The sequence below is a fragment of the uncultured Legionella sp. genome, assembly GCF_937871865.1.
Taxonomy (GTDB): domain Bacteria; phylum Pseudomonadota; class Gammaproteobacteria; order Legionellales; family Legionellaceae; genus Legionella.
The window spans coordinates 1-49,086 of the sequence record NZ_CALMPD010000255.1 but is presented as its reverse complement, the minus strand read 5'-3'; the positions used below and the strand labels follow the sequence as shown (position 1 = coordinate 49,086).

The window sequence follows — 49,086 nt, the reverse complement described above, 5'->3', positions numbered from 1 at the left end:
ATGAGCTTTTTCAGAGCCATTGCTAATAATCAATTTATCGTGTGTTGGCTATATTGTGCTTAACTCACGAGCAAAATAGAGTTCAATTGCTAAATTAATTGATTCAGGAGGCTGCTTTTTTAATTTGGCACGCTGAATAAATTCTTCGCGAACCTCCGGCTCGCTTGCCATCCTACTCATTCTTCCCAGCAGGAGCATTTCTCTGAAATGGAATAATTTGATAAGTTCAACGGAAATACGTCCACATTCTTGTTTTATCAGTCCGGATAATTCTTTTTGCTTATCTATTGTATTGGCGAATAATTTTTGTGCTTCTTCCTGATTCCCGGTGAATTGAGTATTGAAATAATCGTATAGAACTTCGGTTATAGAGTTTCCCAACGTTACAGAGAATAGTTCCGCGGTAACTGAATTGAATAAATCAAAACCAGAGGATTGAATACTAAGGTCTGCAACAAAATCTCGAAGGCTTTCTGGAATAATCTGTTTCATTTTTCCAACATAATACCAAAATCCAGAGGTCTCGCTGATTAATGATTCTGGCGTTGCTGCTTCTGATTGATGAACCAGGCTATCCAGATAAGGATTGGCTAAAAGTCGAGTGTCTTCAATTTTTTCAATCCACGAGTATATTTTTTCCGGATGTGCTGATCGCTCCAGGTAAATCCCGTAATGGGTCATCATTTGATTCTGTATTTGTTGCTGGAAATTACGATGTATGGCTTCGATGATACGACGTTCTCTGGAATCCAAATCTGGCATTTTTCGCTCCTGAACAGAGTTATTAAAGACAGCTTGTTGCCTGAATCTCTTATGAAACAGCCAGTGAAGAGTATGTTTATTATGACTCAGAATTTGAGTTCCATTCTTCTGAACTTTATTTATATCGCATCTTGCTGCGACAATAAAGCATGCCGCGGCGAGATGGAATGGGAATTTTTCTAAGTAGGATATTGCTGATAATCGGTATTATCTTCAATCTGATAATTTGGTTCCGTAGAGCCTGTCTCCTGCATCACCAAGCCCTGGAACTATATATCCTTTTTCATTAAGATGAGTATCGACTGCTGCAGTGTAAACAGGGACATCAGGATGTTCTTCATGGAATGCAGCAATACCTTCTGGTGATGCAAGTAAACAGAGAAATTTGATAGATTTTGGATTGATCGCTTTAATTTCTTTAACTGCAGCAATAGCCGAATTCCCTGTTGCTAACATGGGATCTACAATAATGACGTCTCTATTTTGAGTGTGTTCTGGCAGTTTGAAATAATACTCAATTGGCTCCAGAGTTTTAGGATCTCTATAAAGGCCTATATGACCAATTCGTGCTGTAGGAACAAGTTGTAACATTCCATCAACCAGACCATTACCAGCACGCAGTATAGAAACAAAAACTAATTTCTTACCTTTTAATACTGGTGACATCATACTGGTCATAGGTGTTTGAATTTCTTCGAATTCTATTTCTAAATCACGAGTTACTTCATAAGCGAGCAACATACTTACTTCGTGCATCAAAGTACGGAATTTGACTGTACTGGTTTCCACTTTTCGCATAATAGTAAGTTTGTGCTGGATTAGCGGATGATTTATTACAACAACTTGATTTGAGTTCATTCCAGTTCCTTGTTAAAAAACGGTGCCATCACTGATAATTTGAATAGGTGGAGTGCCTTGAGTACGCTTTTCTTTTGCGATTCGTCGACCAGCCTCCCAGGTGCCGCCCTGGAGTACTTTAACCAGCGGCAACGATTGTTCATCCATATGGAGTTTTATGCGGATGAGTTGGGCTAATTCATCAAGTAACGCAACAGTTAACGCTCGCCACTCGACAATGGCTTCTGAGCCTGGTTCTTGAGGATGAGTCAGAAGATCTTTATTTTTGATTCGAAGCAGTTCCAAATCAATCAGTAGTCCGCCATTTCGATATTCTGGTAAACCAGTAAGGGTATCTAAATTCGTTACTTTTATCCCAGCTTCCTCTAACGGCTCTATCAAGGAATAAGCTAACCATTGAGACAGTTTATGAAATGGTACATATTCAGAGCCTGGTTTACTGGATTTTAACGCGTTATGGGTCCAAACATCCCCTAAGGAAATGCCATGAAAGGATAATCTGGTAGGCCACACATCATTGAATGCATTCAATACGGCTTGAAAAATGGTGGCAGCAGAGAGTGTGCCATCGTGCTGGAGTGCACTGACATGTAAATAAAAATCACCTAGCCGCCCATCTTTACCGAAATATTTCGGTTTTTGTTTCAATAAAGTTCCCAGACGATTTAATAACGCCACTCTTCCAGAAACTCCTTCAAGCGGGTTGGCAGCCGACACTTGGAAAGCGTCTAATAAATCTTGCTCTTTAAAACCAATCAAACGTTCGGCATCAATACGTAATGGCATCTTAGGGTCATTGCTTAACACCCCATTTTGATAAAGCGCTAAACTGGCAAGTGCAAGTCCTTCCGATCGACTGAATTCCTCCCCCGTTGCATTATCTCTGAATCTCCATAGTGGTCCCGCACCGGCATCCATAAATACACTGATGATAACCAGTTCATAAAGAATTTTGCCATATTCATCAGCCTTTGTATCTGCCAACTCGTGTTTCACTATTTTAATTCTATCAATACCGCCCGCTTCAAAATGTCGCCATCTGCTGTGGTAGGGTACATTCAGATCCGGATAATTCTCAAGCATTACGTTGATAATGTAGTCCGCAGTAGCTCCCATACGTTCTGAATTAATTCCAAAATATTCCAGTTGGTCCTTTCTCGCCAGTTCTAATAGGCGATGCGCCTGTTCTCGTATGGTGCTTGGCTCTTTAAGATGATCCAGTATCTGATAGATTTGTTGTTCTTCGTTATTCATGAAGACCGCGTCCTTTCGGTTGAGCTAATTCATTAATATCTATTATTCCATCTGGTGAATAATAGCCCGCCGCACGTTTTGCATCCATTTCAACATTGGCATCAGGAGGAATGAGATCATTTGGAATTTTAACTCGTTCAGCCACTTCTATCCCAGCTTTTTGCAGTGCATCGTATTTCATGTTGGACATAGAAACAAAGCGATGAATTTTAGTAATACCAAGCCAATGAATAATATCTGACATTAACTCCTGAAAACGCATGTCTTGAGTTCCTGCCACGCATTCAGTACGCTCGAAATATTTGGCTGCAGTATCACCGCCTTTTTGTCTCTTGCGAGCATTATAAACCAGGAATTTGGTTACTTCACCCAGTGCTCGTCCTTCCTTGCGATTATAAACAATCAAGCCTGCGCCACCTCGTTGAGCGGATTCTATGCATAATTCAATTCCGTGCGCCAGGTACGGTCTGCAGGTGCAGATGTCTGAACCAAAAACGTCAGAACCATTACATTCATCATGAATTCGGCAGGTTAATTCTATTTTTGGATCGTGAATGGTAGTCACATCACCAAAGAAATAGGCAGTCAAACCACCTATAGGTGGTAAAAACACATCAAGATCACTACGCGTTATTAACTCAGGAAACATGCCAGCTGTTTGTTCAAATAGAGTTCGTCTTAATAGTGATTCGGATATGTTGAATCGTTCAGCAATGCCTGGTAGATACCAGACTGGTTCAATAGCTGCCTTGGTAACTACCACATCACCTGATTCACTTAATATCTTGCCATCAGGCTTCAGTCGACCTTTTTGAATTGCCACATGCAGCTCAGGTATATTTATATGTGCACGGGTTACTGCTATGGTTGGTCTTATATCATATCCTGCTTTAATTTCATCGGCATAAACCGTCGCAACCATGTGTCCCCAGGGGTCTAAAGAAATTATTTTCCCGGGCTCGCCCCACTGTTTGTGTGGGCCGATTGCAACGGGTGGGGTGGTGTCGGTCAGATCAGGGACGTGTTCAGAATCAAGTACTCCTGCAGCAACGGCAAGTGCTCTATAAACAGAATAAGAACCTGAGTGAGTGCCGATAACATTTCGGTTTTTTATATTGGTAAGTGAAGCAACTACCGGGCCTCTGTCCTTCGGATTTTCTGCACCCCATTTGATTTTTAACGGTGCAGCGGTATGTCCTGCCGGATGTGATGATAAAACAATGTGGCTCTTCGATTTTTTCTTTAAATCATCGGGTGTCATGGTACTAATTCCTTTAGTTACAAGGCTGATTCCTGTTTTCTTGATTTATGATAGCAGAAGAGGTTGCTGGGTTGAAGTCAGTAAAGTTAAACCATTCAAATTTTTGAATTAATTTCGGGTTTGACAGTAATTTTAATTAATTGAAAGGATTGAGCAGTGTATCCGGGCACCTATATAAAAATGTACCATGCTGAGCATGGGCTTCCCGGATTTTGCTGTGCTCTGAGGAATCCTGGCATATTTGTGTACAATCAACAGGAGGGGAGGGTATTGAACAAACTGACCTTAATTGTGTCGTTCCCGCGCAGGCGGGAATCCATTCTTCAGACAAAGTAAGGAAGTAACTTGAAAAATGGTTTCTCGCCTGTGCTGAATCCGGGCTTTTAATTTTTTCGACTCGGGAGCCTTCTCAGGAAATATTGAATATATAGTGTCAGCAGAATAAATTCTCCAGCCAGTCATACACAACCGCGTTGGCGAACACTGTATTTCCAATCTGGCAATGACCTCCAGCTCCTTCGAAATCACTGAATTCATAATGACTTGCTTTGGTTTGAGCACAGAATTTTTCGAATTGTTTCTTAGGTTCGTGCCCCTCACTGCTTCCCAGTAAAGCAAGAGATGGAATTTTTAAATTTTTAAATGAATCGCCAACGGTAAATTGTTTTAAATACTCAAAGGTTGCTTTAAAAGAGTTTTGGCCAAACCGTCTGATGAGTTGTTCTGATTGTATCTTTAATTGTGGGGACATTACATCATCGGGTATTGATGACAAATCATCGATTGTAAAATCATCTGAGTCAGACATTTTGCATGGATCCATCATGACAAAAGAACTCATATAATCATGTAAATCAAGAATCGGTGAATTTGCTATAAGCGCTTTTATTCGTGGTTCATGACAGGCAGCACGAGTCGCAAAATAACCTCCAAAGCTAATGCCCATTAAGGTCAAGGTATGCATGTCAACTTCATGTCTGAATTCAAAGTAATTAATGACACGATGTACTGCTGATTCAAAATCAGGTTCAAAAAAGGTATCGGGGTATTTTCTAAATACATCCATTTGTCCTGGACCTGCGAAATGAATGACGTTGAAGCCCCGTTCCACTGCAGCAAGACCACGCATTATAAATTCTTCTTCTATGGTTCCATCAAAGCCACTGACTATCATAATGGTGCTTCGTTTTTCGCCATCATTTTCTGGAGAAATAAAATAAGCAGGCAAATTGATGTCTTTATATGGAATCGAATGGTTTTCAAAGTGATATTCCATGTTCGAAACCGCCGTAGAAAAGCAGTCCGCTGAATTTAGTCCTAATTTTCTGTGGTGCTCGGAGGTGCATGGTGAATAATATTCTGCTGCACGATAGGAGTTTGATGCTTTCAAAAGCTGTTCCCTGCCGCTGATAATATGATTTTTTACTAAGCGCTCCATACCGTCTTTTTTTTGCCATTCAGCAAGACGTTCAAATTCCCTTACCCAATCTTCAGGAGTACCGTCAGACATATTGTGAGCAATAGTAAGGCATTCACCTATTGATGATCCTCGATAAGCACTTGCCCCTAATTGTCGAATTAACTGGAAATCCATTTCAGCATCATCTAAACCTCTGACTCCTATAGCACCGCGACTGATATCATTCACTTTTGTTCTCCCAATCCTTGTATGAGCAAAAATTTATTAATATTTTTATGTAGTTAATAATCTTAAGCCATAATTTATAAATTGAACAAGTTCTTTAATCTCGTTATGATGTATTTTGTTTTATTAGACGCTTGGCTTTTTGCTGATTTAATAAAAAAGCAAAAAATACGCCACCCTTAACATTCAGGATGAATTCTACAATGAATACTTTAATTGTTTGTTTGCTTATCACGGTTATCATGCCTTATCTGACCAAATTGCCAGTTGGTTATGCGATGCAAAAAGCAAAAGGGGGGTATGACAATCATCACCCAAGAGCACAACAATCACAACTTGAAGGCTTTGGTGCGCGGGCTGTTGGTGCTCATCAAAATTGCTTTGAATCTTTGGCTGTATTTTCTGCCGCCGCATTGACTGCAATAGCAACCAATCATATTACCGCAACTATCGTGAATCTTGCTATCCTTTATGTACTATCTCGTATCATTTATATCTTTTTGTATTTAATGAATTTCGCTACATTAAGATCAACGGTCTGGTTTATCGGTTTTGCCTCCTGTGTTTCTATATTATGGTTATGTATTCCCTAGCTCCTAATCATCATAAATAGTTTGGCGCGACAACATCTTGCACTTATCTGAAGAATTTGCCGCGCATTCTGAATGACATGAAGCGGGAGAGGCTATACAAGTGGATCGCAGACAGTCCTTCGTATTTTCTTTAATACAATCCTGCATGTTTATTTTTATCGGAATCATGTAGGGATTAGTCAGATTCTCTGCATAAGCCAATAGGGGAAGCAGCAAAAGCAAGAGAGTGATTTTCTGTTTAATAACCAACATCTTAGCCATCCATTGATTGCCTATAGATTAATGATAGTACATCCAGTCTAAAATATGCTGTTTTTTGGGGCTTTTATCAGCTTGTTCTCTTGAAAAGCTTCCCTTTTGGCTAAGCTTTGATATCTTAATTGTGAAGAAGTACCAGATTTTTATACAAGGATGTGCATATGTCTGACTTACAACGATTACCTCATAAAATACATCATTTTGTTTGGCACTTCATAAAACAAAGCCCCTGGACGTATTTTCTTTTTTTTATAGCACCAGTGGCAATGATATTGGAAAGTAACGTGATTCCTTATTCCCTAAAAATGATAGTGGATGGAATCTCCAATCATCAAGGGAACAAATCGACCATTTTTGAAGAAATAGCCCCTGCTTTATGGCTAGGTGGGGGGGCCTGGTTTGGTTTTATTACTATTTTGCGGCTGCAAAACTGGTGGCAGGCTTATATTGTGCCAAAATTGCAGGCCAATATCAGAATGACTGTATACAGTTATCTGATTCAACACTCTCATCATTTTTTCTCGAATCAGCTGGCAGGGAATCTGGCGAACAAGATCAGTGATTTACCGCGTTCAATAGAAGCGATTCGTAAAATAATTTCCTGGAACGTATTAACAACCTTTGCCGCAATCACTGTTTCCATGTTTTTTATGATGACCATTAATCCTTGGTTCGCCTTTATTCTCTTAACCTGGATTATCGTTCAATTAATAATTAGCCTGTATTCAGCGAAACACATAAACACGTTAGCTAAAGTAAACTCAGAAGATAAAAGCAAGCTGAATGGAAAAATTGTGGACTCTCTAAGCAATATCAATACTGTGAAGCTGTTTGCCCAAAATAAATATGAAAAAAAGTACATCTGGAACACCCAAAATCAAGAAATTCAGAGTAATAAGCGACTAGTACTTTTTATCAACTTATTTCGATTGTTGGTTGATATCCCCGTAAGCATCATGCTGGTCGTGATGATTTATTCGGTTGTCAGTTTTTGGCAAAAGCAATTAATAAGTACAGGCGATCTGGTGTTTATCTTCACAACCTCTTTCGCCATAATGAACCAAATGTGGAGCCTTAGTAATGCTTTATCCGATCTTTTTATAGAAATAGGCATAGTAAAACAAGCTCTGGCAATATTATCATTGCCAATAGAAGTAAAAGATCCTGTCAATGCAGGGGAGCTCAAAGTAACTCAAGGTGAGATTCGTTTTGAAAACGTAACCTTTCATCATAAAGAAGGGTTAAAGTTATTTAACAATAAAACTTTGATAATTCCAGCAAAGCAGAAAGTGGGGCTGGTCGGCTATTCAGGCAGCGGAAAAACCACCTTTATTAATTTGTTACTGCGCTATTTTGATATACAAAGCGGAACAATACTGATAGATAACCAAGACATTAGCCAAGTAAGTCAATATTCATTAAGAAAAGGAATCAGTATGATTCCGCAAGATACTCATTTATTCCACCGGACTCTGCTGGAAAACATAAAGTACGGAAAAGAGGGCTGCACACAAGAAGAAGTATTCACCGCAGCATTCAAAGCCAATTGTACCGATTTCATCCAAAATCTTTCTAAAGGATTTGATACTATGGTAGGAGAACGCGGAACCAAGCTCTCTGGTGGCCAAAGACAACGAATCGCGATAGCTCGTGCATTTCTGCATCATTCCTCCATCCTCATTTTAGATGAAGCAACTTCCCAGCTCGATTCCCTAACCGAAGAATACATACAAGAATCTCTAAAACCACTCTGTGAAAATAGAACAACAATAGTAGTAGCTCATAAACTATCAACCCTGCTCAATATGGATAGAATTCTGGTATTTGATAAAGGAGTAATCGTCGAAGACGGAACCCATGATGAGTTAATAGAGCAAAATGGTCTTTACAAATCGATGTGGGATGCTCAGACTGCGGGGTTCTTGCCGGAGGAGTTGAAAGAAGGCATCGTCCGCAACGAGTTTGAGCGGCCGTATTTGGCGGATCTTGAATTATCTTGATGATAAAAAATGCTCATCAAAGTGCAATCTAATACTGAATGTACCCATATAGATTATGAGTGAATATTTATGGCGATAATTTCCCTCAATATATATTCAATTGGTTAGCTTATCGAGGTAATGAGGTAAAGGTAGTGAAACGGGCTGTCCTGGATTTTGTTATGCAGCACTTCAATCAAAAAGAGGATTAAGTGCCGCCATATGTGCACGTGTTTAAATACGATGTGAACTGTTCTTAGCGTCCTCCACCGGGACCTCCCCCTCCAGCTCCGCCACTTCCAATACCTCCGCCAGCTGCATCTGATGCTGAGTAAGTGGCACTACCATTGGATGTTGATGCGCAGGAAGACACAATAAATGTGCTATTGAGTAATAGAGTTAAAACAACCATGCGTTTTTTAATTGATTTAAAATTTATCATCTTGCAATTCCTTTAATGAAGCTGTTTCTCCAAGTATGTTTTTGAATCATTACTTTGGTGATGCACCTCTTTGTTCGCGAATGAAGCATGAAAAAACTCTAAACGAACGATAATGACCAAGCAAATGATTACAAATAAAAAATAAGATTCCAACACCCACTGCAAGAATCAGATTATGAGTCAAGTACATAATACTTAAACTTACAAATACAGCACGTATTGTTTCTAGCCATTGTATATTCAAGTTACCGTTCGCTACTTTTCCGAGCAAGAACAGGGTCAGTAATATTATAGCTGCAATGCTCCATGAGCCCGGGGTATGTGGATTAAAAACCATTGATAAATAAGTATATAAAATAACAGCCATGGCTGTATTCAATATCATATAAATAATTGGTGACTGGGTATTCGGAGGCGGTGTAGATCTTTTAACTATTGGGACGCCATCTTGCTGTAATCGATTAATTATCCATTCAGGAGGCATAAACAACGCTCGGAGCATATTGAATTTATTACTTAAACCTTTTCCATAATGCAGGATGTCTTTAATGACTTTTATATTGGCGTAGAAGGGATTCCATGAGTCCAGTGGTTCAGTTACACCATACTCGGCAGGTTCATCTTCTGGTTCAAAAGTGCCAAATAACTTGTCCCAGATAATTAAACTACCAGCGTAATTCTTGTCGATGTATTGTGGGTTTTTTCCATGGTGCACTCGATGATGAGATGGGGTATTAAATAATAGTTCAAACCACCCCATTTTATTAATGAATGGGGTGTGTAGCCAAAATTGGTAGATGGTATTAAGGCCTACGACGGCAATAAACATCCAGGTCGGGAACCCGATTAAAGCCAAGGGTAAATAAAATACCCAGGAAGACATAGTCTGAAAAAATCCTTGTCTTAATGCAACAGATAAATTGTACTGTTCGCTTTGATGATGCACCGAGTGGCCCATCCAAAAGAAGTTATTTCTGTGGCTTGCTCTATGATACCAGTAATAGCAAAAATCAACGCCTAGCCAAAGTAAAAACCAGGAGAGCGCGGAATGAGGATTAATCGTGAAATAGGCATAATGTTCGTATAAATAATAATAACTGAATAGGATAAATCCACGAAAGGGCAGGGTGCCTATTTCTTCTAGTATCCCGCTGCAGAAATTATTAACTGTGTCGTTTAAAAGATAGAGCCTGTTTTTCTTATATATGGAGATGATAAATTCAATTCCTATTAATATCAGGAATATAGGAGATGCAAGAAGCATGAAATTTATGTCCATATATAACCTTTTTTATTATAAATTAAGGGATTTATTCTCCTTATTACTATACAATTTAACTGTGTTTGTAAATGATCTACTTTATAAAATAGCTATTTTTGCTATTGTAAAAAGGTAAATAGGCCTAAGGGGAGGCAGCTCCTTCGTGGCTAGCTTCTCGGATGACGGCCAAAAATCCTTAACTTTATGGCAGCGAGGCGAGCCTTCCAGTCTAAAATTCTGACGTGCCGTTAGTTTGTGCATTGGATGCAAGCAGATCCTGGTAATATTATTATTGAGTCTCGACAGGCTGATCGATACGATTTTATAAGGACAGTTAATGCAACAGGAACAGAATCCTCAAGTTATAAAACCGCTGTTAATTTTTGTCATTCTAATGCTGATGGCATTAATGCAAACGACTACAGATCAATATGTTCCTTCTTTACCTGCCATTACCAAATTTTTTCAAAGTAATGAAGCAACACTGCAATTAACCTTGACATTTTTTATGTTAGGTTTAGGGATTTCCCATGTTTTTTATGGCCCATTATCCGATCGCATAGGGCGTAAGCCACCCATTTTATTTGGGGTTGGATTAAGCATTATGGGAAGTGTATTTTGCTTTATGGCTCCTTCTACAACAGTACTGATCTTCGGTCGTTTTTTGCAAGGCTTTGGTATTGGGGTGTGTAATTCTGTTGGGCGATCACTGGTTCGTGATTTATTTACTGATCGCATGTTAGCCAAAATTGGCTCTTATGTAGGCATAGTCAGTATTTTTATAATGGCGGCTTCGCCTACTTTAGGTGGATACATTCAGGAACATTTTGACTGGAGAGCCAATTTCCTCTTCTTAATTGTTTTGGGAGTAGCTGTCTGGTGTATGGCTTTGTATGTTCTTCCTGAAACGAATAAGCATCTCAATCCTGATGCAACAAAATTAAGAGTAATGAAGTCTAATTATTCTATTTTGCTGCATAGTAAAGTGTTTCTGGGATACACCTTATGCGCCTGTTTTGCTTTGGCGGGTTTGGTTGCTTATCTGACCATATCTCCTTTTTTATTTCAGAATGAGCTGGGATTGAGTCCCCTTGAATTCGGTCAATTAACTTTTTTTATAGCTGGTGCAATTTGTATTAGCGGGATAGTCAACAGTCAGTTAGTGATGCATAAAGGGGTTTCTTTTATGGTCTTGATTGGTGTGTTGTTTATGATTATTGGTGGCGCGAGCATGTTGTTATGTTCCATTCTGGGAATGAGGCATGTGTTAAGTATTATGATTCCGGTGTCCTTGTTTAGCATTGGGGTAGGCTTCACATTTATTAATGCCTTTGCTGGAGCTTTTCATCCTTTTCCTCAAATGGCAGGAACAGCTGGGGCTTTATATGCCAGTATGCAGGATTTTAGTGCGGCATTGACTAGTGGCTGTATTGCTGCTTTTAAAAGTTTCGGACATTATTCTTTGGCTGTTATATTATTGGCATTTGGTCTAAGCTCACTGGCAGCTTGGTATTATCTGGCGATTCGAGATGAATCGCCGACAACTTAAGAGGACAATATGAAAATAACTGACGCTCAACTAAAAGAAATTATTTGCAAGTTATCTGGAGCAAAAGCAGAAGAAATTAATAACGATACGGCTCTTATAGAGGATTTGCAATTAGACTCTTTGAAAATTGTTGAGCTGCTAGCCATCCTCAGTGAAGACTATCAAATACCAGTCACAGAAGAAGACGCGATGAAATTCCATACGTATAAGAATTTGTACGATTTCACGCAGCAATAAAAAAATTGCTCTGGGGAACTCAAGTATTAGGGACAACGAGCAGATAGGAAAAAATCGCTAAGAAATTGGAATTAATCGCAAACCAAGCCCTCTCCCCAACTCTCTCCCGCGAACGAGTTCATCGCACAGTTCATTTATTGGTCGCGGGCGAGGGGGCTATTGGTTCAAACTTAAGGCTGTGGGCTGTTTTTATTAGTAAAAATTGCAATTGAAATACCTCATCCAATAAATTTAAAAACATAAAATTCCCTCGCCCACGACAGTAAATTATTGAAAACACAGAAGGTGAGTGCGGTAGAGAGTGAACGATAGATTTGAGCTAATGCTCCCCACCCAAGCATAGGTGCAGGCGGCAATTTCATTATTAGAGTGTTTTGTTCAAACTTAAGATAAGAAGTAGCTTGTTTGACAAAATTTCAACAGTAAGGCTGACTTCAACGAACTGTACAACATAAACTCCCTCGCCCGCGACAGTCATTTATTGAAAACACAGAAGGTGAGCGCGGTAGAGGGTTGGGGAGAGGGTAAACCTCGCCCAAAAGCATCACGACACGCTACATAACCGGTTAAATAACCTCTAGCAAGGCGCTGGCGGCAATTCCTCCTCCTCCAGCTGCTACGAGAAGCACTTTTTCACCGGTTTTGATTGGATAATTCGCTCTTAAATCGTCAAGTGCGATTCCAACGCTGGCCCCTGAAGTATTGCCTGTTTCTTCAACAATTTTAATGACGCGCTCTTCAGGAACTCCTAGCTGTTTAGCGACTGATAAGACTAGATTCTTATTTCCCTGATGAGGAACAAGCCAATCAATATCAGCGATGTTCATATTTAATTCCTTCAAAAACATTTGCGCACTATCAACCATACCATGGACGGCTTTTACAAACAGGGCAGTGCTCTCTCTAATCGTAATGTAGAATTGTTCCGGGTTGGTGCAAAGAGCAGCAGGTAAGCGTGAACCACCTGCAGGGGTTGATACGGTGTCACTTACTTCACCATCAGCAAACAATGCAGAGGCGAGAAAACGGAACTCGGCTTGTTCTGCATTTTGAGAAACAGTACAAGCTGCCGCACCGTCACCAAACAGCACTGATGTGGCAAAATTATTTTTGTTCAAAAATTTGGAACGAATCTCACTGGCGATAAGTAATACTGCACCAGAACTTGCCTGAGCAATGGCTGCACTGGTATGTAATCCTACAACAAAACCTGCACAAGCCGCGCCCACATCAAAGGCACCTGCTTGAGACAGACCAAGTCTGTACTGAATTAAAGGACTGCTGGGAGGGGCAATATAATCACCTGAAATAGTTGATAATATAACCTGAGTTATTCTATTTTTCTCATCGGGTTTTTCGGCAAACAATCGCTCTGCTGCAAGAACTGCCAGATCGCTACATGCCTGGTCTTCATTCGCCCATCGTCTGTTTCTGATTCCGGTAGAAAATCCAACCAGGGCTGGATTTTGGGTACTGTTCATCCAGTCTAAAACGTTCTGGTTGCTCATCACTTTATCGGGTAAGGCTATATAGGGGCCTTTAAGATAAACCGGTTTTTCAATACGTAATAAGTTCATTATGATAATAATCCTTCGGAGCTCATTAAAGGTAAACCGCCACTTACTGTTAGTACGGAACCCGTTATAAATGACGTTTTGGACAACAACGGATCCATTGCTTCGGCAACCTGAGCCGGCTCTCCCATGCTGCCTTGGGGGATGATTTTTGCTACTTTTTCCTGATAAAGGGGATTTGTCCAGAATTGTTCTGTTCGCGACGTTTTAATCAACCCCACTCTCACTATATTAGATAAAATATTCCTGGAGCTGTAATCCACGGCCAGGTTGAGAAACAGTCCTTCTAAAGCCGCCTTTGCAGCACAATAGGCAGGATAACGGCTGGTGCCTGTAACGGAAGACAAGCTTGAAATAAGTACCAGACGTCCCATTTTATTGAGTAACATAGAGGACAGTATTTTTTGAATCAGCCAAATATTGCCATTGATATTATTATCGATATAGGTACGGATGGAATTAAACGGTAGAGCATGTAATTTGCGCAGCTGCGAAACGCGAGTAAATGCATTAAGCACTAAACCATCAATAGGATTTTGTAATAATGTTTCCAAATCTTTTTCACAGGATTCAGGTTGGGTAAAATCATAAACAAAACCTGATACCTTCATTTTTTTTTGATGATACAGTTCCAGCGTCTGATTTAGACTCTGTTCACTCGATGCAGTGATGATTATGCTGTCACCCATTTCAAGGCGTCTTTTGGCTATAGCTTGAGCAATATCGGAAGAACCTCCAGTTATGAGCAGATTCATTTTGCCCCCAATTCAATAAGGTGTTTTTCTATACTTGCTCTGGTTTCATAATGCTCTTTTACCAATGGAATTACGGGGATTTTTATTTGGAACTCTTGTTCTAATTCGATGATTAACAAGGCCAGCATTAAACTATCCAGGCCGCCTTGTTCCAGTTTTGCATTTTTATCCAGAGGAAGATTACCTAGGCCAACGCGTTCCATGGTTTTTTGAATTCTATCGCTTAACATAATGTGGTTCCTTAAGATCAAAATATTTACTGTTGAAACGTCAATAGGCCTTTTAGCATGGTTCGGTCCAGCTTACCGTGCTGATTGCGCGGCAAATGGTCGACTAATCGTACACTAATAGGCAGTTTTCTAGGGAGCAGGTGAAGCTGAATCTTTTCTGTTAATTGTTGTTCCGTTAATTGCGGAGCAATGACACTTTGTTCAAAACATGCAATCAAGCGAATACCGTACAGTTCGTCGGTTACAGGCAGTACGACTACTTCCCTTATCCCATCCATCAAGCATAATTTTTGTTCTATTTCTGTCAGATTCACCTTTTCCCCACCGATATTGACCTGGTTATCTCGACGTCCTTTAATCGCAACTAATCCTGATGGGAGAATTTCGGCAATATCTCCAGTGTGTAACCAACCCTTATCTATTTTTTCATTGTGTTCATCACCCAGATAACCAAGCATTATTTGACTACCCTGAATTAATAATTCGCTCTCTTCTGATAATCGCAGTTGCCAGTCACCCACAGGATAGCCTGCATAATTCTCGGAAAAAAGTACATCTTCACTGGAGTAGGTGAGTACTCTTGGAGAGGCCTCGGTCAGTCCGTAATTATTATAAATAATGGCATTCCGAAATACAGTGGTTAATTCTGTTCTTAATGAGAGTGGTAATGGTGCTCCAGCAGAAACAATGCTGGCAATGCGCGCAACGCTTTGTGGATAAAGCCTTGTCATTTTACTGATCGCAACCCAATGAGACGGTACCCCACTCCACATTTGAGGTACTTGTTCTGTTTCGAGAATGTTTTTTATATCGGTGAATTGACTGATGAGCTGAGTGCTGAGCCCTGCCATTAATGCTGGGAGTAATTGGCCTAGTAAACCAAAAGAATAGGATAAGGGTAAAAAAAGTAATTGATCCTCAACACGTGAAAACTGTAAGGCTTTGATGACTGCATGGCAATTAGATTCAATATTTTTATGAGATAACTGAACGGCTTTTACTTGGCCTGTTGTACCGGAAGTAAACAATATTAATGCTAATTGAGGATGATAAGGGCTTGCATTGTGTTGGTATAATTCTAATAAATTTCCCATTTCATCAACAGTCATTGCTTTATTCAGAAGGCTCACCCGTGAGTCCCATTCCTGCTCTGTTAGCGTATTGGAAAAGAGAGCCACAGGTTTATTTATATGTAACGCAGCCATCAACTGAATGGCAAAGCGAACCGTAGGGGAGGCTTCCAGGATGAGAATACCTTGAGGAAGTTTCTTTAATTGCCGAGAATGAACATTTATTTCCTCATGTAGCTGAGAGAATGTAAGGCTTCTATCTGTATCTTGGATAGCCACTTTCTCTGGGAACATGCTGGATAGAAAATACATGAATTCAATCCTTAGTTTTATTTAATTGCCAGCAGGCGATTACCGGCAGGGAATTATCCAATAGATATTTGCGGCAGAAGTTACGCCGTATTTTCCCACTGGTGGTATGTGGTATCGAGCGCGGTGGTATTAGTGCAATACGATTGATTTCCAATTGATGGGCTTGATAGGTCAGTTTAAATATTGCATTAAATAATTCCTCACGAGCCGCCTCATCCATCGCTTCATCTTTTATTTCACACACGAGGGCAAGTTCATATTCCTGATCCTGCTGTATTACAAAAGCAGCACATTTTCCTAAGAAGGGGCGTAAGACCGAATGAGTCAGACTGTATTCGATGTCCTGAGGATAATGGTTCTTACCATAGAGGATGATTAAATCCTTGATTCGGCCAGTAATGTATAATTCATCTTCATGAATAAAACCCAGATCCCCCGTTCTTAAGTAAGGCAGATCGGATGGGTCGCCTTTGATTTTGCCATGAAAAGCATGTTCTGTTTCTTCTTTTTGCTCCCAATAGCCTAAAGCCACGCTATCGCCACGTACCCAGATTTCGCCCACCTGATCGGTATCACAAGGTGTTAACGTATCGGGATCAATTATTTTGACGGTTTGCATCATATTCCCAGAACTTACCAGTACGTAACTCCCTGGGCTATTTTCTTCGGCAAAGTGAATGCGATGATCTTCGAATTGTTCTTTGGCCAGGGTGAGGGTTTTATAGTGTGTTCCAGGAGTGCCGCAGGCAACTAATAAAGTTGATTCGGCTAAACCATAACAAGGGAAGAATGCTTCTTTGTTAAATCCGTAGTCTTTAAAGGCCTCATAAAAATGCTCCATCGTTTCTTTGCGCACTGGTTCTGCGGCATTGCACGCAATTTTCCATGAGCTTAAATCCAACCCCTGCTTTTTTTCCTCTTTAATTCGTTTGACGCAGTAATCATAAGCAAAATTCGGGCTGCTGCTGATGGTCGCTTTGTATTTAGTCATATTGGTTAACCAGGCAAGAGGGCTTTCTATAAAAGCAAAGGGTGACATCATAATCACCGGCAGCATGTTATAGATGGGGGTCAAAATATAACCGATTAGTCCCATGTCATGATGAGGGGGAAGCCAGCTGAATAAAATCGACTCTTCATTGGTGTGGAACGAGGTGCCCAGCAGTTCAAGATTATCCAGTAAATTACCATGGCTGACCATTACCCCTTTCGGGTGCATGGTAGAACCGGAAGTGTATTGCAGGAATGCAGTATCATTTTTTCCTGGGTGGTGAGGGCGCCAGTGAGTGCCTTGCGTTATGTTTATGGAATCGACTGCCAGGCAAGGAATTTGGGCAAAACTTCCTTTTGTCTCAGGATTCGAGCCTGTGAAAAACTCTAAATGAGCAGACGTTAATAAAACTAATTTGGGCGTTGAGTTTTGTACAATTCGTTGTGCTTTTTTAAGTAATTTCTCTTGAGCGGGTGGGTAGATGGGGACCGCAATACATCCCGCATAAAGGCAACCAAAAAAAGCCTGGATAAGGGGTAATCCGGGGGAGAATAATAACAGGACGCGATCTCCAGGTTTTAATCCTTGTTCCTGTAAGGTGGCAGCGATGGCTTTCGCGTGAGCGTCCAAATCGCTATAGCTCATGGTTTCTTCTGATTCTTTGTTGAGAAAGGTGCAGATTATTTTTTGTGGAGCAGTTGATGTTCTATATCCTAATACGTCAACCAGTGATTGGAGTTGGTGAAAATCTTTGTTTATCATAGGAATAGCTCCTTTAAAACGCTCCATGCGTATTGTGGAATTGAAGGACTTGTGCTGCGTAAGACAATCCCCCACCGACACTCATCAACAATATTTTGCCCTTTTTATCAAATAATTGTTCCTCAATTGCTCTGGCAAGAGTGTATGTAATAGAGGCTCCGCCAATATTGCCAATTTTATCTGAATCCCAGAGTATGATTTTATTTTTTAATTGATGTTCATCTAAAAGAACGTCAATTAATTTGCGATTCACCTGATGAGGTATTACCCAGGTGATTTCATCTCTCTCTTTTTGGGTTGGGAGCAGATGGGTAATCATTTCAGTATATCGTTTATAGGCCAGTTCTTTGAGAAGCGCCTCATCGCCTAGCAAATGGTATCCAATGTTATCTATTTGTTCTTGCGTTGGCGGGAACACCCCTTGAGTAGTGAAGGCTTCAACGTATTGGCCATCAGTTGAAAAAAAACTTTTTTCAACTGTAAATGCACCAGTGTCTGATTGTTCGAGAAAAAGAGCCGCAGCGCCATCTGCCAAACCTATCCAGGTTTTTTCATTGGCCGGATCGATGACTTTAGATAAGGTTTCGGCACAGCTTAGTAATACATTTTTATATCCCAAGGCCATAAGGGCATAAGACAGATGCAAGGTAGATAAGGAAGTAGAACATCCTGTTTTTAAATCATAAGCCGGAGCATTTAGGCCTAATTCACCCAATACCGCTGCAGCTTGTGATCCTGTAAATCGTTTATTAGTTGTTGAGCCTAATAAAAATGCGGCAATATGTTCTGGTTTTCGAGTTGCTATCAGTTTTTTTACAGCATTTGCTGCCAGAGATTCTGCCGTCAATGTTCGGGATGCGTCTAATGATTCCCACGGTTTGTGGCACCAATATCGATTATAAAAACCAAACTCTTCTCCAATTTTTTCCGCAAATTTTTCAAGGAATGCTGGGGATTGCTGCGCTGTTCTTGGGAAATGTTGCAAAATATCCAGGTTTGTAATTGGAGCTGAATCAGGTAAGATTCTAGAGGCAGCAGAAATATTAAATCTAATATCGGGTTTTAAAATATCCATAATTTTAATTTCACCTCGGTAAGCCCATGTGCGCAAAACGTTATTGAAACTACACTTGTTTATAGTAGTAGATCAAGTATATTTTTCTTCTTATTTAAATCTAGTGAGTAAATATTGAGATTTGCTATAGTTTATTAGGGGGCGGTTAGTATGAATGGCCACAGGCTTTATATCTGGGATGTTTTTAATCAATTTAGGAGTATAGATGTCTTCACAATCTTCTGATAAAGCTTCGATGAAATGGATAGACAGCCTGATTGATCCCCACAGTTTTCTCCCTCTCGGTTCAGATTATATTGCTGAGAATCAATCTCATTTGAAGGTTGGTGCTGAAGTAATTACCGGCTTGGCAAAAGTGAACCATAGACCTGTTGCTGTCTATGCTCATAATACGAATGAAAACAGAGGGTATGTGACTCGTGAAGGGGCTATCAAGATTATTCGGTTAATGGATAAAGCTCTGGATTTAAAAATCCCTGTTATTGCCTTTTTGGCATCGCCGGGAATTTCTTTGGATCTGTTAAGCGGGGATGAATACACCCAAATAATCAGCAAGAATATTGCTTTATCCGGTTTGGTACCGCAGCTTGCTGTGATTTCTGCACCAACGCTTGGTGCTCCTGCTTATTCGGCAGTGTTGATGGATTTATTATTTTTTAACAAACATCGCAGTTATCTGATGGTCACCAGTCCTATGGTGGTACAACAGGCGATTGGTGAAAAAGTATCTATGAGTGAGCTGGGTGGCACTGGGATGCATGCGACAACAACAGGTATTGCTGATTTTGTGGACGACAGCACTGCTGCTCAAATTAATCATGTCAAAACGTTGTTGAATTTTTTACCTTCTCATTCCAGTGAGATCCCTCCCATTCATACCGCACATGAGCCGTTGCAGGCTATGCCCATTATTCCCTCGAATCCACGCCAGCCCTTTAATATTTTAGAATTGATTCACGCAATTGTTGATAGTTCAGAGGTATTGCAGTACAAAAAATCTTATGGACAGGCGATGATTTGTGCATTTGCTCATGTTAATGGCCATGCAGTGGGGGTGGTTGCTAATCAGAGCATTCGTTTTAGCGGTGCAATTGATTCTGATGCGGCGCAAAAAACTTCAAAATTCATTCGTATCTGTGATGCTTATTCCATTCCTATTCTCACCTTGATTGATGTGCCGGGTTTTATGCCAGGTAAGAGAGAAGAGCACAAGGGATTGCTGCAGCATGGTGCGAGATTATGTGTTGCCATGCAGACTCGGGTTCCCCGCGTGAGTGTGGTGGTGCGTAAATGTTATGGGGCTGCGGCCTTTCTTATGATGCAGACCCGATCTCAGAATGGCGACTTGGTACTGGCACTGGAAACGGCAAGCCTCGGCGTTATGGGTAAGGAAACTACGAAAAAAGTTCACACCACGGATGGACAGGTACAAGAGCAAAAACAGGGACAAAGTTCTGGAGATGGTGGACACATTGATGGCTCGCTTGCTGAGGCTTATTCATTAGGGATCATTGATGAAATCATCAAACCCATGCAAATACGTGCTCGTTTGGTGCAGCATTTGGAATTTTTATACAGGAAAATGGATCAGATGCCTGGTGCTCGTCATTCAATTGTATAAGGAGCAATGATGTCTTCAATAACAGATTTAGTGAATTTAATTGAGTCTTTTGAGCAATACCTCGGTAATCCTGATACATCAGATAGTCCTGCTAATTTTAAACAGATTTTGTTGCATGATGAGCAGGATATTCTGGATTGGGAGCATTTAAAGTATATCCAGGATTGGGGATTTATGAGTTATCTCATCCCTCAATATCTTGGAGGCTCTCTAAGATCTTTTGACGAGATCTACTTGTTAAATAAAGCCATTGCCAAGCGCGATATTACTGTTTCTATTGCTTTGGGCTTAGCTCTTTTTAGTGCGCTGCCTTTCTGGATTGCCGGTACGGCAGCGCAGAAGGCTAGTCTGGCAAAACGAATCCTCAATGGTGAAATTGGTGCTCTGGCTTTGACTGAGGAGGAGCATGGCTCCGACCTGACTGCTAATGAAGTGATAGCCAAACCCGTTGAAGATGGCTGGGAGTTATCCGGGCAAAAGTGGTGCATTAATTTTGGCACAGAAGGTGATTCCGTTTCAGTGCTGTGCCGTACACATGAAAAGGGTGGTCTTTTGGGTTTTGGCCTCTTTTTTATTGATAAATCATTAGTTACAAAGGGTTTTAATCCAATACCCAGACTGCTTACTCATGGGGTTAGAGGGCTGGATATTAGTGGTTTTATTCTAGATAAAGTGCATGTTCCCAAAGAGGCTCTGATAGGGTCTGTACAACGTGGTCTTGAAATCACCTACAAAACATTTCAGATTTCCAGAACCTTATGTGCCGCATTGTCTGTTGGCGGAGCAGACAGTGCTTTGCGCCTTACTTTATCCTTTAGTCTGGAGCGACAACTTTACGGAAAACCAGCTTATGAAATTCCTGCTGTCACACAGCGATTAGGGGAGTTATTCACTCAATTATTAATTGCTGATTGTACCGCGTTAGTTGTGCTTCGAGCAGGAACGATTTTTCCGGAAAAAATGAGCTTTTGGTCGGCTATTATCAAATTCCTGATCCCTGAGTTGTGTGACGATCTGGTCACTCAATGCGGCATTGTTATGGGCGCTCGAGGATTCTTGAGGAACACACCATGGGCAATCTTTCAGAAAATCAAACGAGACATGCAAGTCGTTGGGTTATTTGATGGCAGCACTCAGGTGAATTTATCGTTGATAGCCGGAAATTTATTACCTCAGGCAAGGATGCGTCACACAAATGCATTACGTGATTCTTCTAAATTAGAGCGCATGTTTAATCTGGACCATGCATGTCCGCTATTTGAAGAAGATAAATTAACACTTTTTACTCATGAAGAGGATGATGTATTTGCTGGACTAGCTCAATTAAACTGTGGGCCGATTAATCATCTTATTGATGCGGTCCGGCTTGAAATTAAAAAATTGGACCAACAGGCTGAGCAATTGCGAGAACAAAAATTATTTGATCCCAGGGGGCTGGCAGCATTTCGTCTGGCAGAACATTATTGCTGGCTTTTTGCTGCTAGTTGTTGCTTGCAGTTCTGGCATTACAATCAGGTAAACCTTAGTGACGAATTAAAGCAATTGGATTGGATTAATTTGGCTGTACAATTCATCCTTAATAAATTAGATTCTACTCGACTGATAGACAAAGAGCTTCAGGAGCACATGGCAGAACAGTTATGTTCTTATCATCGGAACAATAGATTATTTTCTGTACTGTCTTCAACGATTGCGGAGTAAATGGATGAATTGGAAAAGAAGATTGATTGCGGCGATGACCAAGAGCAAGTATAAGTCCTTTCTTGTTGATACCTGTAATCCGGAAAAAGCGCGTGACCGTTTATGGACAAAAGAAATTCTTCCTTTAATGCAGCAATCTACTTACTGGCCTCCTTTACTTAAAGGCAAACAATCCCTGGCACTTGACGACTTTCCTATTACTACTTATGAAGAGTATCAAGCCGATTTATTAGCAGCACTGTCTTCGCAGATACAGCCATTTAATGGTGAGCAACTGATATTTTGGTCGGAGACTTCGGGCACTTCCGGGGTGCGAAAATTTTTTCCCATCACTGCTTCTTTCCAAAAGCAGTTTCAACGCACGATGCCACCTTATATTTACACTTTAACACAGCGCTTTAAAAATTTATTTAAAGAGGAATTGTTGTATTTAGTTGCAGTAAATACTAATAAAACCACGCCAGCAGGTATTCCGTCGGGCTGGATCAGTAATTTTAACTACCGTAATTTGCCTGCGTTCATCAAACGTTTTTATGCTATGCCTGATGAAGTCTTTGCTAATGACGAGGTGTATGAACAATGGTCTCCTTTGTATGCCTTGGCTTGTGATTTAAGTGCAGTTTTTGCTGTGACTCCTATGGTCATTGATGCGTTTTATGATCGCTGTGTCGGACGATTTAATGAGTTTCTTCCTTATTTATCGGGTGAAAAACCAGTTCCAGAAGGATTGCCGCCCATCAAAATAAGCAAAGAGCGACTAGTCTACCTTAAGAGCCTGGCAAATAGTTCTTCTCTTACTTTTAATCAGCTCTGGCCATCACTGGAACTTGCCGGTTGCTGGACCTCTGGGCTTTGTGAGTATCCTGCGCAACAATTAAAAAAACGTATGGGTGATAAAATAAGCTTGGTTGATGGAACATATTCTGCTACAGAAGGTTGGTTAACCGTTCCTTTAGAAAGTGGTGGTGTGCTTGGCGGTATCTTGCATCCTGGTGCTCATATAGTGGAATTTATTGAAGAAGGCCTGGATATTGATAAAAGCAATTTAATTCAATGCTGGGAGTTAGAAGTCGGTAAAAAATATGAAGTGTTTTTGACCACTGCGATGGGTTTTGTGCGTTATCAATTAAAAGATATAGTAACGTGTACCGGTTATTTAAATAATGCTCCGAGGCTGGTGTTTTGTTACAAGACGCAACTATTAAAACTGGAGACTTGTGCGGTTAGTGGCCAGGAGTTGCAAGCGATGTTATCGGCAACAGATTTTACTATGGCGCCTCATTGGTATTTTGCCCGTAACAATTCAGGAAATCGAATTGTTTTGGTAACAGATGATACTGTCAAAATACCTGAATCCATAGTAGAACAATTACATCAGCAATTAGTTGAAATCAGTCCAACATATACTCATGGTGTGGGTACAGGAGAGATAGTTCCTATGATTCTGCTTCAGTTGCCAATGAATGAGTTATTAGTCGATGCTCATGCCCAAACCAAGCCTAAATTAATTTCTCAACAGGTTATTGCAGAGCTATGAGTGCACAGAATCTGATGCTAGGGCATGTCTGAGACAATTCCTATATTACGCCGTGCTCTGAGGACTCCTCAACAGGGGGGGATGTTATTGAACAAACTGACCTCAATTGTGTCGTTACCGCGCAGGCGGGAACGACACAACAAGGAACATAATGAATTAATAAAGAACATGTGGGGTGTGACAAAATGCCTGGATCACTCAGTGCCGCGCTACATCTGTTTTATTTTGTAGCCCGTATTAGGCGAAGTTGTAATACGTGAATGCCTTGTACTACAAGGCGCTATCTGGGCTATGAGTCTATGATTTTTGGCCTGATGCTCTTGTTATTACGTCTTATTTATTGAGCAATCTCCAATGCTCCTATTCACTCTTTTATTCTAAAGTATTAATAAGCTGAAATTCAATTTAATAGTTTAAGAAGAACAACTTATCTTTAAATAAGCAATTTGATTTTTAGTTTTATGCAATGTTTAAATTATGTCATATACTTAAAATCGATAGCAAATTAAAATAAGGTTTACATCATGGACATGAAGAAATATATTTTATCGCTTTCACTGGTTACATTAATGAGTTCTTCAGTATTCGCTACGACCCAGGAAGGGGAAGCAGCTTATAATGAGAAACGATATGAAAAGGCATTTATTTTGCTTTCTCCTGAAGCAGAGAAGGGAGATGCTAAGGCTCAATATCTGCTGGGTAAAATGTATTATAATGCTCAGGGTGTAGCTTATAACGCCGACAAAACAGAACAATTATTACTTTCCTCAGCAAATCAAGGGAATGTCGATGCCCAAGTGCTTCTTGCCGGATTCTATTGGTACCTTAATACTCCCGAAGGATTTAAAAAAGCACTGAGCTGGTATCAAAAAGCAGCAGATCAGAATAATCCCGATGGTCAATACGGTTTAGGCTATATGTATGATACTGGCTCTGGCGTGCCACAAAATGCTGAAACTGCGATGATTTGGTATAAAAAAGCCGCTGAATTGGGGAATTCAAATGCAGCTTTGGCAATTGGCTATGATTATGATACAGGTACAGGGGTGAAAAAGGATAAGGCTGAAGCGATTATCTGGTACACAAAAGCTGCTGATATGGGTAATGCCAGCGCCCAATATAATCTGGGCTTGATGTACGAACAAGGTGACGGGGTTGCTGTTGATTTTAATAAAGCATCACAATATTTTGAAAAAGCGGCAGAACAAAATCATGCAAAATCGCAATTGGAATTGGGTTATTTATATGATGCTGGGAAGTTAGGCAGAAGTGATTTGCAAAAAGCTGCATATTGGTACCAAAAAAGTGCTGATTTGGGCAACGCCAATGCTCAATATAATTTGGCCGATATGTATTTTTATGGCGATGGTGTTGGCAAAAATCTGGAGCAGTCCGTGCTTTGGATGCGTAAAGCAGCTGAGCAGGGATACAATAAAGCTCAGAATCAATTAGGGGTGTATTACAGAGACGGAATTGGTGTTACAGCAGATCCCATTATGGCTTATGCATGGTTCAGTGCTGCTGCAAATCATGGTTTTGAAAAAGCCTCACCAAATCTGGCCGAACTTGAAAAAACGCTTACAGCGGATGATTTGATTAAAGCTAAAATGTTAGGTCAACAATATTCGGATAATTATAAGGCTGACGCCGAATAGTGAGAATGTCGGGCGCTTCGCCCGACATTCCATTGGATAATGCATGTTGGTTTTGTCAGCATAAAATTACACGACGTAATAAATATTGGTCACTGTTAAATGATGTTCTCCATCAGCAACTCGTAATGTAATACTATCGCCAACTCTGGCCTTCAATAAGCTTTTTGCCAAGGGGGATATCCAGCTTATTTTTCCTGCATTAATATCTGCTTCATCCATACCTACAATTTGGACGGAATGAGATTCACCATCTTCATTATCGTATTGAACAGTGGCACCAAAAAATACTTGAGTAAGTCCTATTTGACGTTGCGGATCGACTATTTCAGCGCTTTCCAATCGTTTCATCAAATAACGAATGCGCCTGTCAATTTCACGTAAACGTTTTTTGCCATAAATGTAATCCCCATTTTCTGAGCGATCCCCATTACCCGCTGCCCAACTGACTACTTTCACAATTTTAGGTCTTTCATTACTCACTAAATCACGTAATTCAGTTTGCAACATAGCGAAACCAACTGGGGTCATAAAATTTTTAATGTCAGGCAACACTAAGTCAGGCTGCTCTGGTTCATCATACTCATCATCTTCTTTAGTAAACGCTTTGCTCATCACAAACTCTTATTATAGTCGTTATGCCATGTTACTTTAATTATATCACTCTTTATAGAACAACTATGGAGTCCAACTTTTTATTAGCGAGGAATTTAGCCCATTTTTTTCACAGCAAAAACTGTTTATACTAGAGCAATGACTAAGAATAAAAAAGTACCTCGCAAAGTTTCCTCTAAATTGCATCCGCGAAATAAGCATGGTGGTCGTTATGATTTCAAATTGCTTATTAAAAGCTGTCCCATGTTAGCTCCGTTCGTTACATTAAATCCTTACAATGAACTCAGCATTGATTTTTTCAATCCTGAAGCAGTGCTCATGCTCAATAGAGCGCTTCTCAAGCACTATTATGGTATAGCTCATTGGGACATTCCTAATAATTATTTATGCCCGCCTATCCCGGGCAGAGCAGACTACATCCATTATATAGCCGATTTGTTAGGTACTTGTAATCAGGGAATGATACCTAGAGGGGGCAAGATCAATTGCCTGGATATTGGAGTAGGGGCTAATTGCATCTATCCAATTATTGGTGTTCATGAGTTTGGGTGGTCATTCATTGGGGCAGACATCGATTCTGTTGCTATTAAATCGGCAAATAAAATAATTACAATGAACTCTGCGTTAACCGGGGCAATTAAACTTAGATTACAAAAAAATCCCAACGACGTGTTCCAAGGAATTATTCAGCCTAATGAATTTATCGATCTTACCTTATGCAATCCTCCGTTTCACACATCTGAAACTCAAGCACGAGCAGGCACGCAACGCAAATTAACTAATTTGACCGGGAATAAAAATCACCGACCGACATTGAATTTTGGAGGACAACATAATGAATTATGGTGTAACGGAGGCGAGATCGGATTCGTGCGACGGATGATTGCGCAAAGCAAACAATTTTCCAATTCTTGTTTCTGGTTTTCTACTTTAATATCGAAACAAACCAATCTTGAACGTGTTTATAAGGAATTAAACCAAGCATCTTGTGTGGAAATAAAAACCATTCCCATGGAGCAAGGAAATAAAACAAGCCGAATTGTTGCCTGGACATTCCTATCGCAAGAACAGCAAAAGCAATGGGCCGCTACACGATGGAACACATGAAGCTTATCTTCATATCTGATTCATTATGGGTTTTAACAATAGGTGATTCCCCGACATCTATCATATCGGGGGCACGGGCGAGTGTTTTTCTTTATCTGATTAGCTCCGCTTGCAAAATGCAACAGATTCTTTATGAAATTCAGAACGAACACTTCCTCTAATCTTTAATAATGAATGCGCTCGGTTTATCGCTAACAGCATTATTTTTTACAATGCCTCGCTTCTTTCCGAAATTCATTCCCCTGGCCTTAAAAGTTGCATTGGCGATACCCCTGAAATGGTACTAGTTATCTCAATTTCTGGGAACTCGGATATGAGTGATGTTAAGAATTTTTCTGAAAATTGATGCAACGTTGGTGCTGTTTCTAATTCGTTTTTTGCTTGATTAACAAAATCGCTTTTTTCACTCGAAGATAAAACACGTCCTAAATTTTCTTCCATTTCATTGATATAAAATTGAATTTGGATAATTTTACTATATTTTGATGATTTTTCATTAAGATAGGTGGATATCCTTTTAGTGGTTTCATTCTTCATCAGGACTTCTTTACTATATTTGTCCCTAAACTCATCTAAATTTAAATCGCCAGAAAATTTTTCTAATTTGTCTTCATTTTTGTGAGAATTAAAAAACAAAGATATTTGTGAGGTTTTTAACAGTTCATTTGGTAATTTAATTCTACTGTATCCGGATGTAATTGTTTCTTCGCGTTGTTCTAATAAACTAATTAAGTTTGGTATTAAAAATTGGCCAGATTGGTTAACTCCAGTTGTATCACGGCCATAAACCAAAGCATCAGTAAAACATCCAACAGGGCTTGCTTGCCTGGTACCTTCATGAAATAAAACCTTTATTTCTGTTGTGTCATTGAGCTCCCTTGCAATTTCTTCATTGGAAAATGACATTGGCGCAGAATCACTATAGAAAATTCTTTCATTAGCCCCTTCTCTTATATAAACCATCAATACAACGTGTTTTCCACGAGCTTCAATAATAAAGGCATGTCTATAATTTTCAGATTTATTTCTTACATCGAAAACATTAAATAAATAATGCTTTGGCTCTTTCTGAAACTCTACAAGAGGGATTGGAAGATGGTCATCTTCATAAAGTAACTGTGAAATATTCGCCATGTATTTATTGTTTAGATATTGAATAATCAGTTGTTTCCCTTTTAATGTATGATGCTCGTAAACAATAGGAAACATAGATTGGAATCGTTGATCTTCCGCTTGTTTAATATAATGTGAGGGATTAAATTCGTTCATTATGAATGATACCTATAACATTAAAAAATTATTGAGCATCAAATAATGCCAGATAGCTCACATATTAATCAATTAATAATTAAAGAGAAACTAAAAAAGAGCTGCTTCTTTATATTTTGCGTCTAAAGATGAAATGAGCAGCCAATGTAATTGGTCTAGAAAAGCCATGCGCCATATGATAAGTATGCATATATCCATGTATTTCATTTATTTGGACTTTTTTGGTGGGCAATAATACATCATGATGGCGAAAATCTTGGGGTCATTACGGGTTGCTTTGTTAGATATCTATAAATTTGATACCATTTATAACAACATTATTTGTCTTTTGTTTTTAAGGATAGCTCCAACATGACAGAGAACGTGAGTACTAAAGCTAAAGAAAAAAATACCAAAAGAAAAAAAGCAGAAATGACCGTTGGTAATCTCCTGTTTATTGATTTTATTTCCATTATTTTTAGTTTGATGCCCAGTGTTTTTGCATTAAGTATTACTGGATTATTTATTTACCATGGCTATGCAACAAGCTGGGTGGTTTTACCGTTGGCACCTTTTGTTTTGTTCTTTACCTTTATTGCTATTATCTTCTTGATACGAATTTGTTTGCCTCGATTAAAGCCTGGGCGCTATAAGCGCGAATTAAATAAAATGATGGTTGCCTGGTTCTGTCATTTTGCTCTTGCTCGTGCTGCCAAAATCATAGGTCTGATTTCTTTATTGCAGTCATTTAATGTATTGAAATTTCTTTATTGGCGCGCACTTGGAGCCAAGGTTTCTTTTCAAATCATGAGTTCATTTGATATCGATTTTGTTGATTACCCTCTTATTAGCATAGGAAAAAATGTAACTCTGGGCAGCGAGATGACGATTTCCTGTCATTCCGATGTCGGCAGTCTCGTGCTGCTTGCCCCAGTAATCATTGAAGATAATGTGTTTATTGGTATGGCGACCAATATTGGCCCTGGCACTACTATTAAAAAAGGTGCCTGGATTGGCTATGGAAATACCTTTGTAAATCAGACTGTTGAAGAATATACTAAATTGGGTAATGTAAGGCCTACTGCTGAATAAATTATTTAATCCCCATAATTTATATGCATATACTAGGCATTGATAAGCTTGGTTTAAAAACTCGTGATGATGCCCAAGAGACATCTATCAAAATGAGCCATATCATAAAAAATTTCGTATATTATCCAACTAATAATGATCCTCAAACAGCAAACATTTTATAAATAATATACGGATCTTAAGTTGCCCTGGTATTGGGGGCAACTCTTCTTTAAATTCCTGTCATTCACTATATAATCACAATGATAGCATTATGAGCTTTTTGGATTGCTTCGCTAATGCTCGTAAAGATGCACTTATACGAGAAATAAAATGGGGGCACGAAACTTTAACGCGCTAAAGAAAGTACTGTACATCAGGATTATCCTGGTCTTCTAACTGCATTGCCATATGTTCATCATCCTGTGGTAAAGGGAAAAAGGAACATAATTTTTTAGTTGACGGTATTTCTTCATCCATTTGTTCCACAGTATCTCGCTTCATCCTCTTTGCTTTAGGCACGTGTTCCTCTTTGTAAGCATTAGAACGTTTGTTACTCGAAAAAAAGCGAGCTTCATTAGTTAATGTAACCTGAGCTGGCGCTTGATTTTTATGAGTATCCGCAAGAATATTTGAAGAATAAATGATACCCAGAATTGCATCGGGCGAGATACAGTATGCTTTCAAGCGATTTATCACTGAAGGCGTGTCTGATACCGTTTTAATTTCCCACAATAAAAATTCAGCTAAAGGTTTGATGCATTTAGTAACTTGTTCCTCTTTAGAGGGATGTATTAATATTTTTTCATAAAAACTGATCGCATCATGGAGTCGTTTTTCCATGTAAGTCGATAAATCCTCTTTTTCTTCTACATGATTTGGAATACGTCCTTCCAAAAGAAAGCCACAAAGTAATAGGGATAATGGCGTGTTCATTTTTTCCAAGAGTGCGATAAATTGATTTAAGCGATATTCATTGAGCTGCACAGAAATTTGTAACTCTTTCTTATTAAAGCTAAATTTATCAATTTTCTCCTTGTTCAGTATCTCGGATTCGACCAAACATAATAAGTGCTCTAAAGTATGCCATGCGGCTAAATCAATAGTACCTCCAGGGGAGATGGTAATTGATTCCAGCGTTTCAGGAAGTTCTTTCAGGAAGGGAATTAATTGCTCGTCTGTTGTTTTAGGATGAAAATTGCCTTTAAAGTCGAGATGAGTAAGTGATGCCGGCAAATGAGAGAAAGCACTTTTTACCTGGTATGGATTATATATCGGTGTATCGGGCAGATCATACTGAATATAATTATTACTTAAATCAAGATAGGTTAAATTGGGGGGTAAACAATCAAAACCTGCAGCCAAAGTCTTTGGGTCTACATAAATTAATTTATTATTCGCTAGAGATAAATAGGTGGTTCGATGAGGAGTAAACACTTGAAAATTATATTGAAAACTAGCCCTATTACTATTGTTTACTGGAGTTCCAAAGCCATTATTACTTAGATCTAGGTAGCTAAGAGCGCAAAAGTCGCCTTGAAGTATTTGATCAAAGCAGTCGGTTTCATCATTTACAAATTTATATAAGTGATTGTGACTAAGGTTCAAATAATGAGTACATGTATGCTTTCAGTCAAAAGAGTCTACAATGTCATACATCATCGCATATTTTTTCCCAAATTTATTGTCACTTAAGTCTACAAAAGGGTTTTGCAGCTGTAGCGCGTTACGGAAGTCATCAAGAAGAGGAGTGTTTACAATAAAGCGGGTGTTGACTGAGTCGATGTAATCGTTTTTGTAATCGAAATCATAATCATTCTCAATTATCGGATCGCGAAAAACTCGACTGAAATTTAATCTGTTTGGTGTCTGAGCCAAGGCTGAAAAAATATCTTTTGTTTCCATTTTTTGGGGTAATATATTTAAAGTTTTAGGCATTGAAAAAATTTCCCTTTATATAGGTTGTATTTGTAAAAAGATTTTATCGTTCAATTATTAGTCGTCCATTAAGCTTTATGGGTAAATATTGCCTACATAGGGAGATAATGGTATGAATTATTTTTTAGAGGGCGAAATAAATTTACTGAAACGATGCAAATACGAACTAACCTTCTTTTGTAGATAAAAAGGGATGTTATTGCCTCTTTAAAAGAAAAAACTTATGTCGATTTATTTTATGAAAAAGAATTTCCGACAAAGTACATGTATTGTATCGGGCAGCTTGCATTGAGCTTTTTTCTGGAAAATTCGAGTTGTTCTCAGAGCCTGCATATTTGTGGATTTTCATAATAATTTAGTTGTCTTACCTGGTATCTTTTGTATCAATAAACACACAAACCGGTTGATTTATTTCTCTTGTGGTGTAAAAATAACCATCAAATTCAAATTGCAAGGTTATTTTATGCGTTATTCCAGGCTGTTATCATTGATAAATGGGTTGTTGATGTCAGGTAATGTGGTTGCCGCCATAATACCCAATGTCTCCGTATTTAGTCCTTACGTCGATCTGACTTTAAATACACATTGGGATTCTCAAGCCCAAGATATGGTGCCTATGAACTTAACCAAACCAGCCTCAGATCTGGGAATACAATCGTTTCACCTGGCGTTTTTAACCGACAGTGGCATCTGTCAACCTGCCTGGGGAGGCCAGCAGGCTTATGGTCTTGATAAACAATGGGGTAAACAAGAAACAGACTCATTAACCCGTGCAGGCGTACAACTTACCGTATCATTTGGTGGTGCTAGTGGCAGTGACTTATCGCAGAACTGTGATCAAAACCAATTGCTAGGGATATTTAATCAAGTACTAAATACTTATCACGCGAGCGCACTGGATTTTGATATAGAGAATGGAACGGCAAACGTTCCTGAACTAATCAGAGCCTTGAATCTCTTTCATCAACAGCATCCTGAAATCAAATTAAGTTTTACTCTTCCTGTAATGCCTGAAGGTTTAACTGGTGAAGGAAAAGAGGTTATTGTGGCCGCGAAACAGGCTGGTATTCAATTTAATGTAAATATCATGGCCATGGATTATGGGCCTGCATACAGTGGTGATATGGCGGAATATGCCATTCAGGCTGCTACAAAAACCCATCAGTTCCTAAAGGAAATTTACGCTGATAAAACCGCAGAAGACTTATGGCAACAAATTGAAGTAACGCCAATGATTGGTGTAAATGATGTGAATACGGAGCAATTTACATTAGCTAATGCTGATCAATTAAGGGTATTTGCTCAGAACTATAAGTTGGGTGGATTGTCGATGTGGTCTTTTGCACGAGACAAGCCTTGCGCTGATAAATGGGCAAGTCCGGTATGTAGTGGCAATAATCTACAAACCAGAGAATACGAATACGTTACTCACTTGAAGTAAATGCCATTGTTTCTTCCTCTTATTTTGCGCCCTTAGCCGCGAGGCTAAGGCTTTTAATTTTGCCCTTCAATTCCTTCCTAGTGTGTTGCAATTTTCTAAAGAAGTGAGATGAATAAATACGCCTGCATCATATATTTGAGTAATTAAACGCATTAAACTCGAATATGGTGCATAATATTCACAGACTATTTAATTTATATCATTTAGGTATAGAGCGTTTTCCATGTATCCAGCGTTGTTTGAGGACAGCAGGAATAACGATCACCATAACTTTAGGATGCGTATGTTGACTAAAAGGGAACGCTTTGAACAATGGAGAGGGGCAAAATCAAGAAGTGAGCAAGCTATTTTTGATACCTACGTTCTTATAGACGATTATTTTTTCAGTATTACTCATCTTACTCAGATCAAAAGTGATTTTGCTAATTCTTCCTCAGAGCATTTTAATAAACTGAATGTATATGGAGGAAGAGCATTTGGTGCAATCATGTATTGCAAATTTATTGTTGAGGACTCTATCGATTTATTTCCTCAGAGTGCAACTGAGGAACTTGAATTACTCTGCGAATTAAGAAATATCCTTACAGAGGTATTTGATAATCCTCGTAAAAATCCAGTTCATAATTCCAGCCGTATGATAGAAATTTCGAGACAATTTTTGACCAGAAAAGTTGAGGATATTACTGAACTTGAACAAACTAAGGTTTTATGTTTCGCTCTTTATTTTATTCTTACCCTTATCTATGTTGGTATTGATGGGTTAAGTGAGTGGAAGCGGCTGGCTATTAGTGCTTTTGTTGATCTTGACAAAATCAAAGGCAATACGAGGCAACTTTTAACGTTAGCAGAAGAAAAAAATCATCTCCTGGATGTGGCTCTGGCAGAAAAAAAATTAAAAGAGTCCCAAACGCCTCATGAGATCACAACACAGGATTACTTTAATGAGCGTATTACAGAACTTTTCAGCCAGAAAGAAACAGAGGAGCGACTCTTTATAAAACTACGGGCTAGTCAGGAGGATATTTCTGATGGGTTAGCTTCTTTAATTGCGGCAAGAACAAAGCTTCAGGTTACTATCCAAAATAGCCAAAAATTGCAAGCCTTTCTAAAAACGATTACAGATAATGAATTTAAGATTTTGGACAGGAGCTATTTTTTAGATTTAATTGGTAATTCCAGAGAATCGTTTAATCTCTTGATGGATTTGTCTCATGGTCTACAAAAGGATCAGCTGATTTTGAACATCAATCAGCTTAAAAACCCTGGAATAATACAGAGTATTTCTTCTGGCCTATTGTATGGCATGAGCTGGGCAACGAGTTTAATGACCATTACTTACAGGGCGACATTGCCCCAATCCGTTCAATATTCTATAGAAAAAAACATACCGCCCACATTGGACTCCCAATGCAAGGCAGTGCTTAAGGTCTTGCTTCGTGAGTGTTTAAGCGGATTAGAACGTGAATTAGTTGATGCACGTAATGAAATTAATGAAAGTACGCAGCAACTAGCCAAGAAGAATATGGAGTTAAAAAAGCGAATTGATAACGAACCTGAAAAACAGCTCATTCAGTTACTTCAGACCAATCACTTAATTGCTCAGGCTTTAAGTGAATACAGGCGAATTTCATTTAATTTAAAGCAAAAGGGGTATTTTCTTTCACAATTTAAAGAAACGTATACTGTTTTACGAATGTTCATTGAAAACCATGATGGCTGGATGGTTAAACTATCCAATTTTTTTGCGCAATTTTTTTCATTTTTTAAATCAGATACCGCGCAGCTGGTTGACAGAGCTCGTGATTTGAATAAAAAATTGGTTGCTTTTGAATCAGATTATCGAAAAGAGGTAAGTAAAGGCCTGCAATGCATTTTAAGTAATCCGGATTTATCCAGAGTGATAAAAGATAAGTTTAAAGAGGAGTTTGTTACTTCCAGAGACAAGAGAGTACATGGAGTTGTTCGTGCTACCCAGAATAAAGAAGAGATACGTGAACTAATTTATAATACTCATTTATTTTTTAAACCGCTTGAGACGGAACTATTTATGGACAAACGGTTGCGAGCAGGAAGAAGGGCAATGGAATTTAGCTCTTCAGTCGATATTAATGCTCCACAGACCTTATGCGCGATGGGAATAAGGTAGGGCATGGTCAGGCCACGGCAATTCAGCACAATGAGTGGAGCAGATTTATTAATATGTTGTTTAAAATTAATTTAACTGTTTGTTATTCAATGAAAATCTGCGATTATAGACGTTAATCAGAACTTTATTGAAGGGGTTTGATGCATCGTGAATATTCTAATTGCAGGAGCTTCGGGATTAATTGGGCAAGAATTAATTCACCGACTTTCTCCAGAACATCATTTTACTGTTCTTGGGCGACATAAAGATTCATTGCGCCAGGTTTTTACAGGTCAATTTGTTTCTGTTTCCTGGGATGAACTGCATAAATTAGATGCTCGTGAATTCGATGCTGTAATCAATTTATGTGGTTATAATATTTCAGCATCTCGTTGGACACCTTCCGTCAAAAAAGAAATAATATCATCAAGGGTAGACACTACTGAATCATTGATTGAATGGATATTAAGTCAAAAAGCTCGACCTCATTTTTATTGCGCCAATGCGGTTGGCATCTATGGCTTACAGGAAAATAATGATTCTGAGGCATTAACAGAAAAAACTGTGATTGATTTTGATCATCCCAAGGATTTTCTAAGTGAAACAGGCATTCTATGGCAACGTGCCTTGAAAAAAGCTGAAGATGCAGGCCTTGCAGTGACTTCGACTCGATTTGGAGTGGTTTTAAAAAAAGGAAAGGGATTTTTAGGTAAACTATATCCCAGTTTTATCAGTGGATTAGGCAGTGTCATCGGCAATGGCCAACAATACCTATCCTGGATAGACGTTGATGATGTGGTCGGTGCTTATCAGTTTTTGTTACAACGCCCGGACATCACCGGACCGGTGAATGTCACCTCTCCGAATCCTTGCATGCAAAAAGAGTTTGCCAGGGCTTATGCTAAGTCGTTGCATCGTCCTTTATTATTATTGACACCTGCTTTTGTTATCCATGTTCTATTCGGAGAAATGGGCGATTGTTTGATTAATCATGGACAAAAAGTCATACCTGAGCGTTTACTTGAAGAAGGTTTTAAATTTCAATGGCCTACTATCGAAGAAGCATTAGAGCATCAGGCGGCTACTACCTAATTTGCCAAGGATTAAAATGTCAGTAAAACGAAAAAAAAGGTTTGAACCACCAAAAAATATGTATGCGCATATTGTTCGTAATTTGCTCGTCGGCATTTTTCTAATTGCATTTGCCTTGTTTTCCGGGATGCTTGGTTACCATGTTACAGAACAAATGAGCTGGATTGATTCATTTTTAAATGCTTCAATGATTTTATCGGGCATGGGGCCTGCAACCACTATGACTACGGTATCAGGAAAGTTATTTGCAGGATTTTATGCGCTATTCAGCGGACTTGCTTTTATTGCGATCTTTGTCATCATGCTTTCTCCGGTAATTCATCGTTTCTTTCGTAAAATCCATATGGAATCAGGAAAAAGTCAGGATTAGGATTTTTTGCCTGCGAATTGATTTAATTCGCAGGATTTCCTCGCAAAGACATTATCGCACGCGGGGAATTTTAAAATTAACGGGCTCTTTTGAAGAAGTACTTGAGTCTCATTGGGGTGATTTGCAAGTTGTCGTTGATGGCTGCAGCAAATAGATCCTGACGGCCTGTATCATAGTCACAGAGTATAACGTCACCGTGTTGCTCGGGCACTCCTGGTGCGCTTATAGTACTTAAAACTTCATTAGCCTCTTCAATAGCAACGTCAGCAGAGTCTCCTTCTAAAGGTGCTATGATAAAGCCCCAGGTAGATTCAGTATTGTAATTGCTGATATTGTAACTAAGATAAAGGTTGGGTCCAATTTCTTCAGCCATAGCAATACCTTCTGCTTTAATATCATTGATATTAGGGCAAACGCTTTCTTGGCCCGCAAAGGCAGATCCTGCAAGAATTAAAGCGCCGGCAACAGCAGCTAATTTGGATTTCAACATCATGTTCTATACTCCTGACTCGTTATTAAAAAAATCAGGAAAAGGTTATCATTTGCTTATTGGATTTACAACAAAGTAATCTTTTGAGAGGTTAGCCATGCGACAGAAAAGCAATAGATAAACTCTAAATTTGATGTTGGATATTATCTTAATAATTCATTCTGTTGCTATTTATCTTTTCTTGTTCATGAACAAGGGAGCTAGTGATTATCTCCAGCATTAATTTAACCTGCCGTTCATACATGGCTCTATCGTATCCCCCTCTAACCCCCAGTAAATGCCAGCAATATGTTTTTTATTCTCATTATATAAAGTGCACAAGCATTCATAAAAGAAACTTAAATCACCGTCGTTAAATCGTGTTTTATGAGCTTCAGTTTTCGACATCATCCTATTCTTGATTAATTTACCGCAATAGGCGGTTTCATCTTCATGAGAATCCCATCCAGTAGGAAGGAGCAGTACCATTTTTTGTTTATTATACTTCGTTAGTTCAAGCTGCTCCCTGATTTTATGTAACGCAAAATCCAGGGCGGGATGTAGACCAACTTTTTTACGGGTTGTCATACTTAAATCCACTGCATAGTACTGTAGATTATCTTGCTGCCATTTTCTGATTTTGTTTTTTACTTCTAATCCATCATTGTTAAATTCATCACTAATCACAGAGAAGTCTTGTTGCGGGTAAACTCTTGAATCAAAGACATCAACATGACAAACAGGTAAATGTGAGGAGGTCTGCCTTAATACCTGGCATAAACCATTGTCTCGGTTTACATCCGTACCTACTATGACGTAGTTTAATGCATGCTCATTTAGTGACTCCCAATACCTTATCAATATTGCGGTTTTGTTGATAAGGCAAAAACCGCTTGCAGCATTACTGTACGCATGATGGGTAGGCAGGCCGAAGGAAAAACATATTTTTTGTGGAGCATAAAGGGTTGTTGCGAGATCCTTAATTAATACTTCGAAGGTTTTCGGGGTAACTACAATATCCGCGTTTAGTGTTTTTATCCCTGTTCTTAATGCTTGAATTGAATAGGTGATTAATTCTTTTAAATAAGCCGGAGGGTGGATCGCTAATAACGCTTGTAAGATATTATCTTCTGCCGGGAGTTGAGCAAATAATTTTAAAGCAGTTTTATGAGTCCCTTTGTTTATTGCTGCAAATAATGTCTGCCAATAATCAGGCAATACGATAATATCAGTGGAGGTGAGTGGTGTTGATGAATGATAACGTTCCACTGTTTCAACCATATGCGTGATGCGTTGTTGCTGATCCTCACTTGCTCCAGCTGGCATGTGTTTCATTTCTTGAATGTCTTTGAATGAGGGCACTTGAATATGGCATTCTCTTCCATTTGCCGGCTGAATATAGTCTTTAATCTTTGACGTACTAAAAAACTTTTGTTGCATAACTTATCCCTGATAATGCGACTCTGCCTATAATTAATATTCTAGTGTACCTATTTAAGCTGGTGTAGGTTATAGGGAAATAAATTGAGGAAGAACTGCTATGATAAGTCATAAGATAATTCAATTATCACCTAGATCTTATGGGGTGCATCTTATTACTAAGGATATTTTAAATCAGGTTGAATTAACTGGATCTGGGATTCTTCATTTATTCATACAGCATACTTCGGCAGCGTTGGCACTTAATGAAAATGCTTCGATAGATGTATTAGCGGATGTGCAGCAGTTTTTTTGTAATTTGGTTCCTGAGGGAGCACATTACAGACACAAAGATGAAGGGCCTGATGACATGCCGGCTCATATTAAATCTATTTTATGCGGTGCTTCTTTAAGTATTCCTTATCAAAATGGTCATTTGTTGCTAGGCATTTGGCAGGGTATTTATTTGATGGAATTCAGAAAGAAGGCCGGGGGTAGGAGCATTGTCTTAACTCAGCAGAGCTGATGCCAGGTTTTAGTATATCTACTCTTAATAACTAATCCAGATTCATTAATGAGTGGTCTGTACACAGTTCGCATACTCTATACTATACATACTATTTTTGCTTTCAGGATGGGCTTATGTTTCAAAATGAACGTAGATTTTTAAAACAATCCGGATGGTTGGCTGTATTCATTACTCTGTCTTTTTCTACAGAAATAGCTGCAAATGATACTGCTTTTGGGGGAGAGGGGTCTTTACCCATACCTGTTTCACAGCCTGATATTAAAATGGTTAATGAGGTTATTCTGATCAAAGGTAAGAATTTAAATAATTCAGAAATGAATGGCTCATGGCACTACAGTTGTGATTTTAAATTTAAAAACACGCTAGATAATGAATTGAACGTCTCTATGGGTTTTCCTTTCCCTGTATATAATGAAGAATCAGCCAATGTAGCTTTGCCCGAAGGGCAGAAGACCAGTCACGGTAAAGCTTTGGTTTATGATTTTCAGGTCTTGGTTGATGGTAAAACAGTCTCATCTCATAAAGAGAAAATAGCGCCTAATCGGGATAAAGGATTGTACTACGATGAAGCTTATTTATGGGATACTACTTTTCCTGCACTTGCTACCGTCAACATCCATCATGATTATTTTACTGGGGCTACTTTTGATGTGATGGGGTATCATTGGGTTGCTTATGTCCTTAAGACTGGCGCATTATGGCATGATAAAACCATAGGACATACTCAGCTGGAAGTGATTCCTAATACACCTACCAGGTTATGTTCCGAGATTGATGGGGCTGCTGATTATCTTAAAACGACACCAGAAGGAATGAGAGTTGAGGGCAGTGGTTCAAATAGAAAATACGTATGGGATTTAGCGCAGTTTCATCCGACAGAAGATATGTCGCTTTGTTTATTCACGCCTAAAAATTACATACGTTATAAAATGATTTATCCGGTAATTAATTCTGAAAACCCGTTAAAAGATTTGTCGCGATTAAGTTCTTCTGAGTTACGTATACTACGTAATACTGTATTGGCGCAGTATGGACGACAATTCAATGCTCCTGATTTGCACAATTATTTTAGTAAGCAATGGTGGTATGAACCAAATTCGGCTTATTCCGATAGTATGCTGACGGCGGAAGATAAAAAAATATTGGCTTTAATTAATAAGGTAAAGCAGTCTTAGAGGGGTGTGTTTTATGGGCGGATTTTTTGATATTCACTCATTCCATGCCATACCCTCTCCCCCCGCCCTCTCCCGCGAGCAACTTCAGCTCATTATTACTTTATGTTCGCGGAAGAGGGAGCTTTTAGTGCAATGCCATTTGATAGAGCTTATTCACTAACGTATGGGAATTGAGTGATGATATTACTTTCATTCGCGGGTGAGGGAGCTTTTAGTGCAATGCCATTTGATAGAGCTTATTCACTAACGTATAGGAATTGAGTGATGATATTACTTTCATTCGCGGGTGAGGGAGCTTTTAGTGCGATACCATTTGGCAAGACAGCTCCCTCGCCCGCAAACGTAAAGTAATAATGAGCTGAAGTTGCTCGCGGGAGAGGGCGGGGGGAGAGGGAATGACTGGTATATGATTTTTCTCTTGAGATATATCTTTAATCATCATCCTCTTGATCTATTTGAACATTAAACGTGCTATTGACTTCACCACAAGAGTTTGTAGCATTTACCTTGATATCAAAATTATCCCTACTTTCTGCCACAATTTTTATTTCCCCTGTTTTTTCATTGATGCTGACTTTATTTGCAGCATTAATGTTGTTATGAGTGAGGGAGTAAGTTAATTCTGAACCTTTAAAATAAGAAGATATTTTTATAACCGCCTTGTTAGAAGCAATGATATCCCAATCTTCAATAGGTTTGATTAATTGTGGTTGAATGCAAATGTCCTGCTGCATCGCGTTGACTGAAGCACTAATGCTGGCGAGTATCAGTAATAGTTTCCAACCGTTCATAAACAACTCTCTATTAAAATCCTGATTCTCAGAGTATAGATGATGAGTTGAAAGAGAGTTGCTATTGGTTGTTAAAAGTATGCTCTGGCATCTGTTGACATTTTTGCTATTTTGGCCAAAATGAACTGGAGTCAGGTTCACAATCTCTGATTGGAACGCTTATTTTATTCTGTGCGGGATTATCATTTTATAAGGAATATTTGCATGAAAGCGGTAGGTTATCATCAGTCGTTACCCATTGATAATGAAGAAGCATTGATTGATTTGGTTCTTGAAAAACCCAAGGTCTCTGGCCATGATATTCTGGTTGCAGTACAAGCGATAGCAGTGAATCCGGTTGATACTAAAATAAGACGTTATGTTCAGCCTCAAGGGGGCGAACCTAAAATTTTAGGTTGGGATGCGGCGGGTGTAGTCATCGAAACAGGCCCTGATGTTACCTTATTCAAGCCGGGCGATGAAGTATGGTATGCAGGCGATTTAACCAGGCCGGGCACTAATAGCGAGTATCATCTGGTTGATGAGCGCATTGCAGCCAAGAAACCTGAGTCTTTGACTTTTCAAGAAGCAGCAGCCTTGCCTTTAACCAGCTTAACTGCCTGGGAACTTCTATTTGATCGTTTAACAATTTCTCCTACAGAAAAAGGAACATTACTCATCACAGGAGCTGCTGGTGGTGTTGGGTCTATTCTTGTTCAGATTGCCAGAAAACTTACACATTTAACGATTATTGGCACTGCCTCTCGGCCTGAATCAGTCGAGTGGATTATGAATAATGGAGCACATCATGTCATCGATCACAGTAAGGACATCAAGGCTCAGTTACACGAGTTAAATATTTCTGAAGTGGATTATGTGATGAGCCTTACACACACCGATGAACATGGGAAAGCCTTAGTTGATGTTTTAAAACCACAGGGTAAATTTGCCTTGATTGATGATCCGCAACAGCTGGATTTCAAGATTTTTAAACTCAAGAGCATCTCTATTCATTGGGAAATGATGTACACACGTTCCATGTTTAAAACTCCGGATATGATAAGACAGCACGAAATTCTTAAGGAAATGGCGCAATTGGTGGATAAAGGGCAGATAAAAACGACAGTAGCTGAGTGTATGGGGGCAATTAATGCCGCCAATTTGAGAAGAGCTCATGCTCTTTTAGAAAGCGGTTTGGCTAGAGGAAAAATTGTTTTGAGTGGGTTTTAACTGCTTTAGTGTTGTTGACATGCTGCGCAGTTAGCGCAGTTTTGTCAACTCGACTTTAACTATTTCTAGAATACGAATCACCGTGGTGTCCATGCTTAATGTATAAATCAATACCTGATGTTCTGCGATATTTTGATAAATACAAATAATGTCCTTTTTATTTTTATGTTAAGCTGTTTTTTGTCATCATACATTGGACGTCTCACGCTAAGGAAGCATGTTATGACTTACTCCACAACATTTAAGAATGGTTTTAATGCTGCTCGTTGGTTCATTATCCTGATTTATCTGGTCATTACGGTTGTTTGTGCCTTTGGGAAAACTCCTTTTATTAATGAAATTGCTCCCATTATTTCTATCCTCACTATTTTTTCTGCTGTATGGTTCCATGGTCTCGTGCGTTACGGTACTAAAAATCTTATTGTATTTTTTCTAGTCACTTGGATAGTGAGTAATTTTTTTGAAGCACTTAGTATCCAGGTGGGCTTTCCTTTTGGATATTATTATTATGATAAATTAATTGGTCCTCGATTATTTCAGGTACCGTTTATCATTATGCTTGCTTATTTCAGTGCCGGTTATGTTTCCTGGATACTGGCTAATGTGCTTTTAAATCAATACAGCACTCGCTTACGGGGAAGTACCCTGTTTGTTGTTCCGGTTATCGCGGCTTTTCTTATGGTTATGTGGGATCTTTGTATGGATCCTTTGTGTTCAACTATTGGCTCTCTCTGGGTGTGGCGTGATCGCGGGCTTTATTTTGGGGTGCCGTTACAAAATTATTTCGGCTGGTTTTTTGTTGTTTACATCATTTATCAATTATTTGCTTTATATAGTTCAACATTTTATGACGGTGAAGCCATAAATACTGAGGTTCTTCACTATAAGTGGTTTTGGATGGAGGCCGTTGCAGTGTATGGTATTTTGGGGCTTACCCAGATTGTACAATTTATTGGTGCCACAGACCATTTGGAAACTTATGGTTCTATGGCTTTAATCAGTGTCTTTACCATGCTGTTCGTTGCTTTAATTTCTTATCTTAAAATTAAAGAAAATAAACAGTTGGTTTAATACCAGGTACCATCTCAATAAGTCCGATAAAACGACTCTCCACGGATTATTGAGATGGTTCACTAATGAGTACGCGTTAATATCCCTTATCTAATTAAGAAACGATAGCGATCCTGACCGGGTTCATTGTGTTCTAGCTCATCAAGATTGATGTCTTGTTGAACCGCATCAAACGCATTTAAATCGTTTCTACCCAGGACGTACTTGTTTAGGTCTGAATAGATAATTGCAGAAGAGTCCGGATTAATACACTGTTTTATTGCCGGAAAATTATCACCATTCAATGCGATTATAATGGCATCTTCTATCGTTGTGGTGCGTTTAAACCAGCTGTAGTCATTTTGGCCTCTTTGCAGGGCTACTGCAAGGATATCTCTTAATATAAAGCTGAATTCTTCTTGGGTAAATTCTTTGTCTTCTCTTAGAGTTGCATGAAGTTTTTGCAGTAGTTGTCCTTTCTTATTCTGTCGGCTTATCTCGGTCATATTGTCTAGTATTACGAAAATAAACATCCTTAATTTGTCATGGGATAAGGGAATGTAAGCATGCTGTACACGAGGGCGTTCAGGAATAATTTTTAAACAAAGATGGTCTGGATTTTCATCCGTACGTGCTAATAATTCACGATGGGTTTTATTGAGGAACAAACCGTTATTCGAAGCAGATAATCTTGAATCATCCAACGAATGAAGAGGGCGATTTTTAGGAATTATGTCTGTAATAATCCGTTGAAGCCATTCAATCCACTTCTCTTGTTCTTCGATAAAACGAGAAAAGATAATAGGTGTATAATCTTCTATTTCTGTTTTTGATAATGCATTCACTTTTTTTAGGAAGTCATTAATAATTTCTTTACTTAATTGTCTGACTATAGGGATAAAATCAACACCATGAAGTGCATGAGCTTGTTGATCTATGGTCGACAGATCTTGAAACGCATTTAAATGAGCCCCTAAAATCACTTCTTCTCTTATTTCACAATGGGCCGGATAAGTCGGTCGTATCGGTATATGAAGCTTTGCCAATAATTGATCAATCATATCTCCTGAATCATCTCCTACTTCCAGGTAAGGATATAAAGCCTCAACGAATTTTAAATTTTTGGAATGAGACAAATCCATTGCCTGATTAGCCAGAGTAAAATGAAAATAATCCAATAATGAAGTGATCAGCATGTTTCCTGGTACCGGATCAAGAAGCAATAAATTGGTTTCCAGATGGAATTGATCTATATCACCTAATTGTTTTGCCAGCAGGATGGAGGCCACTCCACCTCTACTTAAACCAATGGCGTTCAGTTTTACCTTGTTTCCATCTCTTATCAGTTGCTTTACAACTTCTTCTACCTGACTAAATTGTGTTTCCAGTCCTGAACCGAAGAGCAGCCCCGAGACTCCGAAATCAACACCACATCCATTGAATCCCATCTTCAAATGAGTGGCAGCAGGAAGAAGTGCTAAATCATTTGCTGTGCGGATTCGAATACCTTCGCAATCGTGATAAAGAACGTGGTGCAGATGAGTATTCGCTTCTTCAATACTGAAGATGGTGCCTTCGAATACGACCGTTAGGATAATCTCTTTCATTTTTAAACTTCCTGGGTTGAATTGGCGTTGATTTTCAAAAGGGTGCAGTTCTTATTAAACTGCTTTTTTCATTATGGGTTCATTTTATCGGGCGCATTGTATCATAAAAGAACAAAATCGTGTCGATTTTGCTTGGGGGATGATTTTTGTACTGTAGGTATTGGGGTCTTAATTTCAAATATGCAGTCATATGATGACCAAATTAAATCATATCGAATTTAAATTTATGCATGCTGATAATTTATGATCTATATTAAATAGTACAGGAATAATAATAATTAAGAATACAATCAAGGAAATACTATGATTAACATTCTGCTATTGCTACTAGCAGTATCATCATCTAATTTCGCTTTACTTTCTTTCCCAGAACTTCAAAAAAAAATGGAATTAAACAATCACGTTTTAAGTGAAATTCCATCCATCAATACTGAGTTGAATGAGATACAGAACATGCTTCATAACGAAGCGGACACTTTAAATACCCCGGTTATCAATAAAGTCATAACCACATTAAGATGCGCTGCAGCACATGATGTGGATCGGAATAATATTCTGACCATTATTGATTATTCATTACCTTCAAATGAGAAGAGATTGTGGGTGTTTGATTTGGCTAAAAAGAAGTTGTTATTTCATACTTATGTATCGCATGGAATAAGATCAGGAACTTTGCTAACTAATTATTTTTCAAATAAAAATGACAGCAAAGCCAGCAGCATTGGGGTATATAAAACGCAGAAAGCCTATTACGGCCGAGAGGGGCTTTCATTGCGATTGGATGGGCTGGATAAAAGTTTTAATGATAATGTTGCTAGTCGAGCCGTTGTGATGCATGGTGGCTGGTATGTTGATGAGAATTTCATTAAGCGATACGGTAGGCCGGGACGAAGTTGGGGATGTCCTGCACTTCCCTTGGGTTTATATCAGCCCATTATTAATACTATAAAAGACCAGTCGTTAATGGTAATTTATTATCCAAGTGATGAGTGGTTTGGTAAATCAAAATTTTTAACCTGCGATGCAGTTGTTGCATCAAACACAACAAACATGCACATGGCTCAGCCCAATCTGCCACCCAATGATGTGGATATGCGAGATCCCGTGTTGTTTGTAGACAGTAATCGAAATGACAAACGGGAAGAAGAAGAACCAATTCTCGTGATGTCTGCAGATAATTATGAACGTGTTTTCCATACTCAGGCTCCTTTAGGGCGGATGTTGCGACGTCAAATTAATAATGTGGAATATATTGCTCTGAGCAGTAATGAATTTACTAAATTAGTCGCACAAAACGATAAAGAAAGTTTAAGCTCAATTGATTTTGTTATACCAGTTATCATTATGGTTCGTGGTTATTATGAAACCCAGATGAAAATTGTAAAAATGGGTAAAATTAATGACGTGCGTTTAAACTCCAATAGTTCAAACAACAATAATAAAGATTTGATAAAGGGTTATACTTTATCAACTGAAGTTAAACCTGTGATTCATTTAAAAGCAACTAATCGTTTTATCCGCTGGTTAGGTCTTTAGGTGATAATGGTGCTATTTTAAGAAACTGATATTAAAATTTAGTACGATTACTCCCTCTCCCGCGATATGAACCTTTGAAGTGTTCCATGATGAACGCGGGAGAGGGAAACAATAACTGTCTTCATTCAAACGTTACACTTTAGGCCTCTCCCTACCCTCTCTCGCGAGCGCTGATTATCATCAAGGAAAATAAGTCTATACTTGATGATTTATTCTGTTTTTGAGTTAAATAAAGGGGGGAATTGATTCAATGGAGTGGATTTAAAATAACCTGTTTTCATGCAGGCCAGAGTAAGGAGCATTTGTTGATTAATTATTGGCGTTTTGCAGAATAGTCCGTGTAACATGTCCCTTAATAATCCCATAGTATGACTTGATGATTGAAACCAGGGGGTCACAAAACGGCTCGCTGTTTGATAAAATTTGAGTTGTGCTCGTCGTTTATCTGAGTATGTTTCAAGCGCTCTTTTTATTGGGTATTGTTGCATACAATCAAACAAAACCTGAGCATCCAATAATCCGAGGTTGGCTCCCTGACCTAATTGAGGGCTCATTCCGTGGGCTGCATCGCCAATAATAACCACTCTGTTGTCATGCCATGGTGCCATTTTTACGTTTAAATAGGTTGCATAAGCAAATTGCTCATGAGAATTGAGCTGTTCAAACAACGGGGTTAATTTGGGCCAGACATTGAGCACTTGTTGTTTCCATATAGAAAACGGGGTGTTTTTCCATTCATCAAGCCTGGATTGATGCAGGCTCCAAAACAAGCTCACCAGCAGAGTATTATCCTGGTATCCCATGGGCAAAATACCTGCCATAATTTCCGTATGCTTATATACTTGTTCCAGGGTATGATTAAATAAGCCTGTTTTGTCTTTACAAATTGCCCATAGTGCGCCCCATTGGTAAGGGGCTACTTTTATTTTGCATTGCATACTTTGGCGTAGTTTAGATCTGGAGCCATCTGCTATCACCACGCAGTCATAAGGGCCATAACGAGTCCCCTGATTATTGAGAAGATGAACATGTTCCTCTTTGTTTTCAATAGCAACAATCTCACAAGGATTGATGATTTTTATCTTGAGCTCTTTCATTTTATTGTATAGTTCTTCATACAAGGCGGCTCTATGCATGCCTAACCCTTTATGATGTGTGACCAAGTTGGCATAACGCAAATCCAGTACTACTTTGTTATGATGATTGACGCCATATAATCCGGTAATTGGTGCTCCTTTAGAGATAAGTGATTGCACTATTCCTAAATTGTTCAGCACGTCCAAACCTGCTGGTTGTAATAAAAAACCGGCACCTACCGGTTTTAAATCGCTCACCTTATCAAAAACAGTTATTTCAGCATTTAAGCGTTTTAAAAAGAGGGCTGCAGCAGGGCCTGCAATGCCACAACCAATAACTGCAATATTGAGCATAGTAAGTTTCCGGTTAATCAACAGTATCCATTTTATTAGAGGTTATGCCCCCACTGCCATTAATGATTTGGCCGTCATCCTGAGCATGACGTACTTTTCTTAATTTAATGGCAGTGGGTTGTGCCCCTGCCTAATCGACCACGAGATAAAAATAGATAACTCATTAGAGCTATCAGGCTAACCCAGGCTGGGGCTAGCCATGCCATCTGATGAAGATGAGCTTGTTCTACGATAGGCAAACTGATTGCTCCCAAACTCGCTGAAAGCGCCCAAACGGTTGATACCCCACGGCAGCGATAGGTGGCGGGAAGTTGTAGATACAGAAAATAGTACAGAGCGGAACATAAAAGTCCATTGGTCACGACATAAATTCCAAGCCCAAGCAACACTCCGGCTGTTGCTCCATACGCAGTAAAAATGAATAATATTGGAGCACCAAAAAAAGCAGCAGTCATGCTTCCGCGCAATAACAAAAGTACTTTGGATGAAGGAATAAATCGAGCCAGAGGTAAGGCGAGCAACGCTGACATCAATTGTGCCAGAGAACCAGCCCAGGCACAGGCAACGGGCGACCAAAATCCTTGATCGGTTGCATAAGATACCCAAAAGGCGTTACATATATATACTGTGACGCTGACGTAAGCTCCCAGAATGGCAATGTTAATAATTCCTGGCCATTGTTCGCGTATTATTTGGCTTATAGGGGAGGTGTTGGAGACAAACTCGGGAGATTCTTTCAGTTTTTTTCGCAAACTACAGACCCAAAGAGAAAGGAGTCCCACTAATATAAAAATGCAGCGCCATAATCCATCTATCTGGGCTGCCTGAACTAGTGCTGCGGTTGCTCCACCTACAAACATACCTGCAGCTCCACTGGCTGCGACCAGGCTTCCTGCTGATAAAGGGGTATGTGATTGGTGTTCTACCAGAAACATAGCGGAATTATTTATTTCTCCGCCTAGAGCTAATCCTTGGGCAATACGTAAAACAAGCAAGCCCCACGTTGCTGCAATACCTATTAGTCCGTATCCTGGCAAAAGAGCAATGCCTATGGTCGCTATACCCATCATCGCAGCTGAAAATATAAGAGGGGTTCTTCGACCATGATCATCTGCCGAACGACCAAATAGCCAGCCTCCCAGAGGCCTTGCCATAAAAGCCGTTGCAAATAAGGCAAATGAAAGCATCAGACTGTATTCTGAAGCTGGGAAAAAATCTCGGGCAAAAACTGATTTGGCCAGATAAAGATACAGGCTGAAATCAAGCCATTCCAGGAATACCAGGGCAATTACTACTAATATCGCTTTTCGATTCATAATATATTCAACAGATTACCTATGTTATTGATAAGAACTCAATACGTTGGGGAATATTCCCTTTTTTGAATTACTTTGGCTTGTTTTTGCGGTATCGCAGGAATCGGGCTCTGGGCGGGATTCCTGGATACCGTGGTCAAGCCACGGTAATTCGGTGCATTATTTGAGG

At 39.2% G+C, this 49,086-nt stretch carries 43 protein-coding genes; 19 read left to right on the top strand and 24 right to left on the bottom strand.

Features of this window, described 5'->3' with window-relative positions:
- Positions 1-48: 48 nt before the first annotated feature.
- The 5 genes from Q0495_RS13770 to Q0495_RS13750 form a co-directional block, all read right to left on the bottom strand.
- Positions 49-762, bottom strand: a complete 714-nt coding sequence (locus tag Q0495_RS13770; protein WP_298627308.1) for a hypothetical protein — start codon at positions 760-762, stop codon at positions 49-51.
- A gap of 213 nt (positions 763-975) precedes the next feature.
- Positions 976-1,620, bottom strand: a complete 645-nt coding sequence (gene upp, locus Q0495_RS13765; protein ID WP_298627306.1) for a uracil phosphoribosyltransferase — start codon at positions 1,618-1,620, stop codon at positions 976-978.
- A 12-nt stretch (positions 1,621-1,632) separates the two neighbouring features.
- Positions 1,633-2,874: a URC4/urg3 family protein gene (locus Q0495_RS13760; protein ID WP_298627304.1), complete on the bottom strand. Its 1,242-nt coding sequence runs from the start codon at positions 2,872-2,874 to the stop codon at positions 1,633-1,635.
- Entirely contained in the window at positions 2,867-4,135 is a 1,269-nt protein-coding gene (locus Q0495_RS13755) for a GTP cyclohydrolase II (RefSeq protein WP_298627302.1), read from the bottom strand. Before Q0495_RS13755 ends, Q0495_RS13760 begins: the two co-directional genes overlap by 8 nt.
- A gap of 433 nt (positions 4,136-4,568) precedes the next feature.
- Positions 4,569-5,783 carry a S9 family peptidase gene (locus Q0495_RS13750; protein WP_298627300.1) on the bottom strand — a complete coding sequence of 405 codons (1,215 nt, stop codon included), beginning with the start codon at positions 5,781-5,783 and terminating at the stop codon, positions 4,569-4,571.
- A 200-nt stretch (positions 5,784-5,983) separates the two neighbouring features.
- Here Q0495_RS13750 and Q0495_RS13745 point away from each other — a divergent pair, with 200 nt between their 5' ends.
- On the top strand, positions 5,984-6,373 hold the full coding sequence (locus Q0495_RS13745; protein ID WP_298627299.1) for an MAPEG family protein: 390 nt from the start codon (positions 5,984-5,986) through the stop codon (positions 6,371-6,373).
- A 3-nt stretch (positions 6,374-6,376) separates the two neighbouring features.
- Here the strand turns inward: Q0495_RS13745 and Q0495_RS13740 are convergent, their stop codons facing one another.
- Positions 6,377-6,625 carry a hypothetical protein gene (locus Q0495_RS13740; protein WP_298627297.1) on the bottom strand — a complete coding sequence of 83 codons (249 nt, stop codon included), beginning with the start codon at positions 6,623-6,625 and terminating at the stop codon, positions 6,377-6,379.
- 167 nt (positions 6,626-6,792) lie between these two features.
- On the opposite strand from Q0495_RS13740, the gene Q0495_RS13735 reads away from it, so the two are divergent.
- The gene (locus Q0495_RS13735) at positions 6,793-8,631 is read left to right on the top strand and encodes an ABC transporter ATP-binding protein (RefSeq protein WP_298627295.1); all 1,839 of its coding nucleotides are present in this window, start codon (positions 6,793-6,795) and stop codon (positions 8,629-8,631) included.
- Between the two features lie 235 nt (positions 8,632-8,866).
- On the opposite strand, the gene Q0495_RS13730 is transcribed toward Q0495_RS13735, so the two are convergent.
- A complete protein-coding gene (locus Q0495_RS13730; RefSeq protein ID WP_298627293.1) occupies positions 8,867-9,052 on the bottom strand; it encodes a hypothetical protein in 186 nt (61 codons plus the stop codon).
- Between the two features lie 49 nt (positions 9,053-9,101).
- Positions 9,102-10,331, bottom strand: coding sequence for a sterol desaturase family protein (locus tag Q0495_RS13725; RefSeq protein WP_298627292.1), 1,230 nt, complete (start codon positions 10,329-10,331; stop codon positions 9,102-9,104).
- Positions 10,332-10,650: 319 nt separating this feature from the next.
- Here Q0495_RS13725 and Q0495_RS13720 point away from each other — a divergent pair, with 319 nt between their 5' ends.
- Complete coding sequence (locus Q0495_RS13720) at positions 10,651-11,862, top strand: multidrug effflux MFS transporter (RefSeq protein ID WP_298627291.1); 1,212 nt, start codon at positions 10,651-10,653, stop codon at positions 11,860-11,862.
- A gap of 9 nt (positions 11,863-11,871) precedes the next feature.
- Positions 11,872-12,099, top strand: a complete 228-nt coding sequence (locus Q0495_RS13715) for an acyl carrier protein (protein ID WP_298627289.1) — start codon at positions 11,872-11,874, stop codon at positions 12,097-12,099.
- A 566-nt stretch (positions 12,100-12,665) separates the two neighbouring features.
- Here the strand turns inward: Q0495_RS13715 and Q0495_RS13710 are convergent.
- Genes Q0495_RS13710 through Q0495_RS13685 form a run of 6 tightly spaced genes read right to left on the bottom strand, consistent with a single transcriptional unit; the run spans position 12,666 to position 18,868 of the window.
- Positions 12,666-13,676: a 3-oxoacyl-ACP synthase III family protein gene (locus Q0495_RS13710; RefSeq protein WP_298627287.1), complete on the bottom strand. Its 1,011-nt coding sequence runs from the start codon at positions 13,674-13,676 to the stop codon at positions 12,666-12,668.
- Entirely contained in the window at positions 13,676-14,428 is a 753-nt protein-coding gene (locus Q0495_RS13705) for an SDR family NAD(P)-dependent oxidoreductase (RefSeq protein WP_298627285.1), read from the bottom strand. The genes Q0495_RS13710 and Q0495_RS13705 overlap by 1 nt, the downstream gene beginning before the upstream one ends.
- Positions 14,425-14,658 (bottom strand): acyl carrier protein, encoded by a 234-nt coding sequence (locus tag Q0495_RS13700; protein WP_298627283.1) that lies wholly within the window; start codon positions 14,656-14,658, stop codon positions 14,425-14,427. Before Q0495_RS13700 ends, Q0495_RS13705 begins: the two co-directional genes overlap by 4 nt.
- 26 nt (positions 14,659-14,684) lie before the next feature.
- On the bottom strand, positions 14,685-16,040 hold the full coding sequence (locus Q0495_RS13695; RefSeq protein ID WP_298627281.1) for a class I adenylate-forming enzyme family protein: 1,356 nt from the start codon (positions 16,038-16,040) through the stop codon (positions 14,685-14,687).
- 4 nt (positions 16,041-16,044) lie between these two features.
- Positions 16,045-17,790, bottom strand: a complete 1,746-nt coding sequence (locus Q0495_RS13690) for a fatty acyl-AMP ligase (RefSeq protein WP_298627310.1) — start codon at positions 17,788-17,790, stop codon at positions 16,045-16,047.
- A 16-nt stretch (positions 17,791-17,806) separates the two neighbouring features.
- Positions 17,807-18,868 carry a 3-oxoacyl-ACP synthase III family protein gene (locus Q0495_RS13685; protein WP_298627279.1) on the bottom strand — a complete coding sequence of 354 codons (1,062 nt, stop codon included), beginning with the start codon at positions 18,866-18,868 and terminating at the stop codon, positions 17,807-17,809.
- Between the two features lie 205 nt (positions 18,869-19,073).
- Between Q0495_RS13685 and Q0495_RS13680 the strand changes: the two genes are divergently transcribed.
- From Q0495_RS13680 to Q0495_RS13665, 4 genes are all read left to right on the top strand, one after another.
- Positions 19,074-20,489, top strand: coding sequence for a carboxyl transferase domain-containing protein (locus Q0495_RS13680; protein WP_298627277.1), 1,416 nt, complete (start codon positions 19,074-19,076; stop codon positions 20,487-20,489).
- 9 nt (positions 20,490-20,498) lie between these two features.
- Complete coding sequence (locus tag Q0495_RS13675; RefSeq protein ID WP_367274431.1) at positions 20,499-22,190, top strand: acyl-CoA dehydrogenase; 1,692 nt, start codon at positions 20,499-20,501, stop codon at positions 22,188-22,190.
- Between the two features lie 4 nt (positions 22,191-22,194).
- Positions 22,195-23,727, top strand: a complete 1,533-nt coding sequence (locus tag Q0495_RS13670; RefSeq protein ID WP_298627273.1) for a GH3 auxin-responsive promoter family protein — start codon at positions 22,195-22,197, stop codon at positions 23,725-23,727.
- A gap of 524 nt (positions 23,728-24,251) precedes the next feature.
- The gene (locus Q0495_RS13665; protein WP_298627271.1) at positions 24,252-25,382 is read left to right on the top strand and encodes an SEL1-like repeat protein; all 1,131 of its coding nucleotides are present in this window, start codon (positions 24,252-24,254) and stop codon (positions 25,380-25,382) included.
- A 66-nt stretch (positions 25,383-25,448) separates the two neighbouring features.
- On the opposite strand, the gene greB is transcribed toward Q0495_RS13665, so the two are convergent.
- Positions 25,449-25,994: a transcription elongation factor GreB gene (gene greB, locus Q0495_RS13660; protein WP_298627269.1), complete on the bottom strand. Its 546-nt coding sequence runs from the start codon at positions 25,992-25,994 to the stop codon at positions 25,449-25,451.
- 138 nt (positions 25,995-26,132) lie between these two features.
- On the opposite strand from greB, the gene rlmF reads away from it, so the two are divergent.
- Positions 26,133-27,101, top strand: a complete 969-nt coding sequence (rlmF, locus tag Q0495_RS13655; RefSeq protein ID WP_298627267.1) for a 23S rRNA (adenine(1618)-N(6))-methyltransferase RlmF — start codon at positions 26,133-26,135, stop codon at positions 27,099-27,101.
- A 234-nt stretch (positions 27,102-27,335) separates the two neighbouring features.
- On the opposite strand, the gene Q0495_RS13650 is transcribed toward rlmF, so the two are convergent.
- The gene (locus Q0495_RS13650; protein WP_298627265.1) at positions 27,336-28,370 is read right to left on the bottom strand and encodes a hypothetical protein; all 1,035 of its coding nucleotides are present in this window, start codon (positions 28,368-28,370) and stop codon (positions 27,336-27,338) included.
- Positions 28,371-28,721: 351 nt separating this feature from the next.
- On the opposite strand from Q0495_RS13650, the gene Q0495_RS13645 reads away from it, so the two are divergent.
- The gene (locus Q0495_RS13645; RefSeq protein ID WP_298627264.1) at positions 28,722-29,441 is read left to right on the top strand and encodes a hypothetical protein; all 720 of its coding nucleotides are present in this window, start codon (positions 28,722-28,724) and stop codon (positions 29,439-29,441) included.
- Between the two features lie 336 nt (positions 29,442-29,777).
- Here the strand turns inward: Q0495_RS13645 and Q0495_RS13640 are convergent, their stop codons facing one another.
- Together Q0495_RS13640 and Q0495_RS13635 are read right to left on the bottom strand one after the other, a co-directional pair.
- Entirely contained in the window at positions 29,778-30,857 is a 1,080-nt protein-coding gene (locus Q0495_RS13640; RefSeq protein WP_298627262.1) for a leucine-rich repeat domain-containing protein, read from the bottom strand.
- Positions 30,858-31,049: 192 nt separating this feature from the next.
- Complete coding sequence (locus Q0495_RS13635; protein ID WP_298627260.1) at positions 31,050-31,358, bottom strand: hypothetical protein; 309 nt, start codon at positions 31,356-31,358, stop codon at positions 31,050-31,052.
- 463 nt (positions 31,359-31,821) lie between these two features.
- Here Q0495_RS13635 and Q0495_RS13630 point away from each other — a divergent pair, with 463 nt between their 5' ends.
- The 4 genes from Q0495_RS13630 (at position 31,822) to Q0495_RS13615 (ending at position 36,386) form a co-directional block, all read left to right on the top strand.
- Positions 31,822-32,799, top strand: a complete 978-nt coding sequence (locus tag Q0495_RS13630) for a chitinase (protein WP_298627258.1) — start codon at positions 31,822-31,824, stop codon at positions 32,797-32,799.
- Between the two features lie 283 nt (positions 32,800-33,082).
- Positions 33,083-34,945, top strand: a complete 1,863-nt coding sequence (locus tag Q0495_RS13625) for a hypothetical protein (protein WP_298627256.1) — start codon at positions 33,083-33,085, stop codon at positions 34,943-34,945.
- 147 nt (positions 34,946-35,092) lie between these two features.
- Complete coding sequence (locus Q0495_RS13620; protein ID WP_298627254.1) at positions 35,093-36,016, top strand: TIGR01777 family oxidoreductase; 924 nt, start codon at positions 35,093-35,095, stop codon at positions 36,014-36,016.
- Positions 36,017-36,032: 16 nt separating this feature from the next.
- Positions 36,033-36,386: a hypothetical protein gene (locus Q0495_RS13615; protein ID WP_298627252.1), complete on the top strand. Its 354-nt coding sequence runs from the start codon at positions 36,033-36,035 to the stop codon at positions 36,384-36,386.
- Positions 36,387-36,462: 76 nt separating this feature from the next.
- Here the strand turns inward: Q0495_RS13615 and Q0495_RS13610 are convergent, their stop codons facing one another.
- Positions 36,463-36,879, bottom strand: a complete 417-nt coding sequence (locus tag Q0495_RS13610; RefSeq protein WP_298627251.1) for a DUF4949 domain-containing protein — start codon at positions 36,877-36,879, stop codon at positions 36,463-36,465.
- A gap of 216 nt (positions 36,880-37,095) precedes the next feature.
- Positions 37,096-38,295 carry an acetylpolyamine aminohydrolase gene (locus tag Q0495_RS13605; RefSeq protein WP_298627249.1) on the bottom strand — a complete coding sequence of 400 codons (1,200 nt, stop codon included), beginning with the start codon at positions 38,293-38,295 and terminating at the stop codon, positions 37,096-37,098.
- 100 nt (positions 38,296-38,395) lie between these two features.
- Here Q0495_RS13605 and Q0495_RS13600 point away from each other — a divergent pair, with 100 nt between their 5' ends.
- A complete protein-coding gene (locus tag Q0495_RS13600; protein ID WP_298627247.1) occupies positions 38,396-38,800 on the top strand; it encodes a secondary thiamine-phosphate synthase enzyme YjbQ in 405 nt (134 codons plus the stop codon).
- Between the two features lie 116 nt (positions 38,801-38,916).
- Complete coding sequence (locus Q0495_RS13595) at positions 38,917-39,978, top strand: YARHG domain-containing protein (RefSeq protein ID WP_298627245.1); 1,062 nt, start codon at positions 38,917-38,919, stop codon at positions 39,976-39,978.
- Between the two features lie 431 nt (positions 39,979-40,409).
- Here Q0495_RS13595 and Q0495_RS13590 read toward each other — a convergent pair whose 3' ends face one another.
- Positions 40,410-40,769: a cadherin repeat domain-containing protein gene (locus tag Q0495_RS13590; protein ID WP_298627242.1), complete on the bottom strand. Its 360-nt coding sequence runs from the start codon at positions 40,767-40,769 to the stop codon at positions 40,410-40,412.
- A 204-nt stretch (positions 40,770-40,973) separates the two neighbouring features.
- Between Q0495_RS13590 and Q0495_RS13585 the strand changes: the two genes are divergently transcribed.
- Complete coding sequence (locus Q0495_RS13585; RefSeq protein ID WP_298627240.1) at positions 40,974-41,978, top strand: zinc-binding alcohol dehydrogenase family protein; 1,005 nt, start codon at positions 40,974-40,976, stop codon at positions 41,976-41,978.
- Between the two features lie 222 nt (positions 41,979-42,200).
- On the top strand, positions 42,201-43,049 hold the full coding sequence (locus tag Q0495_RS13580; protein WP_298627239.1) for a carotenoid biosynthesis protein: 849 nt from the start codon (positions 42,201-42,203) through the stop codon (positions 43,047-43,049).
- Positions 43,050-43,135: 86 nt separating this feature from the next.
- Here the strand turns inward: Q0495_RS13580 and Q0495_RS13575 are convergent, their stop codons facing one another.
- Positions 43,136-44,635 carry a hypothetical protein gene (locus tag Q0495_RS13575; protein ID WP_298627238.1) on the bottom strand — a complete coding sequence of 500 codons (1,500 nt, stop codon included), beginning with the start codon at positions 44,633-44,635 and terminating at the stop codon, positions 43,136-43,138.
- A 303-nt stretch (positions 44,636-44,938) separates the two neighbouring features.
- Between Q0495_RS13575 and Q0495_RS13570 the strand changes: the two genes are divergently transcribed.
- Positions 44,939-46,171, top strand: coding sequence for a murein L,D-transpeptidase catalytic domain family protein (locus tag Q0495_RS13570; RefSeq protein WP_298627237.1), 1,233 nt, complete (start codon positions 44,939-44,941; stop codon positions 46,169-46,171).
- A 209-nt stretch (positions 46,172-46,380) separates the two neighbouring features.
- Here the strand turns inward: Q0495_RS13570 and Q0495_RS13565 are convergent, their stop codons facing one another.
- Positions 46,381-47,601, bottom strand: coding sequence for an NAD(P)/FAD-dependent oxidoreductase (locus Q0495_RS13565; RefSeq protein WP_298627235.1), 1,221 nt, complete (start codon positions 47,599-47,601; stop codon positions 46,381-46,383).
- Positions 47,602-47,705: 104 nt separating this feature from the next.
- Positions 47,706-48,917: an MFS transporter gene (locus Q0495_RS13560; protein WP_298627234.1), complete on the bottom strand. Its 1,212-nt coding sequence runs from the start codon at positions 48,915-48,917 to the stop codon at positions 47,706-47,708.
- Positions 48,918-49,086 lie beyond the last annotated feature (169 nt).

Coding starts and splice junctions, on each gene's coding strand:
- Q0495_RS13735 (WP_298627295.1), top strand. CDS start 6,793: ATGTCTGACTTACAACGATTACCTCATAAAATACATCATTTTGTTTGG.
- greB (WP_298627269.1), bottom strand. CDS start 25,994: ATGAGCAAAGCGTTTACTAAAGAAGATGATGAGTATGATGAACCAGAG.
- Q0495_RS13695 (WP_298627281.1), bottom strand. CDS start 16,040: ATGTATTTTCTATCCAGCATGTTCCCAGAGAAAGTGGCTATCCAAGAT.
- rlmF (WP_298627267.1), top strand. CDS start 26,133: ATGACTAAGAATAAAAAAGTACCTCGCAAAGTTTCCTCTAAATTGCAT.
- Q0495_RS13635 (WP_298627260.1), bottom strand. CDS start 31,358: ATGCCTAAAACTTTAAATATATTACCCCAAAAAATGGAAACAAAAGAT.
- Q0495_RS13760 (WP_298627304.1), bottom strand. CDS start 2,874: ATGAATAACGAAGAACAACAAATCTATCAGATACTGGATCATCTTAAA.
- Q0495_RS13580 (WP_298627239.1), top strand. CDS start 42,201: ATGACTTACTCCACAACATTTAAGAATGGTTTTAATGCTGCTCGTTGG.
- Q0495_RS13570 (WP_298627237.1), top strand. CDS start 44,939: ATGATTAACATTCTGCTATTGCTACTAGCAGTATCATCATCTAATTTC.
- Q0495_RS13720 (WP_298627291.1), top strand. CDS start 10,651: ATGCAACAGGAACAGAATCCTCAAGTTATAAAACCGCTGTTAATTTTT.
- Q0495_RS13665 (WP_298627271.1), top strand. CDS start 24,252: ATGGACATGAAGAAATATATTTTATCGCTTTCACTGGTTACATTAATG.
- Q0495_RS13575 (WP_298627238.1), bottom strand. CDS start 44,635: ATGAAAGAGATTATCCTAACGGTCGTATTCGAAGGCACCATCTTCAGT.
- Q0495_RS13680 (WP_298627277.1), top strand. CDS start 19,074: ATGTCTTCACAATCTTCTGATAAAGCTTCGATGAAATGGATAGACAGC.
- Q0495_RS13630 (WP_298627258.1), top strand. CDS start 31,822: ATGCGTTATTCCAGGCTGTTATCATTGATAAATGGGTTGTTGATGTCA.
- Q0495_RS13715 (WP_298627289.1), top strand. CDS start 11,872: ATGAAAATAACTGACGCTCAACTAAAAGAAATTATTTGCAAGTTATCT.
- Q0495_RS13585 (WP_298627240.1), top strand. CDS start 40,974: ATGAAAGCGGTAGGTTATCATCAGTCGTTACCCATTGATAATGAAGAA.
- Q0495_RS13685 (WP_298627279.1), bottom strand. CDS start 18,868: ATGGATATTTTAAAACCCGATATTAGATTTAATATTTCTGCTGCCTCT.
- Q0495_RS13595 (WP_298627245.1), top strand. CDS start 38,917: ATGTTTCAAAATGAACGTAGATTTTTAAAACAATCCGGATGGTTGGCT.
- Q0495_RS13725 (WP_298627292.1), bottom strand. CDS start 10,331: ATGGACATAAATTTCATGCTTCTTGCATCTCCTATATTCCTGATATTA.
- Q0495_RS13605 (WP_298627249.1), bottom strand. CDS start 38,295: ATGCAACAAAAGTTTTTTAGTACGTCAAAGATTAAAGACTATATTCAG.
- Q0495_RS13740 (WP_298627297.1), bottom strand. CDS start 6,625: ATGTTGGTTATTAAACAGAAAATCACTCTCTTGCTTTTGCTGCTTCCC.
- Q0495_RS13565 (WP_298627235.1), bottom strand. CDS start 47,601: ATGCTCAATATTGCAGTTATTGGTTGTGGCATTGCAGGCCCTGCTGCA.
- Q0495_RS13710 (WP_298627287.1), bottom strand. CDS start 13,676: ATGAACTTATTACGTATTGAAAAACCGGTTTATCTTAAAGGCCCCTAT.
- Q0495_RS13590 (WP_298627242.1), bottom strand. CDS start 40,769: ATGAACGGTTGGAAACTATTACTGATACTCGCCAGCATTAGTGCTTCA.
- Q0495_RS13650 (WP_298627265.1), bottom strand. CDS start 28,370: ATGAACGAATTTAATCCCTCACATTATATTAAACAAGCGGAAGATCAA.
- Q0495_RS13560 (WP_298627234.1), bottom strand. CDS start 48,917: ATGAATCGAAAAGCGATATTAGTAGTAATTGCCCTGGTATTCCTGGAA.
- Q0495_RS13610 (WP_298627251.1), bottom strand. CDS start 36,879: ATGATGTTGAAATCCAAATTAGCTGCTGTTGCCGGCGCTTTAATTCTT.
- upp (WP_298627306.1), bottom strand. CDS start 1,620: ATGAACTCAAATCAAGTTGTTGTAATAAATCATCCGCTAATCCAGCAC.
- Q0495_RS13600 (WP_298627247.1), top strand. CDS start 38,396: ATGATAAGTCATAAGATAATTCAATTATCACCTAGATCTTATGGGGTG.
- Q0495_RS13770 (WP_298627308.1), bottom strand. CDS start 762: ATGCCAGATTTGGATTCCAGAGAACGTCGTATCATCGAAGCCATACAT.
- Q0495_RS13670 (WP_298627273.1), top strand. CDS start 22,195: ATGAATTGGAAAAGAAGATTGATTGCGGCGATGACCAAGAGCAAGTAT.
- Q0495_RS13625 (WP_298627256.1), top strand. CDS start 33,083: ATGTTGACTAAAAGGGAACGCTTTGAACAATGGAGAGGGGCAAAATCA.
- Q0495_RS13755 (WP_298627302.1), bottom strand. CDS start 4,135: ATGACACCCGATGATTTAAAGAAAAAATCGAAGAGCCACATTGTTTTA.
- Q0495_RS13745 (WP_298627299.1), top strand. CDS start 5,984: ATGAATACTTTAATTGTTTGTTTGCTTATCACGGTTATCATGCCTTAT.
- Q0495_RS13615 (WP_298627252.1), top strand. CDS start 36,033: ATGTCAGTAAAACGAAAAAAAAGGTTTGAACCACCAAAAAATATGTAT.
- Q0495_RS13675 (WP_367274431.1), top strand. CDS start 20,499: ATGTCTTCAATAACAGATTTAGTGAATTTAATTGAGTCTTTTGAGCAA.
- Q0495_RS13645 (WP_298627264.1), top strand. CDS start 28,722: ATGACAGAGAACGTGAGTACTAAAGCTAAAGAAAAAAATACCAAAAGA.
- Q0495_RS13730 (WP_298627293.1), bottom strand. CDS start 9,052: ATGATAAATTTTAAATCAATTAAAAAACGCATGGTTGTTTTAACTCTA.
- Q0495_RS13700 (WP_298627283.1), bottom strand. CDS start 14,658: ATGTTAAGCGATAGAATTCAAAAAACCATGGAACGCGTTGGCCTAGGT.
- Q0495_RS13705 (WP_298627285.1), bottom strand. CDS start 14,428: ATGAATCTGCTCATAACTGGAGGTTCTTCCGATATTGCTCAAGCTATA.